Here is a 57671-nt window from a genome sequence, read left to right on the forward strand (position 1 = left end):
GCGTCGAAGAGCATCAGGCCGAGGTCGTGCTCGACGAGGAACGCGGGCAGCGGCATGACGACCGGGGCGTCGCCGCCTCCGGTGAGCACGAAACTCTCGTCGGCGGTCATCGTCGGCGCGTCGAGCGCCCACGCCCTGCGGATTCCGGTCATTCCGCTTCCTCGCTCTCTCCGTTACAGTGCTGTTTTATATATTAAGTTTAATCTATCGAACGAAGGAGTTCGACGCATGCGCACGCGGGGAGCAGTCGTCCGGCAGGCGCCCGGGCGGCTCGAGGTGGTCGATCTCGAGGTCGGCGATCCGTACGAGGACGAGGTCCAGGTCGAGCTCGTCGCGTCCGGCCTGTGCCATTCCGACGACCACCACGTGACCGGCGACATCCCGGTCGGCGGCTATCCGTTCGCGCTCGGGCACGAGGGCGCGGGCGTGGTGACCAAGGTCCGCCCGAACAGCAAGGGCATCGAGGAGGGCGACCACGTCATTTTCTCCGCGATCCCCTCGTGCGGGCACTGCCGCTGGTGCGCCACCGGGCACGCCAGCCTGTGCGACCTGGCCGCGGGCATCCTCGCCGGTCCGCGGTTCACCGACGGCACCTACCGGCTGCACACTCCCGACGGCACGCCGGTCGGCCAGATGTGCGGCATCTCGACCTTCGTCGAAACCACGACGGTTTCGCTCGCCTCGGTGGTGAAGATCGGCAAGGATATTCCGCTGGACAAGGCGTGCCTGGTCGGCTGCGGGGTCAGCACCGGCTGGGGTTCCGCGGTGCACTCGGCGGGGATCGAGCCGGGCGACACGGTGATCGTGATGGGCATCGGCGGAATCGGCGTGAGCGCTGTGCAGGGTGCGGTGCACGCGGGTGCATCGCAGGTGATCGCGGTGGATCCGGTGCCGTTCAAGCGGGAGCAGGCCGCGGTGTTCGGCGCGACGCACGCGGTCGCGTCGATCGAGGAAGCAACGGAGCTGGCGAAGCAGTTCACCAACGGCCAAGGCGCGGCCGCGACGATCGTGACGGTCGGCGTGATGCGGCCGGAGTACCTGCGGCAGGCGCTGTCTTCGGTGCGCAAGGCGGGCACCGTCGTGACGACCGCGGTCGGCAAGCACGAAGTGAGCGAGGTGCCGCTCGACCTGTTCGAGCTGACGCTTTCCCAGAAGCGCGTGCAGGGCACCTGTTTCGGGGCCACGAACGGGAACTGGGACGTGCTGAACCTGCTCCAGCTCTACCGCGACGGCCGGCTCAAACTCGACGAGATGGTCACTCGCGCCTATTCGCTCGAGGACATCGCGCAAGGCTACGACGACCTGTACGAGGGCAAGAACATCCGCGGCATCGTGCGGTACCGGTGAGCCGCGCGGAACCCGGCCGACCCGGCATCCGGAGGATTTCATGACGAACCCGCACGCCGCCCTGCACGTCGGCGGGAAATGGCTGACCGGCGAGGGGCCGGAGATCCGCTCGGTGAGCCCGTCGACCGGCCGCGAACTGGCGGTCACGCCGTCCGCGGGCCCGGACCAGGTCGCGGCCGCCGTCGCCGCGGCACGCCACGCGTTCGACGACGGCGAGTGGAGCAGGCTGGGGCCTCGCGAACGCAGCGCCCTGCTGTACCGGCTCGCGGACCTGCTGGAACGCGACCGGGACCGGCTGCTCGACCTGGCCGCGCACGAGATCGGCTCGCCGGTCGGCAATGCCGAACTGCACGTCGACGGGCCGATCGCGTACTTCCGCTGGTTCGCCGAGGCCGCCCGGCGCGGCCCGCGCGACGGCTGGGAAGAACCTCTTCCGCTGCACCACGATCCGCTGACCTCCGCGAGCACCCTGCTGCGCGAGCCCGTCGGGGTCGTCGCGGCGATCACCGCGTACAACGGGCCGCTCATGCTGTGCGCGTGGAAGCTCGGCCCGGCTCTCGCGGCGGGCTGCACCACGGTGCTGGTGCCCTCGCCGAAGGCGATCCTGTGCAACACGGCGCTGGTGGAACTGGCCGAGGAGGCCGGATTCCCGCCCGGCGCGGTCAATCTCGTGTTCGGCCCGCCCGCGGTGACCGAACAGGTCGCGCAGGCCGGCGAGGTCGACCTGGTGAGCTTCACCGGATCGCCCGCGGTCGGCGGCAAAGTCATGGCCCTGGCCGCGCCAGGGCTCAAGAAGGTGGTGCTCGAACTCGGCGGGAAATCGCCCAACCTCGTGCTTCCGGGCGCCGACATCGCCTCCGTCGTCGCACCTTCGGCCCTGCGGTTCTGCCGGAACGCGGGACAGGCGTGCGGGGCGACGACGCGGACTTTGGTGCCGGAGAAGGATTTCGACGAATTCGTCGAGCGCTCCGCCGAATTCCTCGGCAGCCTCGCGGTCGGCGATCCCTTCTCGCCGAAGACCGCGGTGGGCCCGCTGATCACCGGCGAGCACCACCGGAACGTGTCCGGCTACGTCGCGCGAGCGGTGGACGAGGGCGCGACGGTCGTCACCGGCGGCGGGCGTCCGGCCGGTCTCGACGAGGGGTTCTTCTTCGCGCCGACGCTGATCACCGGTGCGCCGAACACGGCCGAGATCGCGCAGGAGGAACTGTTCGCGCCGGTGGGGATCGTGCTGCCGTACCGCGAAGTCGACGAGGCGATCCGGATCGCGAACGACAGCAGGTACGCGCTCAACGCCAACGTCTGGGGCCCGGTCCCGGACGCGCTGGCCGTGGCGCGGCGGATCCGGTCCGGCACGGTCACGATCAACGGCGGAGGCGGCCGCCGGACCGACGCGCCGTGGGGCGGCCCGGGGCACAGCGGGATCGGCCGGGAAGGCGGGGAAGAAGGATTCCGGGAGTTCTTCGAGGTGAAGCACGTGCAGTGGCCGCTGTGACCAAGGTCCGTGAGGGGAACTCCGATTCCGTCGGGGTTCCCCTCGCGGACAGCTGATCAAGCCCCGATCCGGCGTTCGAATCCTTCGGGAACGATCAGGTCGTCGCGGCTCAGGTCGTGCACGCTGCGGTGGCCCAACGCGAGCAGCGTCGAGTCGATGCCGTTGCGCAGGACGTCCAGCACGTTCTCCACCCCGGCCTGCCCGCCCGCGGCGAGGCCCCACAGGTACGCACGCCCGATCAGAACCGCTCGGGCGCCGAGCGCGAGCGCCTTCACGACATCGCTGCCGCGCCGGATTCCGCCGTCCAGCAACACTTCCACCTCGCTGCCGACTGCCTCCGCGACCGCGGGCAGCGCGCGGATCGTGGCGGGAGTGCCGTCGAGGTTGTTGCCGCCGTGGTTGGACACCGAGATCGCGCTGACCCCGGCGTCGACGGCGCGGCGGGCCTCGTCTACGCGGTACACGCCCTTGAGCAGGAACGGCCCGTCCCACTGCTTACGCAGCCAGCTGACGTCTTCCCAGGTCGGCGGCGCGGTCTGCATCCACTGGCCGTACGCGCCGAAGAACGTGGGAATCGGCGTGCCGGGCTCGGCCATGTTCGGGACGCTGAGGTCGGGCAGCTTCTTGGTGCGGGCGTAAGTCAGCAGCCAGCGCGGATGCATCATGCCCTCGGGCGCGAAGCGGATCAGCTCGCGCAGCGTCATCTTTTCCGGGATGTGCGGGCTGCCCCAGTCGCGGCTGTGCGAGAACGACCAGTCGAGCGTGAGGATGATCCCGACCGCGCCCGCCGACCTGGCCCGGTCGAGCCGACGCAGGATGTCGTCGCGGCTGCCGGTCCAGTAGACCTGGAAATACGTGTTCGGGTTGGCGGCCACCACTTCCTCGACGGGCTTGCTCGCGAACGACGACAGCCCCATCGACGTGCCGCGCGCCGCGGCCGCGCGAGCCACCGCGACCTCGCCGTCGGGATGCACGGCCTGGACGCCGGTCGGCGAGATCAGCACCGGCAGCGCGACGTCGCGGCCGAGGACGTTCGTGCTCAGATCGCGTTCGCCGGGCAGCCCGGCGGTGCGCGGGGCGAAGCGCAGTTCGTCGTACGCGGCGAGATTGTCCTGCAGCGTCAGGCCTTTTTCCGAACCGGCGATCAGTGCCGAGTAGACGGACGCGGGCAGGCGTTTCTTCGCCCGCCGCTGTGCTTCGGCGACGGATTCGAACCAGGTGGTGCTCATCGTTTTCCCTTCGGGTCGACGCGCAGAGGGCGCCAAGTGACGCGCGGCCGCAGCGGGACCGCGGTCCGGTGGTTGAGACAGCCCGCCCACACCCCGGCGCCGTACGCGAGGTCGTCGGCGATCGCGCCGGTGGTGTAGCGGAAAGGGTCGAGGGCGGGGCGGTGCCGCAGCCAGGCGGTCAGCGGCGGCCCGGCGAGCAGGGACGCGATCGCGGCCCGTCGTCCCCGGCGTTTCCGCCCGCCGGGCAGCAGGAGCGCGGCGAGCAGCGGAGCGGCGAATTGGGTGCTGTAGCGGCCGAATCCGAGCCAGGTTTGGCCGACGGCGGTGGCCATCGTCTGCGCGACGCCGTGGGTCGGCACGTCGCTTTGGCGCAGTACGCGGGTCATGGTCAGCACTGCGCCCGCGAACGCGGCGGCGGCCGGAAGCGGACGGCGGGCCAGGAGAGCGGCGACGGTCAGCGTCGGCCAGGGGTGCAGGACGAGCGGAGCCATCGCCGCCGGGCGGCGGAGTGCCAGCGGTGCGGCGGAAGTGCCGTAGCTGGCGCGGCGGCTGAGCAACGCTCGCCAGGTGGTCGGTTCGTGGTGGTCGACGTGCGCGGACGGGTCGTAGCGGATCCGGAAACCGGCGTCGTGGAGCCGCCAGCCGAGGTCGACGTCCTCGCCGACGCGCATTGCCGGGTCGAAGACGGCACCGTCGCGCGCGACGGATTCCAGTGCGGTCCGGCGGACCAGGAGCGCGGCAGTGGGCACATAGGACAGTCGCGTGCCGGGCGCGACGCGCGCGGGGGCGGTGCCGAGGTCGAGGCTGCTGGCGGCGCAGGTGTAGCGGCCCGCCCAGGTGCCGGGGGCGAGGGGGCGTACGCGCGGTGCGACGGCGGCGACGAGCGGGTCGGCGAAATGCCCGGCCAGCCGGTCGATCCAGTCCGGGGACGGGACGCAATCGCTGTCCAGGAAGGCGATCAGGCCGGTGGAAACGTGCTCCAGCGCGGTGTTCCGGGCTGCGCCTGGGCCGCCGTTGACGTCGCGGCGGACGAGTTTCGCGCCGTGCGCGGACGCCACGGCGGCGATGGCGGCGGGGTCGGCGGATCCGTCGTCGACGACCAGCGCGGGGTATCGGCCGTCGAGTCCGGCGAGGCAGCGGCCGAGGAGTTCGGCGCGGTCGCGGACTGGGATGACGACGGTCGCGTCGGCGGATTCGGCTGGTGGCAACGGGTGTGCGAATCCGGCGTCGGTGAGCAGCCGGGCGAGGACCCCTTCTGCTGAGGTCTCGACCGGGTTGTCCGCCAGGCGTTCCCACGCCGTTCGCCCGGCTCTCGTGAGGCGCAGTACGCGGGCGGGGGAGCCGCCGAAGAGGAGTCCGCCGGAGAGTTGTTTGACGCTGGGGTCCATGGCGAGGCGGAATCCGGCGGGCAGCGGGGCGGTCACAGCGCCAGCCCTCCGTCCACCGGGATGACCGCACCGGTTGTCGCACTGCTTTCCGGACTGGCGAGGAACGCCAGGACGGCGGCGACCTCGGCGGGATCGAGCAGCCGCTGCACAGGTTGTTGTGTGGCAAAGCTTTGTGCTGAAGGAAGGTCGTACAGGCGGGCGCTCTCGGCGAGGATCGGCGTGTCGGTCGAGCCGGGGCTGACCGCGTTCGCGGTGACGCCGGAGTCGCCCAATTCCGTGCCCAGCGCGCGAATCAACCCGGCCACTCCGGCTTTCGCGGCGCAGTACGCGGCGAGCATCGGCAACCCGCGCGTGGCGGCGGCGGACGCGACGGCCAGGAACCGTCCGCAGCGGGGTTTCGGACGGCGCAGCAGCGCGGGAATCGCGACGTGGGCGAGGTTGAGGACGCCGCGGAGATTGACGTCGAGGACAGCGTCTTCCTGCTCTGGCGGCATTTCCCACAGCGGTGCACCGCCCGCGATGACCCCCGCTGCCGCGATGGCCGCGTCGAGGCCGCCCCAGTGTTGTTCCGCTGTCGTTATCGCGGCGGCCAGCCGGGTACGGTCGCGGACGTCTGCGCGGAATTCCTCAGCAGTGCCGCCGGCTTCCCGGATCGTTGCGACCACTGTGGACAGTTCCTCGCCGGTTCCCATGGGGTAGGGGAGTGCGGGGTCGTTTTCGGCGAGGTCCACCGCGAGCACGGCCCAGCCTTGTTCGGCCAATTTGACAGCGGTGGCTGCGCCGATGCCGCGCGCCGCGCCGGTCACGAGGGCGGCTCTCATGGCGCCACCACGGAAGTCCAGTCGCGCACGTGCTTTCGCAACTGTGTCGTGAGGTCGTCGAGGAGATCCCGGCCTTCGGCTGCTGTCGCGCCGGTGGGATCGCCGAGGATCCCGGTGTCGGTCACCGCGCGCACGCCGCCCTTGCGCAGAACCGGAAGCAACTCGCTCAGCGGACGGTCATCGCCCGGCACCGCCTTCTCCGCCTGCACCGCGTCCGGTCGAAGAGCCAGCTGGAGAGCGGTTTCCGGCCGTCCGGCGTGGGGATCTCCTTGCCAGCGCGGCTCGAACACCGAGACGTCTCGTGATTCGGCCCGCAAAGTCGCGACCGCGCGGGTCACCGAGGCGGCGTTTCCTCCGTGCGCGGACACGAACAGCAGCCGCCGGAACGTTTCGCAGGCCGACCGGCCCAGTTCCACGAGGAGGAGTTCCGTGGCCGCCTGGCCGATCGACAGCGTCCCGGCGAAGCCCGCGTGTTCGCCGCTCGATCCGTACGGCATCGCTGGCGCGACCAGCACGTCCGGCCGCTGCGCGGCGAGCCTTTCGCACAACGCCGTCGCGATGTCGGTGTCCGTGCTCAACGGCAGATGCGGGCCGTGCTGCTCGGTGGCTCCGAGCGGCACGGCGAGGATCGCGCCGGACGCCGCGTATTCGGCGACGTCCGGCGACGACAGATCGGCCAGGCGCATTTCAGCGGCCCGGGGTGAAGCCCGCGAGCGGGTTTTCGTCGCAGGCCCGGTCCGGCGGGCGGCGCATGCCGATGGTCACCGGCACCGGTTCGCGCTTGCGGGTGCGGTGCGAGTGGTCCAGCGACGGTTTCGGCACGCTGCCCGCGGCGACCCCGGCCAGCGCGCGTTCGCCGTGGCCGCGCACGCATTCCGGGTCCGGGCCGTCGAGCGGCAGCCCGGTGAAGAACTTCGCCGCCATGCATCCGCCGCGGCAGGCGTCGAAGGCCGAACACGACGTGCAGGCCCCGCCGCTCTGCGGGCTGCGCAATTCGGCGAACAGCTCGGATTCGCGCCACACGCGGGTGAATCCGCCTTCGCCGCGGGTGTTTCCGGCGAGGAAGGTGTCGTGGATGGCGAACGGGCACGCGTAGACGTCGCCGACCGGGTCGATCAGGCACACCACCCGGCCCGCGCCGCACAGGTTGAGCCCGGGCAGGCCGCCGTCGCCGTAGCCCGCGAGGTGGAAGAACGAATCGCCGGTGAGCACGTTTTCGCCGTGCTTGACCAGCCACTCGTACAGCTCCCGCTGCTGGGCGGCGGTGGGGTGCAACTCGTCCCAGACGTCCGCGCCGCGGCCGGACGGGCGGAGCCGGGTGAGCCGCAGCTGGGCGCCGTAGCGGTCGGCGATGGCTTTGAAGTCGTCGAGCTGCCCCGCGTTCTGCCGGGTCACCACGACAGAAATCTTGAAGTTCCCGAACCCGGCGGCGGCGAGGTTCTCCATCGCCCGGATCGCGGTGCGGTAGGAGCCGGGGCCGCGGACGTGGTCGTTGACCTCCTCGGTGGCGCCGTCGAGGGAGATCTGGACGTCGACGTAATCGCTGCCGGCGAGCCGGTGCGCGACGTCCTCGGTGATCTTGATGCCGTTGGTCGAGAACTTGACGCCGACGTGGTGCTCGGTCGCGTAGTCGACCAGCTCCCAGAAATCGGGCCGGACGGTCGGTTCGCCGCCGCCGATGTTCACGTAGAACACCTGCATGCGCTCGAACTCGTCGATCAGCGCCTTGCACTCGGCGGTGCTCAGCTCGCGCGGATCGCGGCGGCCGGACGAGGAAAGGCAGTGCACGCAGGAGAGGTTGCAGGCGTAGGTGAGTTCCCAGGTGAGGCAGATCGGCGCGTCGAGCCCGAACTGGAATTCGTCGACAAGCGGCATCACACGCTCCTCGGATGGATCATGTCCGACGCCGCGAGGGCGGCCAGGGCGGCGCGGTAGCGGGGCAGTTCCGCCTGCGCGACCCCGGCCTGCGCGCACGCGGCGCGGGCGGAGGGGTGGTCGGTCAGCGCCTGCACCGCGGCGAGCATGGTGCGGCTCTTGAGAAAGGACAGCCGGCGGGTGCCGAAGTGGTACAGCAGCGCGCCGAACCGCTCCGGTCGGATGGAGACCCGGCTGTCCAGTTCCCAAGCACCGTCCAGATCGAACGCCGCGGCGCTGCGATCAGTAGACACCGCACATTCCGTCGATGGAGACCTCCTCGACGAGCAATTCGTCGGCTACGACCTCTTCGGCCTTCGTCTCGGCGGCGGTTGTCGTCTCGCTCATCGTGACTCCCTTGTCTCGTGGCGGCGATATTTGACACTTGGTGTCGAATGTGAGGGCGACAATACTGTCACCCCGTGCCAGAAGCAATGCTTCGCCGGCGCGAGGCACCCGAACGGGCGTTTGCCGCCGCTGGGAACCGACTGCCCCGCCGGTCCGACTCCTCAGGAGGCGGACCACGCGAAGGGAGCAGGATGGCCATCGGCATCGACGACGCGCCGCGCACGGCGGAGGGGTGGGCGGCAGTCCGGCCGTTAGTGCTGCGGCTGCACTTCTACGCCGGGGTATTCGTCGGCCCGTTCCTGCTGGTCGCCGCTTTGACCGGGATCGCGTACGCGTGGACGCCGCAGCTGGAAGAGGCTGTCTACGCGCACGAGTTGCACGTCCCGGCCGCTGCTGGCGCGGTGCCGCTCGACCAGCAGGTGCTCGTCGCTCGCGATCAGGTGCCGGACGGGAAGATCATCGGCGTCCGCCCGGCGCCGTCCGCGACCGACACCACCCAGGTGATCTTCGACCGTCCGGGCCTGGCGCCGAGTTACCGGTACACAGTGTTCGTCAACCCGCACGACGGCGAGGTCCGCGGCGCACTGGAGACCTACGGTTCGGGGCAAGCGCTGCCCGCCCGAGGCTGGATCGACACCCTCCACCGCAACCTCCATCTCGGCGACTTCGGCCGGCTGTACAGCGAACTCGCGGCGAGCTGGCTGTGGGTGATCACCCTTCTCGGAGCGGCTTTGTGGCTGGGTCGCCGCCGCCGCTTGCGTGCCGTGCTCCTGCCGTCCGCGGGCAAACCCGGACGGCGACGGCTGCGTTCCTGGCACGGTGCGACGGGCCTGTGGATCGCTGCGGGTCTGCTGTTTCTCTCCGCCACCGGACTGACGTGGTCGCTGCACGCTGGTGCGAACATCACCGACCTCCGGTCCTCTTGGGACTGGACGACGCCGTCGGTCTCTTCGGCTTCCCGGTCTCCCGGCGACGTCGGCTGGCAGGCCGTGCGCGACGCGACCGCCCGCGCCGGTCTGTCCGACCCGGTGGAAATCCGGCCGCCTTCCGACGGCGGTTACGTGGTGCAGCAGGTCGGGCGGGGCTGGCCGTCCAAACAGGACTCGATGTCGGTCGATCCCGGCACGGGGAAGATCACCGGGACGCTGAAGTTCGCCGATTACCCGCTCGCCGCGAAGCTGAGCCGGTGGGGGATCGACGCGCATATGGGGCTGTTGTTCGGGGTCGCGAACCAGGTGGCGCTGACGGTGCTCGGGGCGGCGCTGGTTTGCGTTGTGCTGTGGGGGTATCGGATGTGGTGGCTGCGGGGCCGTTCCGGGCGGTCGCGGGGCGGGAGTCGCTTCGGCCGGATGCCAGTGCGCGGCACATGGCGGCGGATCCCCGGGCGAGTGCTGGCCCCAGCGCTGGTCGGATTGGCGGTGGCGGGCTGGTTCCTGCCGGTGTTCGGGGTGTCGTTGCTGGGATTCCTGGCGGTGGACTGCCTGCTGGGCCTGCGCCGGGAGACCGCTCGATGATCGCCGAACTGGGTCTTCGATGGATCCTGACGCTGCTGTTCGCGGCCGCCGGGTCGTTCTGTCTGTACCGATGCGCGCGGCGTCCCGGCTTCAGCGGTCGAGCAGCCGACGCGCTCCACGCGGCGATGTGCGTCGGAATGGTCACGATGGCCTGGCCCGCGACGATGACCTTCGCGCGAATGCCGCAGGTCGTGCTGTTCGCGGCGGCAGCCGGATGGTTCGCGGTGACCACGGCGCTGGGATTCGGGCACGGGCGCCTGCCCGGAGCGCACCACGCGCTGATGATGGCCGGGATGGCGTGGATGGCGTTCGTGATGCCGTCGGCGATGGCGGGAATGACGAGGTCCGCGACCGCGATGGGCGGCGAGCACGCCGGGATGGACATGGGCGACGCGGGCATGACGATGACCGGACACGCGCCCGCGCATGTCGTGGTGGTCGCGGCGGTGCTGGCGGTGGTCTTCCTGGCGGCCGGAATCGCGTGGCTGGCCAGGGCGATCGATCACGCCCGGACGGTCGCCCGCCCCGGACGGCGAGAGATCGGGCTGGCGACGGAAGGCGTGATGAGCTTGGGAATGGCGGTGATGGCGGTCGCGATGATCTGAGCCCGGACGGGCTGTCCGGTGCGCGGTCCGGGCGCGGTTTTCTGGGCCTCGCCTCGTGGAGGCTCTTGCCGGAGACGACTTTCGGTCAGTTCAAGGCCGGCCTTCGCTCTCCAGCAGAGCGCGACCGCCTCCCGGGTTGCGGTTCGCGTCGCTCGCTGGCCCGCGATGGTGTCGCGGATTCCGTGCTCGCCGGTTCCCGGCCGGGTGAGCTTTCCAGGCCGGGCTCCCGAGCGAGGGTGCGTCAGGCCGCGCGATGCCGTCCGGTCGGGCGCTGGGAATCGCGGCCGCGCTTGGGATGCGGGCGGACCAGGGCGAGCGCACCGTGGGGCGCCGCGGTGGTGTGGCCCGGGTCGTCGGCGGTGTCGGCGAGGTCGGGACCGGGCTGATGCCGGAGGCGGTGCTGCCGGTGGACGGCGTAGAGCAGTGCCAGTCCGACGACGAGGAAGACGTGCGACAGCACCCGCGCGACGGTCACCCGGTCGCCGATCAGGTCGCTGGTGGTGAGCACTGCGAGGACGATCACGAACCCGGTGATCATCGGCAGCTGCCCGGCGGCCGCGCGGGTGCGCAGTGCGGCCCACAGCAGTCCGACGCCGACCGCGAGGTTCCAGGCCGCGCTTTCGTTGATGAGGTGACCTTCCATGAAAGCGCCGCCGCCGTGGGCGTTGTCCATGCCGAGCAGTTGCGCGAACGCCAGCCCGCACTGGACCAGCCCGACCAGTCCCAGCGCGACTCGCAGCCCCCATTTCTCCCGCGGCGGAGCCGGGGTTTCGGCGAGGATCCGGCCGGTGAGGTCGGGCACCTCGGGCGCGCTGCGGACCAGCAGGGCACGGCGCAGCGCCGCGCTCCGCTCGTACCAGGTCCGGCACCCCGCGCAGGTCTCGAGATGCTGGTCGACCTGCGGTCCGGGCAGCGGGCCCGCTTCGCCGTCGAGCCGCGCGGACAGCGCTTCGCGGAAGATTTCACAGCTCACGTCTGTCATAGTCGCTCGGACGCGCGTCCCGGTTCCCGGCGGGTTCGGCGATTTTTCTCCGGACTGGTCAGGCACCTGTCCCGGACGGGCATGGACTACCGTGATGTCCGTGTCCACCGGCCGCGACAACGACGACGAGCGGATCACCGCGCTGGCCCTCGCCGCCGGCCGCGGCGACCGGGCCGCATTGGAAGCCTGGGTCCGCGCGACGCAGGCCGACGCGTGGCGGTTCCTGGCCCACCGCGCCAGCCCGGCCGAAGCGGACGACCTCACCCAGGAAACGTACCTGCGCGCGTTCGGCTCGCTGCCGAGGTTCGCGGGCCGGTCGTCGTCGAGGACGTGGCTGCTGTCCATCGCCCGCCGGGTCGTCGTCGACCGCATCCGCGCGCGCTCCGTCCGCCCCCGCGAATCCACGACGGCCGACTGGCAGCGCGCGGCCGAAGAGCAGTCCGCCCGTACGCGCACGGCAGGCTTCGAGGACCTGATCGAACTGGGCCTGCTGCTGGACACCCTCGACGAGGACCGCCGCGAAGCCCTGGTGCTGACCCAGTTCCTGGGCCTGTCGTACGCGGAGGCGGCCGAGGTGTGCGGCTGCCCGGTCGGCACGGTGCGTTCCCGGGTGTCCCGCGCCCGCGACGATCTGCTGCGCGCCCAGGAGGAGAACGACACCGCGATGTGACGCGGCCGGAGCCAGCAGAGCCAGAGCGGCCAATCGGGCCGTTCGTGCCGCGCGAACTGGATGATGACCGCGACCCACGTCGCGGGAACTCGCCGCCCTCTCCGCCCGACCACTCTGCTGTGCGCACTATTCCGGCCCCGCACTGGCGGGGTTTGCTTGCCGCGGCAGGGGTTGCCGCGGTGGCCGTCGTGGCGGTGGTCGCCGCGGCGGGCGATGTCTATGCCGCTCTCGGCAACCCGGCTCCTGGTCCGGTGACGTCCTTGGGCGCCTCCTTGCTCCGGTTGGTCGCCGACGCGGCCGGGGTGGTTTGCGTCGGCGGGCTGGTGTTCGCGGCGTTTCTGGGCCCGCCGGGCAAAGCGGGTCGGCTCTCCCCGGACGGTTACGCGGCGACCCGCACCGCGGCGGGCGCCGCGGGCGTTTGGGCGCTCGCAGCCGCGGTGCTGGTGCCGTTCGACGCCGCTGACGCATCAGGGCGGCCGGTTTCCGAGGCATTGCATCTGGCGAAACTCGCCGTCCTCGTCGACGCCATGGAGGAGCCCAAGGCGTGGCTCTGCGTCCTCGCGGTAGCCGCTGTGGTGGCGATCGGCGCCTGGCGCACGTTGACCTGGCGCACCACGGTGCTGTGGCTCGGCCTCGCCCTCGTCGGGTTGCTGCCGAGGGCGATCGCCGGGCACGTCTCCATCGGCGCGTGGCACGACCTGGCCACGAACGCGTTGGTGTGGCACGTGATCGCGGCAGCGTTGTGGACCGGTGCGCTGGTTGCGCTGCTGGTTCACCGCGGTTCAGGCGCGGCCCGGGAGGTCGCGCTCCGCCGGTATCGACGGTTGGCGACGTGGTGTCTCGTCGTGCTCGCCGCATCCGGGATCGTCGACGGTCTGGCGCTTGCCCGTCCGGCTGGATTGTCAACTGGCTATGGCTTGCTCCTCGGGGTGAAGGTCGTGGTCACGGTGGTGCTGGCGGTGCTGATCATCTTCATGCGCCGTCGTTGGAGCGGCGGCACAGCGGCTCTCGTGGCGGAGGCCGTGGTGCTGGCCGGGGCGATGGGCGTCTCGGCCGGGTTGGCGCATCTGGTGCCGCCGGCGTTCGTGGACGATCCGGCGACCGTCGGCGAGACCGTTCTCGGGTACGACCTGCCTGATCCTCCTGCCTTCGCTCGGCTCTTTCCCGATTGGCGTCCGGACTTGCTCCTCGGTGTCGTCGCGGTGCTCGCGGTGGCGGGCTATGCGGTCGGGGCACGTCGCCTCCGCACTCGCGGCGACGACTGGCCTCGCGGCCGGTTCTGGGCGTGGACGTGCGGCTGGGCGACGGTGCTGATCGCGACGTCGTCCGGCCTGGGCAAGTACTCGTCCGGAACCTTCAGCCTGCACATGGTCATCCACATGACGCTGGCCATGCTCGCCCCGGTGCTGCTCGTGCTCGGCGGACCGGTGACCCTCGCGTTGCGTGCCTTGCCGGTGGCGGGCAAGGGACCGGACGGTCCGCGCGAGTGGCTCGCAGCGCTCCTGCACTCGCGGTTCACGCGTCTGGTCGCGCACCCGCTGGTGGCGTCGGTGGTGTTCGTCGGCTCGTACTACGCGCTGTACTTTTCGGGTCTCTTCGGCGAGGCGATGCGCTACCACTGGGCACACCAGCTGATGAACCTCCATTTCCTCGTGTCCGGCTACGTTTTCTTCTGGCTGGTGATCGGCGTCGACCGTCCGCCGCGTTCGATGCCGCATCTCGCGCGGCTCGGCATGATGTTCGCGGTGATGCCGTTCCACGCGTTCTTCGGCGTGATCCTGATGAACAAGCAGACGGTGATCGCCGAGACGTTCTACCGCTACCTCTCCCTGCCGTGGATGCCCGATCTCCTTTCCGATCAACGCCTCGGCGGCGGCATCGCCTGGGCCACCGGGGAAATCCCGATGATCGTGGTCGTCGTGGCGCTGCTGGTGCAATGGGGACGCCACGACGACCGCGAAGCAGCCCGGCTGGACCGTCGCTTCGACCAAGGCGAGGACGACGATTTCGCCGCCTACAACGCGATGCTCGCCAACCTGGCGGCCAGAAGGCAGTAACCGCGGTCCGCTGCCTGCCGTCGCGGATCAGGTTCGGTCACCCTGAATCCCGCACGACCGGCATCGAGCCGTCGGCCGCTGAATCCGGCTTCCCGCGAACCGAGTTCCCGCTTCGCCACTCGCGGCGGAGATCCCGTTGCGCCGAGCCGATTCCGTGGCTAGCCCACGGCAGTCACCACCTTGTCCAAGGCTCCGTCTTTGACGTCGTCGACGAGAACTTTCAGCTGTGCCAAGCTCATCTGCACTCGCTGCCCGAAGTCGTCGGTCAGCACGACGCGACGCTCCGGCGGTGCGGCGTCGTCGAGGAACAGCTCCGGGCAGCCGCAGTCGCAGTTGCCGCAGAACGTGGTCACGTGCTGAAGATTTCCCGCTGAGGCAAGGGTTTCGGACATCTTCTCTCCTGTCTGATCGGGTTGGGCCGGGCACTGCCACCATCCGGATAGTCGTCGGGGAGAGCCGAAAGGTTCCCAAGTCACCCGAAGGAGTGGCGCCGGAAAAACAGGCGTACGATGGAAATCGGTCCGCCTTCCCGGCGCCGGCACTGCCACCGACTTTGTGCCCGTCCTGGAATCCGGAGAACCATGTCTGCGCAGACCGCCGCCCCCGCGGCGACCCCGACCCGTCACCTCGATCTCGCCGTCGGCGGGATGACCTGTGCCGCCTGTGCGGCGCGCGTCGAACGTTCCCTCGGCAAGCTCGACGGCGTTCGCGCCACGGTGAACTACGCGACCGAACGCGCGACTGTCCACTATCCGCCTGACCTTGACCCCGCCTCGCTGGTCGCGACGATCGAGCGGGCGGGCTACACCGCGAGTGTCCGCGGCGAATCGAGCCCGGAGAACCGCGACGCGCGGATTCGCGACTTGCGCCGCCGGTTGATCGTGGCCGCGGTGCTGGCCGTCCCGCTCGGCAACCTGTCGATCACGCTCGCGCTCGTGCCGTCGCTGCGGTTCCCGTTGTGGGAGCTGGTGTGCCTGCTGCTCGCGACCCCGGTCGTGTTCTGGTCGGCGGCACCGTTCCACCGGGCCGCGCTGCGCAATCTGCGGCACCGATCGTCCAGTATGGACACGCTCGTTTCCTTGGGCGTGCTGGCGTCCTACCTGTGGTCGGCGGCTTCGGTGCTGATCGGATCGGGCAGCGAGGCGGGTTACTGGATCGGGTTCGGCGCGACCGCGCCGGGTGCGGATTCGGTGTACCTCGACGTCGCGGCCGGAGTGACGACCTTCTTGCTCGCCGGCCGGTATTTCGAGGCGCGATCCCGGCGCGGCGCGGCGGATCTGCTCGGCGCGCTGGACGCGCTGGCGGCGAAGGACGTGCGGATTCTGCGTGCGGACGGCGAAGTGCTGGCCGGAATCGGAGAACTGGCGGCAGGCGACCGGTTCGTGGTGCGGCCGGGCGAGAAGATCGCCGCGGACGGAACCGTCGACAGCGGTCTGTCCACAGTGGATGTCAGCGCGATCACGGGCGAACCCGTTCCGGCGGAGGTCGGGCCGGGGAACCGGGTGATCGGCGGGAGCGTCAACCTGAACGGCCGGCTGGTGGTGCGGGCGGAGGCCGTCGGAGCGCGATCGCAGCTGGCGCAGATGAGTGCGCTGGCCGAGCGCGCGCAGGAGCGGAAAGCGGCCGTGCAGCGGCTGGCCGACCGGGTGTGCGCGGTGTTCGTTCCGGTGGTTTCGGCGTTGGCGCTGCTCACCCTGGCGGGGTGGCTGCTCGCCGGGAATCCGGTTCGGGACGCGTTCGGCGCGGCGGTGTCCGTGCTGATCATCGCGTGCCCGTGCGCGTTGGGGCTGGCGACGCCGACCGCGCTGATGGTCGGCGTCGGGCGGGGCGCGCAGCTCGGGATCCTCGTGAAGGGGCCGGATGCGCTCGAGGCGAGTCGTACGGTCGACACCGTGGTGCTGGACAAGACCGGCACCGTGACGCAGGGGCGGATGACTCTCGCCGAGACCCGGGCGTTCGGGTCTTTCTCGCCGGCGGAGGTGCTTCGCCTCGCCGCTGCGGTGGAAGCGTCGTCAGAACACCCGATTGCCGCAGCGATTGTCGCCGGTGCGCCGGTGGCACTTCCGGCTGCCGAGTTCGAGGCACTGCCCGGGCTGGGTGCCCGCGGCGTGGTCGAGGGAACGACGGTGGCCGTCGGACGGCCGAGGTTGCTGGCGGACGAAGGGATTTCGGTTGGCCCGGAGGTCGAGGACGTTGTGGCGTCGGCGGAGGCTGGCGGGGCGACGGCAGTGCTCGTATCGGCGGCTGGCGAGGTCGCGGGCATGCTCGCGGTGCGGGACGAGGTGAAGCCTTCGGCGCGGGCAGCGGTCGCGCAGTTGCATCGGCTGGGGCTGAAAACTGTGCTGCTGACCGGCGACAACGAGGTGACGGCGCAGGCGGTCGCCGCGGAGGTCGGGATTCCCGAAGTGCTCGCCGGGGTTCTGCCGAGCGAGAAGGCGGCTGCGGTGTCTGCGTTGCAGGGCAAGGGGCATCGGGTGGCGATGGTCGGCGACGGAGTGAACGACGCTCCGGCGCTGGCGACCGCTGATCTCGGGTTGGCCGTCGCCGAGGGGACCGATCTCGCCTTGCGGTCCGCCGACATCATTTTGGTCCGCGATGACCTGTCGGTGCTGCCGGACGCGATCCGTCTCGCGCAACGGACGTTGCGCACCATTCGAGGGAATCTCGTCTGGGCGTTCGGGTACAACGTGGCCGCGCTGCCGCTTGCTGCGTGCGGACTGCTGAACCCGCTGATCGCGGGGGCGGCGATGTCGCTGTCGTCGGTGCTGGTGGTGGCGAACAGCCTGCGATTGCGGAATTTCGCGCCGGGCCGCTGAGCCCGGGGTGGGCGGGATCACCCTGGCCGCCGCTCACTCGATTAGGTTAGGTTTGCCTAATCAATCGGCGACGGAGGGTGAGGTGCGCGGTGACGCGGGACGCGGGAGCCGGGATCGAGGGGCGGATCGCGCTGGTGACCGGCGGTGCGCGCGGGATCGGGGCGGCCGTCGTGGAGGCGCTCGCCCGAGCCGGTGCCGTGGTGGCCGCGGTGGATATCGACGAGGAGGGGTTGCGGGAGGTCGCTTCCCGGGACTACGGCGCGGAGCCGGCTCGGGCGGATGTCCGAGGTGGTTCGGACGTCGGCGCTGGCGGGGATGCCGCGAGCGGTTTTGTCGCGGCGGAAGCGGCCAGGGCTCGTGATGGTGAGCGGCTGTCTGGGAGTGCTCCGGCGGGGGCTTTCGCCGGTGGCGATGTCGAGCGGGGTTCTGTTGCGGTGGAGGTGGCCGGGGCTCGGGATGGTGAGCCACTGCCTGGGAATGCCTCGCCGGGGACGATCGTCGGTGGCGTTGTCGAGCGGGGTTCTGTTGCGGCGGAAGCGGCCGGGGCTCGGGATGGCGAGCGGCTGTCTCGGAGTATCCAGGCGGGGACTGTCGCAGGCGGTGATGCCGCCGGGAGTGCTGTGGTGGAAGGTGCTGATGACGCGCTGTCCTCCGCAGTTGCGACTGAAGGGGCTTTGGCGAGCGGCGATGCAGTCCGGACTCCTGCTGATGCGCCGGCGGAGGTGGTCGCAGCTGCTGTGCCGGTAGTCAACGGTGCTGATGCGGCGCGGGCTGGCGGCGCCGGGCCGTCGGTCGATGGCCCGCCGTCGGCCGGGGGGATCGGGCGGGTGGTGCCGTTCGTGGCGGATGTCGGGGAGCCGGGGGCGGTCGCGCGAGTCGTGGCGGACGTCGAGCGGGAGTTGGGGCCGATCGGGATCGGGGTGTCGGTCGCGGGGGTGCTGCGGCCCGGGTCGGTGGGGGAGACCAGCGACGAGGACTGGGCGGCGACCTTCGCGGTCAACTCGACCGGGGTTTTCACTGTGCTGCGCGAGATCTCCCGGCGGATGCAGCCGCGGGGGAGCGGCGCGCTGGTCACCGTCGGGTCGAACGCGGCCGGTGTCCCGCGGACCGGGATGGCTGCCTACGCGGCTTCGAAGGCGGCGGCGACCATGCTCACCCGCTGTCTCGGACTGGAACTCGCCGGGTCGGGGATTCGGTGCAACATCGTCTCGCCAGGGTCGACCGACACCGACATGCAACGTCTGCTGTGGACGGACGACTCCGGCGAAGCCCGGGTTGTCGCAGGGAATCCGGAGCAATTCCGCGTCGGGATTCCGCTCGGGCGGATCGCCGATCCCGCCGACATCGCCGACGCGGTGCTGTTCCTCGCCTCCGACCGGGCCCGGCACATCACCATGCAGAACCTCTATGTCGACGGCGGGGCCACGCTGCGCGCGTGACCCGGTCGACCCGCCGGGCGGCTTTTCCTTTTCGTCCGGGTACGTTAGTGTCCATTAGGTTAGGCTAACCGAACAGTCAAGGTCCGGACCTTGCCCGCAAGGAACGGACGGGGCGGCTCGGCCGCCTGCGCGTGTGCGAAAGGGAATTCACCTCGTGTCCTCACCTGCTCCGGCCCGTCCGCGGCCGGTCCACCGGGCGGCGGATCTCCTGGCCGCGTACCTGCCGGGGTCGTTCTACTACTCGTCGGCCCGCGGGGTGCTGCTCGCCGACGGGGTGCACTCGCACGTCCGCGGCACGGCAGGCAACCGGGCCGCGGCGGCTGCCGAGGCGTTGGAAGCCGCGGTGCTGGCGGGGGTCGCCAATCCGGTCGTGGTGGGAGCGATCGGGTTCCGGCCGGACTCCGGGAGCAGCTTGATCGTGCCCGCGGTGGTGCGGCGGGCCGAAATGCCGGGCGGCGGGGACGCGCAGCGGATGGCCGCGGGTTCCCTGCGGCTGGGCGGAAGTTCACCGGCGGCGGAGTCCGGCGGGAACGCGGGCACGGGTTCGCGTGCGGCGGGCAATGCGGCGGAGTCCGGCGGGAAGCCGGACGGGGGTTCGCAGGTGGCGGGCAGTGCGGGGCAGCGCAGCGAAAACCAAGGTGCGGCCATCGCCGGATCTCGGAGCGGTTCAGGGTTCGCAGACGTCGAAGCGTCGTTGCGAGACGGCCAATCATCCTGGACCGTAGTCCCGCAGCCGGCGCCCGAGGTTTACGCCGAAAGCGTCCGCCAGGCGGTCGACCTCATCGGTGACGGGGAACTCCGCAAGGTTGTCCTCGCCCGGGCGCTGGATCTCGTTGGCGAGCAAGGCGTTTCCGTGCGAAAGCTCCTCCGCGATCTCGTCGTGGCGGATCCGGCGGCGCATGCCTTCGCGGTCGACGTCAGTGCGCCCGGGGATCCGGCGCCGCGGACGCTCGTCGGGGCCAGCCCGGAGTTGCTGGTGTCTCGCAAGGGAAACCTCGTGACCGCGAATCCGCTTGCTGGATCGCGGCGGCGGACGGGGGATCCGGCGCGGGACGCGCAAGCGATCGCCGAGCTTCGGGTGTCCGAAAAGGACCTCGACGAACATGCCCTCGTCGCCGCGCAGGTCGCGGAGGTGCTGGGGCGCTACTGCACCGAGCTGGACGTTCCGGAAGAGCCGGAAGTCATGGGCACGCCTGCGATGTGGCACCTCTCGACCCGGATCGCCGGGCGGGTGGGGCCGGGTGGGCCGTCGGCGTTGGAGCTGGCCGAGGCGTTGCATCCGACGCCTGCGGTGTGCGGGGTGCCGGTCGATCTGGCGCGCGACACCATCGCGCGGCTTGAGCCTGAGGATCGCGGGTATTACGCGGGGCTGGTCGGGTGGACCGATCTCGCGGGGGACGGCGAATGGGTCGTCACGATCCGGTGTGCCGAGGTCGCCGGCAAGACCGCGCGGCTGTTCGCGGGGGCTGGGGTCGTGGCCGGTTCTGATCCGGCGGCGGAATTGGCGGAGACCAGCGCGAAATTCGGGACGCTGCTGCGCGCGCTGGGTGCGGAGGGGGCCGCGTGAGCGTGGTTGTGGCCGCAGGAAACCGCGGCGCGGTATCGGGCGAGCGAGCGTTGGCGCGGGACGCCGCGTGCGAAGGGGGAAGCGTGAGTCTGTGGCCGAGGGAAACCGCCGCCCAGTATCGGGCCCGCGGCTACTGGCGAGGCCAGACGTTCGGAGCGCTGCTGAGCTCGCTCAAGGAGGCGTACGCGGACCGCACGGCGGTGGTCGGCGAGGGGGAGCGCTGGACGTTCGCCGAGGCGGACGAGCGGGCGCATCGGCTGGCCGCGGGGTTCGTCGCGAACGGAATCAAACCAGGCGACCGGGTCGTCGTGCAGTTGCCGAACATTCCGGAGTTCGTCTCGGTCGTCTTCGGGTTGTGGCGGGCAGCTGCGGTGCCCGTGTTCGCGTTGCCTGCGCATCGGGACAGCGAGTTGCGGCACTTCGCGGAGCAGAGTGACGCGAAAGCGATCCTCACCGTCGGGGACCACGCTGGGCATGATCACGCGACGATGGCGCGTGAGGTCGCGCAGCACCGGAAAGTCTTCGTCGTGGGGGAGCCGGAGTTCGCGGAGTTGGCGGCGACCGCGCCGCGGGAGCTGCCGGATCCGGATTCGGAGGGGATGGCGTTTCTGCAGCTGTCCGGCGGCAGCACGGGGTTGCCGAAGCTGATTCCGCGGACGCATGACGATTATCTGTACAGCGTGCGCGAGAGTGCGCGGATTTGCGGGCTCAAGAAGGAAAGCGTGTATCTCGCGGCTTTGCCGGTCGCGCATAACTTTCCGCTCAGCTCGCCGGGACTGCTCGGCGCGTTGCACGCGGGGGCGGCCACGGTGATGGCGCCGCGGCCGGACGCCGATACCGCGTTCCGGTTGATCGAGGCTGAGGGGGTCACGATCAGCGGGGTCGTTCCGCCGTTGGCGGCGGCTTGGGTGCAGGCGGCGGCGCGGACCGGGCGGGATCTGTCCTCTTTGGACGTTCTGCTGGTCGGCGGGGCCAAGTGCGGACGGGAGCTCGCGGAGCGCGTCGGGCCGGCGCTGGGGTGCCGGTTGCAGCAGGTGTTCGGCATGGCGGAGGGGCTCGTCTGCTACACCCGGCTGGACGATCCGGCGGACCTCGTTCTCGGCACCCAGGGGCGGCCGATTTCGGCGGACGACGAGGTGCGGGTCGTGAATCCGGACGATCCGCTGGCGGCGTCGGACGAACTGGTCGAGCCGGGTGAAATCGGTGCGCTGCTGACGCGCGGGCCGTACACGATTCGCGGGTATTACAACGCGGCCGAGCACAACAAGACCGCGTTCACCGAGGACGGGTTCTATCGCACGGGCGATTTGGTGCGGCAAAGGGAATCCGGGCATCTCGAGGTTGTCGGGCGGGCGAAGGAACAGATCAACCGCGGCGGCGAGAAGGTCGCGGCGGAAGAGGTCGAGAACCACCTGATGGCGCATCCGGGCGTGCTCGACGCCGCGGTCGTCGCGGTGCCGGACGAGTACCTCGGCGAGCGGACCGGCGCGTACGTCGTTCCGGCGGACGGGCAGCAGCCGAGTGCGGCGGAGCTGCGCCGGTTCGTGCGCGGGCGCGGGGTGGCCGCGTTCAAGGTGCCGGATCTGGTGGAGGTGGTCGCGGAGTTCCCGGTCACCGGCGTGGGCAAGACCAGCAAACGCGAACTGCGGGCGGCGCTGGCCGCCCTGGCGAAGGAGAGGTGAGGCGTGTCCCTGCCGAAGATCCGGGCGTATCCGCTGCCGACGGCGGCGGACCTGCCCCCGGGGCGGGTCGACTGGCGGCCCGACCCGGCGCGGGCGGCTTTGCTCGTGCACGACGTCCAGCGGTATTTCCTCGCCCCGTACGAGGGTTCGCCGATTCCGGAGATGGTGGCGAACATCGCGGAACTCGCGGAGAAGGCGAGAAGCTGGGGCATGCCGGTGTTCTACACCGCGCAGCCGGGCAGGCAGCCCGCCGCCGATCGCGGGCTGCTCACCGAGTTCTGGGGCGACGGCATCGGCGCGGTGATCGAGGACGATCCGCGCGCGGCGGACATCGTCGACGAGCTGACGCCGCGGCCGGGCGACACGGTGCTGGACAAATGGCGCTACAGCGCGTTCCAGCGCAGCACTTTCCGCGAGCAGCTCGGCGACCGCGACCAGCTGCTGATCACCGGCGTCTACGCGCACATCGGCTGCCAGACCACGGCGGTCGAGGCGTTCATGCGCGACGTCCGGCCGTTCCTGATCAGCGACGCGGTCGCGGACTTCGACCGCTCCCGGCACGACCAGGCGTGCGAGTACGTCGCGCAGCGCTGCGGCGTCGTTACCACCACCGTCGGCGCGCTCGCCGCGCTGTCGGCGCCGATTCCCGCAGGAGCACCTCGATGAGCACCCCCGGACTGACTGCCGAACAGGTCAACGCCGACGTCGCCGAACTGCTCGGCTGCGGCCTCGACGAGCTGACCCCGGACACCGATCTCGCCGACCTCGGCCTCGATTCGATGCGGATCATGAGCCTGGTCGAGAAGTGGCGCGGCGCGGGCGCGAGCCGGCTGGAGTTCGCCGACCTCGCCGAGGACCCGCGGCTCGGGCACTGGACGAAGCTGCTCGCCGGCGGCGCGCAGTGAGCCGGGACGCGCACCGGCATCGCCACACCGCGCGGATCGCGGAGGTCCGCGCCGGGCGGCAGGCCGAGAAAGTGCCGTACCCCATCCGGATCCGGCGCGCGGAGGTCGTGCGGACCAGCGCGGTCGGCGCCGGGCTGCTGCGCGTCACCCTCGGCGGGCCGGGCACGACCGGGTTCGAGGCGCATTCGCCGGACGAGCACGTGAAGCTCCTCTTCCCGGACGCGGACGGCCAGTTGCGGCTGCCCGAGGCGAACGGCGACATGCTCCGCTGGCCGAAGCCGTCGCCGATCTCGCGCGAGTACACCGTCCGCCGCTACGACCCGGCGTCCGGCGAGCTGGACCTCGATGTCGCGCTGCACGACGGCGGGCTCGGCTCGGACTGGGCGCGTGCGGTTCAGCCGGGCGAGACCGTGCACGTCGCCGGTCCGCCGGGCGGGTTGATCGTGCCGCACAGCTACGACCGCTACCTGCTCGCCGGGGACATCACGGCGCTGCCCGCCCTCGCGCGCTGGCTGGAGGAACTGCCGCGGACCGCGGCGGGCTGGGCGTTCGCCGAGGTCGCCGACGCGAGCGAGGAGATCGACCTCGACGCTCCGGACGGCGTCGAAGTCCATTGGCTGCACCGCGGAGCAGCCGCACCGGGCAGCGTCGAGCTTCTCGCCGACGCCGTGCGCGAAGTCAAAGTGCCTGAAGGCGAACGGCTTTACGCGTGGATCGCCGGGGAAGCGGGCGCGATCAAGCCGCTGCGCCGCTGGCTGCGCGACGACCTCGGGCTCGCCCGCGAGGACTACGACGTGACCGGCTACTGGAAACGCGGCGTCGCGGACTTCGACGACGAGCACGAGCACTAACGCATCGTGAGTGTTTGTGCCGGTTCTAACCGGCACAAACACTCACGACCCCCCACCCGCCCGCACCGATCCGCACTACCTGAGGACCCACGCATGACCGTCACCAGAAAGACCCGTCTCGCCGCCGCCCTCGCGGTCGCCCTCACTGTCGTCGCCGGCTGCGGTTCCGGCGACGCGCAGAGCGGCGGGAGCGACGCCCCGACCCGCGTGTTCGCCGCCGACAACGGCGAGATCAAGATCCCGGTCAAGCCGAAGCGCGTGATCGCGACCGGGTACGCCGTGCCGGCGCTGCTCGAGGCGAAGGCCCCCCTCGTCGGGATCTCGACGTGGAAGCGCGGCCTGCCGATGATGACGACCGAGGACCGCAAGAAGTACGACGAGTTGCCGAAGGTCGCGGGAGAGCAGGCCGCCGAGACGAACTACGAGGCGATCGCGCAGGCGGATCCGGACCTGATCGTGATCGGTGTGCCGAAGCCGGTGCTCGCGGACATCGACGTCAAGCGGTTGCAGGAGATCGCGCCGGTCGTGGCGATCGGGCCGTCGGTGCCGTCGGCGTGGCGGGAGCTTTCGCGCAAGCAGTCCGACGCCGCGGGCGCGCTGGCCGGGTTCGACGCCGCGCGCCAGGAATACGAAGCCAAGGCGCAGCAGCTCAAAGAGAAGTACAAAGCCGTGCTGCCGCAGCTGAAACTGGGCCACGTCGGCGCGTACGGCGAGGTAGCGAAGGGCAACTTCCAGCGCGAGTTCAAGGATTCCTGGGGCACCAACGTCGCGCAGGACATCGGCGCGAACTACTTCGGCCAGGTGAAGGTCCAGGGCGGCGGCTCGAAGGACGTCAGCGAGTACCCGTCGATCGAGGAACTGCCGACCGCGTTCGCGCAGGCGGACGCGATCACCTATTCGGTGAAGCCGGACGGCTCGGTGCCGCCCGCGGTGAAGTACGTGCTCGATTCGCCGCTGTGGAAGGAACTTCCCGCGGTGAAGGCGGGCAAGACGTTCGCCTTCCGCTACACCGAAGCGGCCACCTACCGGGCGGCGATGAAGACGCTGGACGCGGTGGACCAGGCGTTCGCGCCGCTGCTGAAGAAGTGACCGCGCGCAGCCGGACCGCGCTGCTGGCCGCCGCCGTCGTCCTGCTGGCGGCGGTGGCCGTGGTCAGCGTGGGCGTCGGCGCGCACGGCATCGCGCCGGCGGAGGTGCTCAAGGCCATCTTCGGGCACGGCGATCCGGCCGATCAGGCTGTGGTGCGCGACGTCCGGGCGCCGCGTGCGCTGCTGGCGGTCGGCGTCGGCGCTGCGCTGGCGGTGGCCGGGGTGCTCGTCCAGGTGCTGTCGCGCAATCCGCTCGCCGAACCTGGTGTGCTCGGCGTGACGGCCGGGGCCGGGTTCGCCATCACGATCGGTTCCGCGCTCGGCATCGCTGTTTCCGCGTCCGGGGAGTTGCTGTTCGCGGTGCTCGGCGCGGTGCTGGCGACCCTGCTGGTCTACGCGGTCGGCAGGCGGTCGCCGTTGCGGATGGTGCTGACCGGTACCGCGCTCACGTTCGTGCTCAGCGGCGTTTCGCTCGGCTTGAGGCTGTTGCTGCCGGACACTTTCGACCGGTACCGGTTCTGGGCGGTCGGTTCGCTGGCCGGACGGGAACAGGCTCCGCTGACAGTGCCGCTGATCGTGATCGCGGTGAGTGTGGTTGCCGCGTTTCTGCTGAGCCGTCAGCTGAACGCGCTCGCGCTGGGCGACACCGTCGCGCACACGCTCGGTGCGAGCGTCGCCCGGATCCGCGCGGTGACGCTGTTGCTGATCACCCTGCTGGCCGGAGCGGCGACCGCGGTGGCCGGGCCGATTCTGTTCGTCGGCCTGATCGTGCCGCATCTCGCGCGTCGCGCGGCGGGTGCGTCGGTGCCGTGGCTGACCGCGTTCGCGGTGGTGCTGGGCCCGATTCTGCTGCTGGTGTCGGACATCGGCTCGCGCGTGCTGCTGCCGACCGGCGAGGTGCCGGTCGCGATCGTGACGGCGTTCGTCGGCGGTCCGGTGCTGATCTGGGCCGTCCGCAAGTACGGGACGGCCGCGCTGTGACCGCGTTCGTGTTCCGCCGCGGGCGGATTTCGCTGCGGGTCGAGCGCCGCACGGTCGTCCTTGTCGCCGTGCTCGCGGTCGTTCTCGCCGGGCTCGCGTTGCTGGGGCTTTGCTACGGCGCGGCCTGGGCGAGCCCGGCACGGGTGTTCGCCGCGCTCGGCGGATCGGGCGGCGGACCGGGCGTGGTGATCCGCGAATGGCGGCTGCCGCGGGTGGCGGCCGGGCTCGTGTTCGGTGCCGCGCTCGGGCTGGCCGGGGCGATTTTCCAGAACGTCACGCGGAATCCGCTCGGCAGCCCGGACGTGATCGGCCTCGACTCCGGTGCCTACACCGGCGCGCTGATCGCGATGACGGTGCTGTCCGGATCGCCGACGCAGCTGACGTTCGCGTCGGTGGTCGGCGGGCTGGTCACCGCGGCCGCGGTCTATCTGCTGTCGATGGGCGGCAGCCGGTCCGGATTGCGGCTGATCGTCATCGGGATCGCGATCAACGCGATGCTGACCGCGTTGAACTCGTGGATCGTGCTGCGTGCCGACCTGGAGGTGGCGATCGCCGCGGTCGGCTGGAGCGCCGGTTCGCTCAACGGCATCGGCTGGAGCGACGTCGCGGTGCCGTTCGGGGTGCTGGCCGTGCTGTTCGCGGTGCTGCTGACCCGGGCGTCCGCGCTGCACCAGTCGGCGCTCGGCACGGAACTCGCGGTCACGACCGGCGTCCGGCACGAAGCGCTGCGGCTGCAGCTGGTCGTCATCGGCGTCGGTTGCACGGCGACGGTCACCGCGGTGGCCGGGCCGATCGCGTTCGTCGCGCTCGCCGCCCCGCAGATCGGCCGCCGCCTCGCCCGCGCGCCCGGGATTCCGCTGCTGCCCGCCGCGCTGGTCGGCGCGCTGCTGCTCGCCGGGGCCGACCTCGTCGCGCAGATGCTGCTCGCCCCGGTGTCGCTGCCGGTCGGCGTGGTCAGCACGGCGATCGGCGGCTGCTACCTGATCTGGCTGCTCACCAAGGAGGTGCGGCGGAAGTGACCGCCCGCTTGACCGCGCGGGACCTCACCCTGCGCTACGGCGACCGCGTCGTGTCGACGCAGTTACGGCTCGACGTTCCCGACCGCGCGTTCACCGCGGTGGTCGGCCCGAACGCGTGCGGCAAATCGACATTGCTGCGCGCGTTCGTCCGGCTGCTCCGCCCGTCCGGCGGCGGCGTGACCTTCGACGGCCGCGAGGTCGGGGCGTATCCGGCCAAGGCGCTGGCGCGGGAACTCGGCTTCCTGCCGCAGGATCCGTCGGCGCCCGAGGACGTCCGTGTGCGGCAGCTGGTCGCTCGCGGCCGGTTCCCGCACCAGTCGCTGCTGTCTTCGTGGTCGGAGGAGGACGAGGCCGCGGTGGTCGGTGCGATGACCGCGGCCGGCGTCGCCGGGCTGGCCGACCGTCCGGTGCAGGAGCTGTCCGGCGGGCAGCGGCAGCGGGTGTGGATCGCGGTCGTGCTCGCGCAGCGCACGCCGTACCTGCTGCTCGACGAGCCGACGTCGTTCCTCGACATCGCGCACCAGTACCAGGTGCTGGAATTGCTGAAGCGGCTGCGCGACGAGGGCCGCACGGTGATCGCGGTGCTGCACGACATCAACCAGGCCTGCCGCTACGCCGACCACGTCGTCGCCATGCGCGACGGCCGGGTCGTGGCCGAGGGCGAGCCCGGCGACGTGGTGGACGCCGCGCTGATCAAGGAAGTCTTCGACCTGCCGAGCGTCGTGGTGCCCGATCCGGTCACCGGCACGCCGATGGTCGTGCCGTCGCTCTGACCCCGGGAGTCACCAGTTGAGCACCGCACTTGCCACTCTCGAGCTGACCAGCGCACAGCTGGGCATCTGGAACGCGCAGCGGCTCGAACCGGATTCGCCGTACTACCTGGTGGGCGATGTCATCGAGATCTCCGGCGGGGAACCGGTCGACCTCGCGGCGCTGGCGGAGGCGATCCGGGCGACCGCCGAGGAGGCGGAAAGCCTGCGGCTGCGGGTGCTCGACACTCCGGACGGCCCGCGGCAAACCGTGTCCGCCGAGCCGGTTCCCCTGCCGGAAGTCGTTGACCTGCAAGGGGAGCCGGATCCGCTGGCCGCCGCGCACGCGCGGGTCGCGGCGGAGCGGCGGCGGGTGGCCGAGGCGTGCCGCGGGATGCTGGACCGGGCATTGTTCTCGCACCTGATCCTCCGGCTTTCCGACACCGAAGTGTGGTTTACGCAGCTCGGTCACCACCTCGTGTTCGACGGCTACACCGCGGCGATGCTCGCCCGCCGCACCGCTGCCCGGTACACCGCGGCGGTCCGGGGCGAAGAGGCGCCGCCGTCGGCGTTCGGCCGGTTCGCGGATCTCGTCGAAGCCGATCGCGCGTACCGGATGAGCGAACGGTTCACGAAGGACCGCGCGTACTGGTGCGACCGGTTCACGCCGATGCCGGAGCTGGCCGAGGACGCGAGCGCGGCCGGGCTGCCGGAAGCGACGTTCACCGCGCGCGCCGAACTCACCGCGGACGAGGTCGCCAGGCTTGGCGAACTGGGGAAGCGCGCGGGGACGACCTGGGGTGACGCGCTGATCGCGTGTTACGCGGCGTTCCTGCACCGCGTGCTCGGGACGGCGGACGTCGTGTTCGCGGTCCCGTTGATGTGCCGGGTCGGAGCGGCGTTGCGTACTCCGGCGATGGCGGTCAACGTGCTGCCGTTGCGGGTTCGCGTGGAGCCGGGCGACCGTCCGGAGGAGCTGACCGGGCGGGTCGCGCAGGCGTTGCGGGAAATGCGGGCGCACCAGCGGTATCGGGGCGAGAATCTGCCGCGGGATCTGGCGGTGCCTGGCGCGGGCGCTTTGCTGCACGGACGCGGGATCAACCTCAAGGCGTTCGATCTGGAGCTGGCGTTCGGCGAGGCGCGCGGGACGATGCGGAACGTCGCGGGCGGCCCGCCGGAGGACATGGGGCTCAGCGTGCTGCCGACGGACGGCGGCGGGCTGCTGCTGGGATTCGAGGTCGACGCGCGTTCGCAGGACCAGGCTGGCGTCGATGCGCAGCTCGCGGCGTTGCAGGCGTTGATCTCCGCGTTCACCGGGGCGGCCGCGCCGGTGGTCGGCGGGGTGGACCTGGTGCCGGACGTCGATGCCTTGCTGGCCGAATGGTCGACTCCCGCGGTTTCTTCGACCGGGGAAGGACTGCTGGACGGACTCGGTGCGCAGACGGCGCTGATGTGCGGCGACGAGCGGCTCACCGGCGACGAGGTGCGGGACCGGGCGCACCGGCTGGCGCGGGCGTTGCGGGCGCGGGGTGTCGGCGCGGACGACGTGGTGGCGCTGGCATTGCCGAGGTCGGTTGATCTGGTGGTGGCGCTGCTGGCGGTTCTCGACGCTGGGGCCGCGTTCCTGCCGTTGGACTTGGCGCATCCGACGGAGCGGTTGCGCTCGCTGGTCGCCGAGGTGACCCCGAAGCTCGCCGTCACGAATTCAGACCTGCTTCCGGGAGCGTCGCAGCTTCGGCTGGACGATCCGGCGGTACGAACCGAGATCGCCGGGTGCTCGGCGGCGGAGTTGTCCGATGTGGACCGTCATCCGGAACACCTCGCGTACGTCATCTTCACCTCGGGCTCCACCGGACAGCCCAAGGGAGTGCTGGTCCGGTCGGGCGGGCTGGAGACGTTGCTGCGGAACCACCGTGCGACCACGGTCGCCGAGACCGCGCAGGGACGGCGGCTTCGCGTGGCGCACACGTACTCGTTCGCCTTCGACTCGGCGATCGAGCAGCTGCTGTGGATGCTGTGCGGGCACGAATTGCACGTCTACGACACGGAAACCGCGCGCGACGTCGATGCGCTGCACACCGCGTTCGTGCGAGACCGGATCGACGTCATCGACACAACGCCGTCGATGGCGGCTCCGTTGCTGGACGCGGGATCGCTCGATCCGGCGTTGCTGGTGCTCGGCGGCGAAGCGACGCCGAGAGCGCTGTGGCAGCGGGTCGCTTCGTCGGGTATCCGGGCGCGCAACATCTACGGTCCGACTGAGGCCACTGTGGACGGTGCCAGCGCATTGATCACCGGGGACGAGCCGGTGATCGGGTTCGCGGTGCCCGGGACACGGGCGTATGTGCTCGACGCCGCGCTGCGGCCGGTGCTGCCGGGCAGCCGGGGGGAGTTGTATCTCGCCGGGCCGCATCTGGCGCGTGGTTATCTCGGCCGTCCGGGCGGGACGGCGGAACGGTTCGTCGCCGATCCGTTCGGGCCGCCGGGAGAACGGATGTACCGCACCGGCGACGTCGTGCGCTGGGTGCCGGGTCGTGGGCTGGAGTATCTGGGGCGGCGTGACGGTCAGGTCAAGATTCGTGGTCACCGGGTGGAATTGGGCGAGGTCGAGAGTGCGCTCGGTGCGGTGCCCGGCGTGCGGGCCGCCGCGGCGGCGGTGCGCGGCCCGCGGCTGATCGGGTATGTCGTCGGTGCCGGGCTGGCGGCGGAGGACGTTCGCGCGACGCTCGCGCAGCGGTTGCCGGAGGCGATGGTGCCGGCCGCGGTCGTGGTGCTGGACGAAATTCCGGTGACCAGCAACGGGAAACTCGACCGTGCCGCATTGCCCGCGCCCGCGGCCGCCGAGGGCGGGCGGGAGCCGCGGACCGAGCGGGAACGGCTGTTGTGCGCGGCGATCGCCGAGGTGATCGGCGTGGAGCGGGTCGCGGTCGACGACGATTTCTTCGCCCTCGGCGGCGACAGCATCACCGCGATCGGCGTGAGCAGCCGGTTGCGGGCGCACGGGCTGGATCTGCGGCCGCGGGATCTGCTGGCGCGGCGCAGTTTCGCGGCGCTGGCGGCGGCGAGCCGGGATCTGTCCGAACCGGACAGCGAACCGGACGAGCCGATCGGCGAGGTTCCGGCGCCGCCGATCGTGCGGACGTTGTTCGAGCTGAACCCGGATCTGGCCGCGATCGCCGGCTATGCACAGTGGACAGTGCTTCGAACGGACGGTCCGGTGCCGGGGCTCCGCGAGGGCGTGCAGGCGATTCTCGATCACCACGACGTGTTGCGGCTTCGCGTTGAATCCGATGGCTCGTTGGTGATCCGCCCGCGGGGCGCGGTCGTGGCTTCGGTCAGTGCGGCGACGGGTGATCCGGCTGTAGTGGCTGAACGGCTGGCGTCCGAATTGGACCCGCGCGCCGGGGAGATGCTGCGCGTCGCGCTGGTGGGGGGCCAGCTCGTGATCGTCGTGCACCACTTGGCGATCGACGGCGTTTCCTGGCGGATTCTGCTGCCTGATCTGCAGACAGCGTGCGAGGGCGGGGTTCTCGAACCCGTGCGCAACTCCTGGCGACGGCATGCCCTGGCGCTCGCCGAACAGGGGGCGAGCGGTGCGCGGCGTGGCGAACTCGGCTACTGGCGGTCGACGCGGAAGAGCAAGCTCGACCCAGAGCGTGACACCGTAGCCACCGCACATCGTTCGGTCACCGTCGCCACTGAAAAGGAAAGCACGGCGATCCTCACGACATTGCCCGCCGCGTACCGCGCGGGGGTCGACGAGGTGCTGCTCGCCGCGCTGGTCCTCACCCTGCGCGGCGACGAAGACGCGCTCACCGTCACGATGGAGGGCCACGGCCGCGAAGGGCTGGATCTCGCCCGCACTGTCGGCTGGTTCACCGCCGAATACCCGGTCCGCATTGAACTGTCCGGTGTGGACACGATCGACCGGTTGCTGCGCGCGGTCAAGGAAGCACGACGAGCGGTGCCGGACGGCGGGATCGGCTTCGGCGTCCTCCGATACTTGGACCCGGGCGCGGAGTTCGCGCCGGAAATGCCGGACGTCCTGCTCAACTACCTCGGCCGGTTCACTCCGCTGTCCGGCGGCTGGCAGTTGCCGGACGAGGATCCCTTCGCCGTCATCGAGCCGCCCGCGAAGGCCTTGGAGCAGGTTCTGGCGCTGAACTGCTTCGTTCGCGAGGAAGACGCCCCGCGGATCGCTGTCGAATGGACCGCCGCGAGCCGGGTTCTGCCGCCGAGCGAGGTCGAACGGCTGCAGCAAGCGTGGGGCGCGGCACTGGCCGCGCTCGCCGAGCACGCGCGGGAGACCACCGGCGGGCTCACCCCGTCGGACCTTCCGCTGGTCACGCTCACCCAGGACGACATCGACGCCCTCGAACAGCAGGGCCCGGTCGCCGACGTCCTGCCCGCGACGCCGTTGCAGGCCGGGCTGTCGTTCCACACCCTGACCCGGGGCGGGCCGGACGTCTACACCGTGCAAGCGGTGACCCGGCTCGAAGGGCGGCTTGTCCCGGAACGGATGCGTGCGGCCGCCGAGGAACTGCTGCGGAGGCATCCGGCGCTGCGCGTCCACCTGCACACGACGGCGGCGGGCGACGTCGTCCAGGTCGTGCCGGCCGACGTGCACCTGGACTGGCGACACGTCGAGCATCCGGAGAACGCCGACGGCGAATGCGCGGCCGAGCTGGCCCGGCCGTTCGATCCGGCGGTGCCGCCGCTGATCCGGTTCCTGCTGCTCACTCTCGGCCCGGCCGAACACCGGCTGGTGCTGACGATCCATCACGCGCTGCTCGACGGCTGGTCGATGCCGCTCGTCGGCCGCTCCCTGCTGGCCGCCTACGCCGAACTCGACGGCGGGCCGGCCGCTCCGGTCGCGCCGCCGTTGGCCGAGTACCACCGGGTGCTGGCCGCCCGCGACCACGACTCGGCGGTCGAGGCATGGCGGACCGCGTTGGCTGGATTGGAAGAAGGCACCCGGCTCGCCCCGGCGACCGCCGAGTCCGCTTCGGACCGTCCACAACGGATCTGGGTGGGGCTCGGTGCGGAGTTCAGCGAACAGCTGCGCGTCTTCGCACGGGAACGCGGCGTGACGTCGACGGCGGTGTTCCAGACCGCGTGGGGCGTCCTGCTGGCGCGGCTCACCGGACGCCAGGACGTGGTGTTCGGCTGCCCGGTGTCCGGCCGTCCGTCCGACGTCCCGGGTGTGGAAGCGATGATCGGCCAGCTCGGCTCGGCCATCCCGGTGCGCGTGGCGTTCGCCCCGTCCGATCCGGCGTCGGCGGTGCTGGCGCGGGTGCAGGACGAGAACGCGCGGCTCACCGACCACCATCACCTCGGCCTGCCGGACATCCAGCGCGCGGCGGGCGTCGGCGATCTGTTCGACACGATGCTGGTCATGGAGAACTTCCCGCTCTCCAGCCGGGAACGCGAACCGCTCGCGCCCGGGCTCGACCTCGCCGGCGTCGACATCACCGACGCGACGCACTATCCGCTGACCGTGATCGTGCTGCCCGGCGACGAGATCACGATCGGCCTCGGCTACCAGCCGCAGGCCTTCGACGAGCCGACCGTGCAGGCTTACGGCCGCTGGCTGACGACGTTGTTGCACGAGCTGGTGGCCGACCCGCAGCAGCCGGTCGCGCGGCTGCGTTCCCTTGGCACGGAAGAGGAAGCGGCTCTGCTTCGGCAAGGAACCGGACCCGAGCCACGACGGGAGGCCGGTACCTGCCTGGAGGAATTCGCCCGCTGGGTGCGGGAAACGCCGGACGCCGAAGCCGTCGTGTGCCGGAACCGCCGCCTGACTTACGCGGAACTGGACCGGAAGGCGAACCAGCTCGCGCACGCGTTGCGCGCTGCCGGGGTACGGGAACAAGACCCGGTCGCGGTGCTGCTGGAACGCGACATCGACTTGGTCGTCGCGCTGTTCGGCGTGCTCAAGGCCGGTGCCGTGCACGTGCCGATGGACCCGGCGTACCCGGCGGAACGCTTGGCGCATCTGGTAAAAGACAGCGCGCCCGCCGCAGTGGTGTCCAGTTCGGACCCTGGCTTCGGCATTCCGGTCATCGACCCGATGGTCCTCAACGGACCGTCTGCTTGGGACGATGCGGTCCCGGCGCCGGACTCGCTGGCGTACGTGATCTACACGTCCGGCACCACCGGAAAGCCCAAGGGCGTCGCGATCGCCCATCGCGGGATTCCGAGCCTGGTCGCGTTGCAGGAGGACATCGTCGGCATCCGGCACGGCGAACGGTATCTGCATTTCGCGTCCACGAGTTTCGACGTGTCGTACTGGCAGTTCTTCCTGCCGCTGCTGTCCGGCGGCACCTCGGTGATCGCGCCGGAGGAGGTGCGCGGGTCCGGCGACGACCTGCTCGGCTACGCCGCCGAACACCGGGTCACCGGGCTGAACCTGCTGCCGTCGTTCCTGTCCGCGATGCCGGACGACGCGACGGTCGACCCGGAGGTGTTCTTCGTCGTAGGCGCCGAACGGCTCGACCCGGAGCTGGCGCACCGCTGGGGCGACCGGCGGGCGCTGTTCAACGCCTACGGCCCGACCGAGGTCACGATCAACTCCGTCACGTGGGTGTATTCGGCCGACGACCCCGGTCCGCTGCCGATCGGACGGCCGGACCCGCAGGTGCGGGCGTACGTGCTGGACGCGGGGCTGCGGCCGGTCGGGACCGGCGTCACCGGCGAGCTGTACCTGGCCGGGCCGAAGCTCGCGCGCGGGTACGTGAACCGGCCGGGGCAGACCGCGGAGCGGTTCGTGGCCGACCCGTTCGGCGCGCCCGGAGACCGGATGTACCGCACCGGCGACCTGGTGCGCTGGCGGCCGGACGGGCAGCTGGTGTTCCTCGGCCGGGCCGACCACCAGGTCAAACTGCGCGGATTCCGGATCGAGCCGGGCGAGATCGAATCGGCGCTGGCGCGGCATCCGGACGTGCGGGCCGCGGTCGTGCTCGTGCGCGAGGACCGGCCGGGGGACCGGCGGCTGGCCGGCTACGTCGTGCCGGTCGACGGCGCGGATCCGGATCCGGCCGCGCTGCGCGAGTACCTGGCCGCTGAGCTGCCCGCGCACATGGTGCCGTCGGCGGTGCTCTCGCTGGAGCGGCTGCCGCTCGGGCCCAGCGGCAAGCTCGACCGGACTGCGTTGCCCGCGCCCGGTCCGCGCAACGTCGCGGCGGCCCGGCAACCGGCGACGGAAGCGGAAACCGTGCTACTGCAAGTGGTTCGCGAACTGCTCGGCCCGGACGTCACGATCGACGACGGGTTCCTCGACGCTGGCGGCGACAGCATCGCGTCGCTCCGGCTGGTCGCGCGCGCCCGGCGCGAGGGCTTGCACCTGACCGCGCGGGACGTCTTCGAGGGCGGCACGATCGCCGGGATCGCGGCTCGGTGCAGCGAGAAGACGGTGGTGGTGTCGCCGGATCTCACGCCCGCGGTCGGGGACGCGCCGCTGACGCCCGTCATGCGGCAACTGCTGGAACGCGCTGGCTCGGACGCCGACGGCTTCTGCCAGTGGGTCGAGGTGTGCGTGCCGTCCGGCGGCGACGTGCCGAAGTGGCGGGCGGCGCTCGACGCGGTCCTCGAACGGCATGACGTGCTGCGTTCGCACTTGGCCGGCGACGTCCTGCGCGTTCCGGAACCGGGCGCGGTGACCGGGGCGGACGTGCTGCTGGTCGTCCCGGCGGGGGAAGACGCGGATCTGCGGGCGCTGCTGGACGAGCAGATCACGGCGGTCCGGTCCGCGATGGACCCGCGAACCGGGCCGATGCTGCGGGCGCTGTGGATCGACGCCGGGCCCGCGCGGCCGGGGCGGCTCGCGCTGGTCGCCCACCATCTCGTGGTGGACGCGGTGTCGTGGCGGATCCTCCTCGACGATCTTGAGCAGGCTTACCTCGGCCGTCAGCTGCCGGATCGCGGGCCGTCGTTCCTCGGCTGGGCCCGCGCGTTGGTCGCGGCCAAACCGGCGCGGCAAGCGGAAAGCCCGCACTGGCAACGGATCGCGGCAACGGCCCGTCCGGTCGGCGGAGCCGCCCAGCACCACGAGATCGAGGTGTCGGAAGAGGTCGCGCAGGCGGTGCTGACGACGTTGCCGGGTGCGTACCGGACCGGGCCGGACGCGGTGCTGCTCACCGCGTTCGCGCGGGCTTACCGCGCCTGGCGCGGCTCGGAGCTGCTGGTCGCGTTGGAGAACCACGGCCGTCCGGACCACACGCCGGACTTCGCCGGAGCCGTCGATCTGTCCCGGACGGTCGGCTGGTTCACCGCGATGTACCCGGCACGGATCGCGCCGCCCGCTGGCGAGACGGCTATCGCCGCGGTCCGCGACCAGCTCCGTGCCGCGGGCGACGGGCTCGGGTTCGGCATCCTCGGCGGAACGTCGACCGGAGCGGACGTCAGCTGGAACTACCTCGGCCGGTTCGAGGCGGCGCCGCGGGAGGAGACGCCGTGGCGGCGCCCGCCGGACGCCGATCCGCTCGGCTCGGCCGGAGCACCGCTCGCGCACGCCCTGATGGTCAACGCGATGGTGCGCGACGACCGGCTGGCCGCTCGGTTCACCTGGCCGTCCTCGGAGTTCGGCACCGCCGAGATCGCGGCGCTGGGAGCGGCGTTCCAGGAGGAACTCGCTGCGCTGGCCGCCGAGGTGCCGGCCGGCGAGTTGTTGCCGTTGACACCGCTGCAGGAGCTGATCCTGCGCGAATCGCGGGCCGCGGACGAGGATCCGTATCCGGTGCAGGCGGCGTTTTCCCTGGCTGGACGGCTGGATCTGACCGCGTTGGAAGCGGCGGCGAACGCGCTGGTGCGGCGGCATCCGAACCTGGGCGCGGTCTTCCCGGCCGGGCACGAGGTACAGGTGCTGCCGACGGAACCGCAGGTCGGCTTCCGAGTGCGCTCGGGCGAGACCGAGCGGCTGCTCGCGGAAGACCTCGCCGAGCCGTTCGACCTCGAGGCGGGGCCGTTGCTGCGAGTCACCGTGCTCCGGCACGGTCCGGACCGGCACGAACTCGTCCTCACCAGCCATCACCTGCTGTCGGACGGCTGGTCGGCACCGCGGATCCTGGCCGAGTTGTTCGCCGGGTACACCGGGGAGTCGCTGCCGGAGGCGGTGCCGGTGTCGCGCTACACGCGGTGGCTCGCGACGCGCGACCACGCGGTCAGCGGGCATGCGTGGCGGACTGAACTGGCTGGTCTGCCGCCGCGGAAACTCCTGACCGGGCGGCCCGCGGCGGCCGAGCCGGAACTGTTCACTGTGGACGCCCCGCTCGTCGCTTCGCTGACGCGAGCCGGTGCCCGGCACGGTGTCACGGCGGGAACGTTGCTGCAAGGAGCGTGGGCCGCGGTGCTGGCTGCTCGGGCCGGGGCCGACGATGTCGCTTTCGGGACGATGGTTTCCGGTCGCACGTCCGAAGTGGACGGTGTCGAGGAGATCCTCGGGCTGCTCGCCAATACGGTTCCGGTACGGGTGCGGTTCACCGGAACCGTGGGGGAGACGCTGCTGCGAACCCAGTCCCGGCACCAGGAACTGCTCGCGCACCAGCACGTCGGCCTGGCGGAACTGGCTGCCTTGACGGGGCAGGACCGGTTGTTCGACAGCCTCGTCGTGTTCGAGAACTACCCGGTGGATCCGGCGAAACTGCGTGAACCGGCCCCGGGGCTGGCGATCACCGGCACCCGGTTCCGCGAGCGCACGCACTATCCGATGACGGTCACCGTGGTCCCCGAACTCGCGGGCGGCTGGTCCGGCATTTTCGGTTACCAGGCCGGGATTCTCTCCGCCGCGGAGGCCCGGTCGCTGGTCGCGGACCTGCTGCGGTTCCTGGCCGAGCTTCCCTCGCGACTGGACGAGGACGCGGGCGAGTGGCTGCGGTGAACCTGTGGCGGACCGCGTTCGTGCTCGTGCTGGGCACGTTCATGGCGACGCTCGACAGCACGATCGTCTCGGTCGGCGTCGAGACCCTGGCGGAGCGTTTCGCCGCGTCCGTCGCCGAGGTCCAGTGGGTCACCACGGCGTATCTGCTCGCGGTGGTGACCGCGGTGCCCGCGTCCGGCTGGCTGGCCGCGCGGTTCGGCGGGCGGCGGACGTGGCTGACCGCGGTGGTCGTGTTCGGGGCGGCGTCGCTGTTGTGCGGGCTGGCGAGTTCGCTGCCGATGCTGGTCGCGTTCCGCGTGCTGCAAGGATTGGCGGGAGGTCTGCTCCCGCCGACGGGGCAGGCGTTGCTGGCGCGCGCGGCCGGGCCGGAGCGGATCGGGCGGCTGATCAGCGTGGTCGGCGTAGTGCCGTTGCTGTCGCCGGTGCTGGGGCCGCTGGCGAGCGGGGCGATTCTGAGCGTCGCGGACTGGCCGTGGCTGTTCTACGTCAACCTGCCGGTCGGCGTGGTCGCAGTCCTGCTCGGGTTGCGGTACGTCGCGGCGGACCAGCCGACAGATCCGCGCGCACCGTTCGATTTCCGTGGCGCGGCTTTGCTTTCCCCGGGTTTGGCCGCAGTGGTGTTCGGGCTGACCGGATTCTCCGACGGATATCCGAAGCTGCTTTCCTCGGCTGCTGTCGTGGCGGGCCTCCTGATGCTGGCTGCGTTTGTCCGCCACGGATTGCGCGTGCGGGCGCCGTTGCTGGATCCGCGCTTGTTCACCCGGCCGCCATTTGGCGCCGCGGCGTTGGCGCTGGTCGTGTTGGGTGCTTCGGTGTTCGGCACGATGTTCTTGCTGCCGTTGTATCTGCGCCGCGGTGCCGGATTAGGCGCGTGGGACACCGGATTGCTTATGGTGCCGCAGGGAATCGGCGCGGCAGCGGGCTCGATGCTGGTGCATCGCCTGGTGGACCGGGCGGCTCCGCGAACGCTCGTGGTGTCCGGAATCGGTTTGGTGACGCTCGGAACCGCGGCTTTCACACAGCTGAGCCCGGAACTTCCCGATGTCGTGCTGGTCATTTCGTTGCTGCTGCGGGGATTCGGGGCGGCGATGATCAGTGCGCCGGTGCTGGCGCTGGTGTACCGCAGCCTGGAGAAGGCCCAGCTGCCGAAAGCCGCCGGCGCGTTGAATTTGCTGAACACTCTTGGCGGTTCGGTCGGGACCGCTGTGCTCGCGCTGGTGTTGCAGAACCGGCTGGCCGCACGGGGCGCGGACGTCGCGGCGGCCTTCGCGGACACGTTCTGGTGGGTGCTCGGACTGGTCGTGGCGGCGGCTGCCGGGGCGGCGAAGCTGCCTAAGGAAAGGAGCCGGTAGATGCAGGACACGTTGCCCAGCCCGGCGGAGGTGACCGCGGGGGCCGCACCGGACGTCGCACGGCACCGCGAAACGGTCTCGGCGGTGCTGGACCGGCGCGATCCGCGGTTGCTGGTGATCGTGGGTCCGTGCTCGGTGCACGACCCGTCGGCGGCGCTGGACTATGCGGAGTCGCTGGCCGGCGCGGCGGCTCGGTACGCCGACGATCTCGTGGTGGTTTTGCGGGCATACCTGGAGAAACCGCGGTCGGTGACCGGGTGGACCGGCTTCCTGCCGGATCCGACGCTGGACGGCAAAGGCGATCTCGCCACCGGGGTCCGGCTGGGCAGGCAGTTCTTGCTCGACGCGGCCGCGACCGGGTTGCCGCTGGCGTACGAGTTCGTGGATCCGGTGCTGGCGCCGTACGTCGCGGACACGGTGAGCTGGGGCGCGATCGGGGCCCGGACGGTGGCCAGCCAGCCGCACCGGCAGCTGGCGTCGTGGCTGCCGATGCCGATCGGGATGAAGAACTGCGTGTCCGGACGGCTGGGGCCCGCGGTGGACGCGATCCGCGCGGCCGGGGCGGCGCACGCGTTCCCCGGGCTTGGCGTGGACGGGCGGATGAAAACCGTGCGCAGCAGCGGAAATCCGGACGCGCACCTGGTCCTGCGCGGCGGTCCGGTGCCGAATTACGACGCGCCGTCGGTCGCGGAGGCGATGAAGGTGCTGGGGGAGGCGGGCCTGCCGCGAAGAGCGGTGGTCGACGCCTCGCACGGGAACAGCGGAAAGAACCACGACCGGCAGCCCGGGGTGGTCGCCGACGTCGCGGAGCAGGTGCGCGCCGGGGCGGCGGTGTCCGGGGTGATGATCGAGTCGTATCTGCGGGACGGGGCGCAGGATCCGGAACGGGTGCCCGCCGATCCGGCGGTGAGCCGGACGGATCCCTGTCTCGGGTGGGAGCGGACGGTTCCGCTGCTGGAGTCGTTGGCTCTGGCTGCCCGGGCGCGGGCGGTGCGGGTTTGATCGCGGGGACGGATCTTTCGCGCGGTCGGGCGGGCTAAGGCAGCAGATTGGCTCGGCGGGCGGCGTTGACGGCTTGGAGGCGGGTCTTCGCGTCCAGCTTCCGCATCGCGTTGCGCAGGTAGCTTTTCACCGTCTCCGGGCCCAGGCCGAGCGCTTCCGCGATGTCCGCGTTGGTCTGCCCGGCCGCGGCCCCTTCGAGGACGTCCAATTCGCGCGCCGACAAAGACGGTCCGCGGGCAGGGGCGCCGGTCAGGGACTGGCACACCGCGTCGATGCGGGCGCGCAGTTCCGGGTCGTCGACCGCGGCGGCGATCCGGCGAAGCTCGGCATGGCTTTCCCGGAGCGCTTCCAGTTCGGCCGGTTTCCCGGACGGCGCGCGTTCCGGTTCCGGGGCGAGCAGGTCGAGCCGCCGGCGCACTTCGGCGCGCACCGCGAGCTCTTGTTCCAGGTCACGGGCCACTTCGACCATCGCGGTGACCGACCGGTCGCCGAAGCGGACGTGTTCGCGGACCGCGCCGTAGAGCACCGCCCGGACGGTCCGCTGCACGATCACCGGCACCGCCATCACCGAGCGCACGCCCTCGGCCTTGACCGCCCGGTCGAAGTGGTGGCTGATCGCGTCGCTGGTGTAGTAGTCCGGCAGCACCACCGGTTTCCGCACGCCGATCGCGCGTCCGCCGAGGCCCTTGCCTTCCGCGACGACGAGGCCGAGCAGCGACGTGGTGGTGTTGCCGAGCAGCTCGGTCATCCGCAGCCGCTTGCCGTCGACGACCTCGCCGCCGAACGACAGCGGCACGCCCGCCGCGCTGCGGAGCCGGGCCAGGGCGCGGCGCACCTCGGCGGTGGTCTCGGTGGCACTCGTCACGGCAGGCACCCCACTTCGGCGGCACGGGAGGCTCCGGCAGGAGGTGTGATTCTACCCAGCCGCGCCGCCGTTGTCGCCGCGTACGGGTCGAAACGCCTGGTCAGAGTGCCGCCGGCGAAGGCGCCTGGGGATGGCGCGGCCACCCCTGTTCGGGGGTGGCCGGCTGGCTGACCTGCGGTGACGATGTGCCGACACCGGCCGACGATGACCGTGGAGCAGCCCCGTGAGCCCTGAACGCACCATGTTCGACCTGTTGCAGACCTACGCCGCGCCGGACGCGGACGCGACCCAGTTGCTGTGCGGACGGCATCCGGCCGACGCCGTCGCGTTCACGCTCGTCGAGGCCGACCTCAGCAGCCGCGACCTCACGTACGGCCGGCTCGAGGCCGCTTCCGCCCGGTTCGCCGCCGCGCTGGCCGCGCACGGCGTGCGGCCCGGCGACCGGGTCGCGACGCTCATGGGCAAGTCCGCCGAACTGGTCACCGCACTGCTCGCGATCTGGCGGCTCGGCGCGGTCCACGTGCCGCTGTTCACCGCGTTCGCGCCGCCCGCGATCGCTCAGCGGATCGTCGGCAACGGGACCCGCGTGGTCGTCGTCGACGCGGGTCAGCGGGCGAAACTCGACCCGGGCGACGACCTGCCCGCCGACCCGGCGCGGATCATCGTGACCACCGGCGAGGCGTCCGGCGGCGATCTGTCGTTCGAGGCGCTGCTGGACGAACCGCACCCGCTGCCGAGCCCGGTCGCGGTCGGCGGCGACGGCACACTGGTCGAGATCTTCACCTCCGGCACCACCGGCACCCCGAAGGCCGTGCCGGTGCCGCTGCGCGGACTCGCCGGAATCCATTCCTACCAGGAGTTCGGCCTCGACCAGACCGACGAGGACGTCTTCTGGAACGCCGCCGACCCGGGCTGGGCCTACGGGCTGTACTTCGCGTTGCTCGGTCCGCTCGCGACCGGACGGCGCAGCATCCTGCTGCACGCCGGGTTCAGCCCCGAACTGACCTGGCAGGTGCTCGAACGCTTCGGCGTCACCAACTTCACCGCCGGCCCGACGGTGTACCGCGCGCTGCGCGGCTCGGGCCTGCCGGTGCCGGCCGGTCTGCGGCTGCGGCACTGCTCGTCGGCGGGGGAGCCGTTGACGCCGGACGTCGTGACCTGGGCCGAGGAGGTTCTCGGCTGTCCCGTGCGCGACCACTACGGCCAGACCGAAACCGGCATGGTCGTCGGCAACGCCTGGCATCCGAGCCTGATCGCGCCGGTCAAGACCGGATCGATGGGACGGCCGCTGCCCGGGTTCGCCGTCGAGGTCCTGAAGGCGGGCAGCGACGAGATCGCGGAGGTCGGCGAGACCGGCCGCGTCGCGATCGACGTGTCCGCCAGCCCGCTGATGCCGTTCTCCGGCTACCGCGACGCCCCCGATCGGACCGCGGAACGCTTCAGCGCCGACGGCCGCTGGTACTACACCGGCGACATCGCCGCCCGCGACCGCGACGGCTACCTGACCTTCGGCTCCCGCGACGACGACGTGATTCTCATGGCGGGCTACCGGATCGGCCCGTTCGAGGTGGAAAGCGCGCTGACGCACCACGAGGCCGTCGCGGAAGCCGCGGTGATCGGCGCGCCGGACGAACTGCGCGGGGAACTGGTGGTGGCCTACGTCGTGCTGAACCCCGGCGCGGAGGGGTCGGACGCGCTGGTCGACGAGCTGAAGCAGACGGTCAAGACCCGGCTGGCCGCGCACGTCTATCCGCGGCGCATCCATTTTGTGGCGGAACTGCCGAAGACGCCGAGCGGCAAAATCCAGCGTTTCGCGTTGCGAGGCCGGGAGCTGAGCACCGCTTCGAGCTGAGTTTTCCCGCGGCCGGTGCCACACTGGTCCGATGCCGCCTGACCTGCACGGCCGGGTCGCCCTCGTCGCGGGGGCGACCCGCGGTGCGGGCCGGGGAATCGCCGCCGCGCTCGGCGAGGCCGGCGCGACCGTGATCTGCACCGGACGCAGCAGCCGCACTGTGCTTCGGCGTTCGGACTACGCCCGGCCGGAGACGGTCGAGGAAACCGCTTCGCTCGTATCTCAACTGGGCGGTGCCGGCGTCCCGTTCGTCGCCGATCATCTGGACCACGACGATGTCCGCCGGCTCGCTGCGTTCGTCCGCGCTGAATACGGACGGCTTCATGTGCTGGTCAACGACATCTGGGGCGCGGAGCGGCTCAAGGGCGGTCCGGCGGATTGGAACACGCCGGTGTGGGAACACGATCTCGACGCGGGGTTGCGCATTCTGCGGCTCGGGGTGGAGACGCATCTCGTCACGTCGCATTTCCTGCTGCCGCTGGTGATCCGGGAGCCTGGCGGGTTGGTGGTCGAGGTGACCGACGGGACTTCGGCGCACAATGCTTCGCGCTATCGGATTTCGGTGTTCTACGACTTGGCCAAGGCTTCGGTGAATCGGCTGGCGTTCTCGCAGGGGCACGAGCTCGCTGCTTACGGCGGCACGGCTGTCGCGGTCACGCCGGGGTGGCTGCGGTCGGAGATGATGCTCGACGCTTACGGGGTTGCTGAGGAGAACTGGCGGTCGGCTTTGGCGGCTGGGGCGCCGCCCGGGTTCGCGGAGTCGGAATCGCCGCGGTATGTGGGGCGCGGGGTGGCGGCGATGGCGGCTGATCCGTTGCGGGACAGGTGGAATCAGCGGTCGGTGAGTTCGGTGGAGCTGGCGCGGGAGTACGGGGTGACGGATGTGGACGGGCGGCAGCCGGACAGCTGGTGAGGTCAGGTGTATTGCTGCCAGCTGAGTGCGCCGTTTTCCAAGTCGGTGCACACTCCCCGAAGCCAGGCCAGTTCTGCGGTGACGACTGCTGTGCGGTGCTCGTGCTCCAGCAGGTGCAGCCGAGGGACGTAGGCGTCGCGCGATGCGCGGAGCACCGCCTCGGTGCCGTCGAGACGTTCCTGCAGTGCCTCGATCCGATGCCGCAATTGGACTAGCGCGTCTTCCGGGGTGAGCAAGTGCAGGAATGACACCGCCGCGGGAAAGAGCGGGAACTCGGCGGCCGGGGTCGCTACGCCGGACCGGACCGCGGCCAGCAACGTCTCCCGCCCGGCCGAAGTGATCTCGTAGACCGTGCGCTCGGGCCGCCGTTCTGTGCGTTCGACAGCATGGACGCGGACCAGCCCATCGCGTACGAGCCGTTCCAGTGCGGTGTGCAAACCCGAGCGCGTGCGGACATTCACGACCAGGTCGACGCCGCGTTCCTTGATCAGCTGCTGCATCCCGTAGGCGTGCCGAGGTTCCTCGGCGAGCAGTGCGAGAACAGCGAGAACGACTGGAGACAGGTTCCCTCGAGAGGCCATAGTCTGTATCGTACTAGTCTGTTACAGACTATAAGGGAGGAGGGTCTGATGGAGGGACGGAGTCTCGGTACGGCGCTGCTCGAAGTCGTGGTCTCCATCGGGGGCTATTACGTACTCCGCGCGTGCGAGGCGGGCGTCTTCTGGTCGCTGACAGGACCGGCTCTGGTGGTCGCGATGCTCGCCGTCGCCGCGACAATCCGCCGTCGCCGGTTGGACCTTGTCGGGTTGCTGGTCCTGATCGAGCTGGCCACGACGCTCACTCTGACGCTGGTGACGCAGAACCCGCGGGCAGCAGCGTTGCGCGAGGCAGCTTACGTAGTGGTCGCCGGGATTTTCTGTCTGGTCACGTTGTTCCGGCAGGCTCCGCTGACGCACGTTTTCGCGGCGTCAGCCGCGAGCTTCGGCGACCCGGCACGGGAGCGGGCTTTCGCCTGCGCGTGGAGTTCGGTGCCGCGGTACCGGCGGTGGCAGCGCGCGCTGACCGCGTTGCTGGGCACGATTCTGCTGGCCGCGGCAGCGGTGCGAGCGGTGATCCTGCTGAGTGCTTCGGACGCGGGGCTCGCGCACGCGACGGACATGTCGAACACGGTGACGTTGTACATGCTCGGTGCGCTTGGCGTGGCGAGCGGGGCGCTGATCCAGGTGCCGCGGCGGATCGTCGAGCGCCTTGCTTCGTCGGCGGAAACCGGTGCCTGACTTCCCTCTCCCGCGCAGGTGGAGGGAACGCGGAAGATCGGTTGCTCGTAGCCGAGATCCATGCGGAGGATGTTGTCCTCGCTGGTCTGGGTGAGGACTTCCAAGATGACCGCGACCGCTCCGCCCGGGTGCTCGTTCGACGCGAACGTGCTGCGGTCCCAGAAGACGACTGGCCAGTGGGTGGGGTCTTCGGGGCTGGCCCGGCGCGGTGCCGATGTCCTGTTCGGCGGTGCTCCAGCCTCGGCCCGGCAGGATACTCCCGGCCCAGCGGGTGATCTCGACGATCTCCTCGATCGGTTGGCTCACCTGCGCAGCTTGCCGGAAATCGATCACCGGCAGGATTGCGCTGAACGGAGCAATCAAAACTGAGGCAACCGCCGCACCGCGGCCGCACACTCGTCCGTAATCCGCGAGACGATCTCCGCCGCCGGAAGGATTTCCGCGATCAGCCCCGCTGACTGACCAGCCTCCACCTTCCCGGAAACCACATCACCGTGCAGAGCGGCGTCCTTGAGCGAAGAATCCTGAAAAACCTTGCGCCGCACTGATTCCTCGGCACCGGAAGCTTCCAGCTCGGCCATCCGAGTGGTGAAATCATTCGACAACGCACGGATCACCCCCAAACCGTGGCCCACCGTGCGCGTGTCGTCGACACCGGCGGCAATCACCGCCTCCTGATAGGACGGATGCACAGTAGCCTCGGAACTCGCCAGGAATCGGGTCCCGAACTGGGCCGCGCCTGCGCCCAAAGCCAGCATCGCGGCCAATCCGGCTCCATCGGCAACTCCGCCGGAGGCGATCACGGGGACCGAAGGCACGGCGGAAACCACGGCACGGACCAGGACCTGCGTGGTCACCATCCCCGGCGGCGGATGTCCGCCAGCTTCAGCACCGACTACCACCAAACCGTCGACACCGGCAGCAGCAGCCTTCAACGCATGCGAAACCCCGGCAACAACGTGCAGGCACCGCGTCCCGGCTGCGTGGAACCGCTCCAGGTACCGGCGCGGGCCGCCTTGGGAGGCGATCAGCACTGGAGGACGGCGGGCGAGCAGGAGGTCGATGACCTCGTCGGCGCCGGCTCGGTAGAGCGGCAGGTTCACCGCCCACGGACGGTCGGTCCCGGCGGCCATTTCGTCCAGTACCCGCGCCAGATCGGGCAGGCGCATCGGGCCGGCGGCGACTACGCCCAGGCCGCCGGAGTTGCTGACGGCCAAGGGGAGTGGCGAGGACGACGAGGCCCACGACATCCCGGCTTGGATGATGGGCAGGTCCAAGCCCAGCAAGTCGGTGACAGAGGTGCGCAGCCGCGTCATGAGTTCTCCAGCAAAGCCCGGGCATAGCGAGCCAGTTGGTTCTTCTGCACCTTGGCGCTGGCGGTCATGCCGATGGCCTCGAACCCGTCCACGATGCGCAGGTGCCGCGGGACTTTGAAACCTGCCAACCGTTCTTTGGCCCACAAGAGCAGGTCTTCTTCCGAAATTCCTGGCGACGTAAGGACGACAAAGGCGAAGGGGACTTCGATCAATCGCTCGTCCGGGACTCCGACGACGGCGGCTTGCCGCACGGCGGGATGCCGGTGCAGCACATCCTCGACATCCGCGGGAGCGACGTTTTCCCCGCCGACCCGGATGATTTCCTTGGTGCGTCCGGTGAAATGGAACCTTCCGGAATCGTCGAGCAGGCCGACGTCTCCGGTGGACAGCCAGCCGTCGGCGTCGATGGTTTCGGCGGTGCGCACGGGGTCGTCCAGATAGCCTTGCATGACGTTCCACCCTCGCACCAGCACCGAGCCCGGTTCGCCGGGGCCGCAGTCGCGGGTGTCGTCCAGGGACCGGATGCGGATTTCCACGCCGGGTTCGGGGGCCATGGCTCCTGAAGCGCGGATGTCCTCCGGTTCCCACCAGGCGGATTGGGCGACGTTCGGCGAGGCTTCGGAAAGTCCGTATCCGGCAACGCATTCGCGGGCGCCAAGCTCCTCGATGACGCGCCGGACGACAGTGGGCGAGGCGGCGACCCAGGCGCCGCGCAGAGACAGGCGGCGGTGCGGGCGGTCGGGGTGGTTGAGCAGGAGCAGGGCGATGGTGTCGTTGCCGGAGAAGTGCGTGCAGCGCTCAGCTTCCAACAGCCGCAACGCTTCCGCGGGTTCGAATTTCGGCATCGTCACCAAAGTGGCGGCGTGCTGCAAAGAGGACAGCACCGACAGGGTGCTTCCGGCGACGTGGAAGAACGGGCGCGCGGAATGGAACCGGTCGCCGGGGCGCAAACCCATGCGGGCGCCGGAAAAGAAGGCGTCGGCGCACATGCTCCGGTGGGTCAAAAGGACGCCCTTGGGACGCGACGTCGTGCCGGAGGTGTATTGCACGAGAAGGAGATCGTCCGGCGTCGCAACGGGTTCGGCAGGGGAGCCGGCGGCCAGGAAATCGGTCCAGCTGTCCTGGCCCAGGATGATGATGCGTTCCAGCGACGGAAGGGAAGCACAGCCGGGTTCGATGCCTGCCTCGGCGAACAGTTCGGGGAAGTTGACGTTCAGGACGCGGTCGGCGGCGAACAGCGTGCTGACCCCGGCGTGCGCGAGCGTGTAGTGCACCTCGTCGGCGGTGAAGCGAGTGTTGACCGGGACGGCGAGCGCGCCCAGTGACCCCAGGGCCAGGAAAAGCGCGACCCATTCCGGAGTATTGCCCAGGCAGAGCCCGACGCGGGAGCCTCGGCCGATCCCGGCGGCAGCCAGCGCGCCGCGTACCCGGGCGACCTCGGCGGCCAGTTCCCGGTAGGTGATCCGCGCGTCGGCGGTGACGACGGCCTCGACGTCGGGAGCCAGCAGCGCGGCCCGGGCGAGGGCGTCCTGGACGGTGAGCGGGCAGGCAGTGCGCAGGTCGGTCATCGGGTCTCTCCAGTGAACCGGGCGACGCCGTCGCGCCAGCTGCCGTCGGCGAGGTTCTGTTCGATGGCGGACATTTCGATCCGGATGCCGCGGTCCAGGTCGGTTTCCGAACCCAGGTCCACGGCGCGTTTGGTCAGGGCGATCGCGCCGGGCGGGGCGGCGGCGATAGCGGCGGCGACCTCGGTTCCGGCGGCTGCCAGGTCCGGGACGACGCGGTTGACGAGGCCGAGTGAGGCGGCTTCGGAAGCGGACAACGGCGTGTTGGTGAACAACAGTTCCTTGGCCCGCCGTTTGCCGATGGCGCGCTGAAGCCGTTGGGTCGCGCCGACGGTGCCCCAATGCGGTTCAGGGAAGCGGAAAACGGTGCCCGAGGCGGCGAGAGCGAAGTCGGCGGCGAGGGTGATTTCGCCGCCGGAGCCGACGACGGCGCCGTGCACCAACGCCACCACCGGACAGCGGCAGGCCTCGATCGCCGCGTAAGCCGCGAAGGAAGCGACTCGGCGGCGGCGGACCCAGGCGGCGTCCTTGCCGGTCCGTTCCTTCAGATCGGCGCCGGCGCAGAAAACCGGGCCGGCACCGCTGAGCAGCACAACGCGGGCATCTGAGATATCAACCGCGTCGAAGGCTTCCTTCAGCGCGTGGCACATCGCGAGATCCACGGCATTGCGCGCCGACGGGCGGGCCAGTTCGACACGGGCGATTCCGTCGGTGACGTCCAGCGTCACGCGTTCGTTCATCAGATCACTCCCGCGGCCCGCAGGCCCTCGATCTCGCCGTCCGACAGTCCCGCCAGGTCGCGCAGCACGACATCGGTGTCCGCGCCGAGAACCGGAGGTGTTCCCGGTGCCGGGGCGTCTCCGGAAGTCTCGCGCAACGGCGTGCGCAGCGCTGGGAACGAGCCTTCGACGGGATGCGTGAACTCCCCGACGACGCCCCGCGCGACGGCGTGCGGATCGGCCAGCGCCTCGCGCACCGAACGCACCGCGCCGGCGGGGACCTCGGCCGCTTGCAGTTCTTTGACCAGCTGATCCCGGTCGTGCCGGGCGATTGCCCCGCGCAGCGCCTTCATGACGCGCGCGCGGTGTTCGACGCGACCAGCGTTGTGCTGCAACGAAGGGTCGGCGGCCAAAGCGGACAATCCGAGCACCGTGCACAACGGTCCCCAATGCTGGTCGCTGCCGCTGATGTGCAGCCATTCGCCGTCCCCGGCCTGGAACGCCGCCGACGGCACGCGTCCCGGATGCTCGGTCCCAGTGCGGACGGGATCCTCGCCGAGCGCGAACAGCCGCGCCGCGTTGAGCGCGTGCAGGCTGAGCTGGACGTCCATCATCGCCACGTCGAGGTGCCGCCCACGGCCGTCGGACGAGCGCCCGGCAAGGCCGGCCAGCACGGCGATCACCACCCACAGCCCGGACGTCAGGTCCGCGACCGGCACCCCGGTTTTCGCGGGCGGACCAGCGGGATCGCCGGTCATCGCCATCACGCCGGACAGCGCCTGGAACACCGTGTCGTAGCCCTTGCGGTGCGCGTCCGGCCCGGTCTGGCCGAAGCCGGTCGCCGACACCAGCACGAGGCCGGGGTTCGCCGCGGACAGGTCGGCGTAGCCGAGGCCGAGGCGGTCGAGCGTGCCGGGCAGGAAGTTCTCCACCACGACGTCGGCGCGTGCGGCCAGTTTCCGGACGACGTCGCGGCCGCGCGGGTCCTTCAAGTCCACAGTGACCGATTGCTTGCCGCGGTTGAAGGCGAAGAAGTACGCGCTTTCGCCGTGCGGCAGCCGAGGTTCGAAGCCGCGGGTTTCGTCGCCGGCGCCAGGGCGTTCGACCTTGATCACGGTCGCGCCGAGTTCGGCGAGGATCTGGGTGGCCAGCGGCGCGGCGAGGACCCGGGAAAGGTCCAGCACGGTGACCCCGGCGAGCGGCCCGGTCATGAGCGGAACCCGCGCATCAGGGCGTTGACGTCCTGGCCCGCCCGCATCGCGGCGTCCGTCGGCAGGTCCGCGACGCGGTAGAAGAGGTCCTTGGCGGCGGCGAGCGCGCGCGGTTCGACCGAGGCCCAGCGCTGCGCGATGGAGAGCGCCGCGGGCACGATCTCGGCAGGTTCGACCACCTGGTTCACCAGCCCATAGGACAGGGCTTCCGCGGCGGTGAGCAGCCGACCCGTGCTGACCAGCTCGAACGCCAGCTTGCGGCCCAGATGCCGGACCAGCCCGGTCATCACCAGCGCGGGCACGATCGAATGCTTCAGCTCGGGGTAGCCGAACTTCAGGTCCGACCCGGCGACCACCAGGTCCGCCCCGATGGCGAGACCGGCACCGCCGCCGACCGCCGCTCCGCGCACCGCGCTGACGACCGGGACCGGCAGCTGCTGCATGCGCGTCTGGAGCCGGGCGGTGAGCGCGGCGCGCTCGAGAACGGCTTCCGGCTGGTCCGGAGTGAGCGACGAGAACTCGTTCAAATCGGCCCCGGCGCAGAACCCGCGACCGGCTCCGGTCAGAACGACCGCACGGACGCTCGGGTCCCGTCCGGCTTCGTCCAATGCGGCATCGAGAGCGCGAGTGAGCGCGGTGTCGAGCGCGTTGAGTTTGTCCGGCCGGTTCAAGGCAAGGACGCGGACAGCGTCGTGATTTTCGGTCAGCAGCACAGGTTTCTCCCCATCGGAAAGGTCAGGCGGACGCGAAGCCGGCGCGGGCGACCATGCTGTGAAGCGGGCGGCCGAGCGCTTCTTCGCAGGCCGCGGACGCCGCGGCGAGCCGGTCCAGATCGAGGCCGGTTTCGACGCCCATCGCGGCGAACAGGCTGGCCAGGTCCTCGGTGCACACGTTGCCGGTGAGCCCGGCCCCGTAGCCGATCTTCGCCGGATGCCCGCCGACGCCGCCCATCGCGGAATCGAAATGCCGGCACCCGGCATCCAAAGCGGCGACGGCGTTCGCGATCCCGGTTCCGCGCGTGTTGTGCAGGTGCGCGACCAACGCCAGGTCCGGGTGCTCGCGGGACAGCCGGGTGTACAGCGCGCGCACCGAGCCCGGGGTCGCGACGCCGGTGGTGTCGCCCAACGTCACCAGGCTCGCGCCGAGGTCGGCGAAACGCGCGACGTCCTCGGCCACCCGGCCCGGGTCGACCTTGCCTTCGAACGGGCAGCCGAACGCCACCGAAACCACTCCGACCAGGCGGAACCGTCCGTCGGCGAGCTTGACCATCTCGGTCACGCGCTCCCACTGCCCGGCGCGCGTGGTGCGCAGGTTCCGCTCGGTGTGCGCTTCGGTGGCGGACACCAGCAGGCTCAGTTCCTCGGCGCCGTGCCCGGCTTCGAGGTCCGCGAGGGCGCGTTCGACAGCGCGCGGGTTCGGGCAGGTCGCCTTGAACGCGACGCCCGGGCGCCGGTCGATCCCGGCGAGCACTTCGGACGCGTCGGAGAACCCAGGCACCCGCGCCGGATGGCTGTAGCTGGTGGCCTCGATCCGGCGGAAACCGGTGCGCGCGAAGGAGTTCAGCAGCGCGATCTTCGTCGCGGTCGGCACGGGCTCCGGCTCGTGCTGCAGCCCGTCGCGGGCGAAGCACTCGCAGATCGTGACGGCGTCGGACATCCTGGGCCCACCTCCTCGTCGGTGGATCCAGAAGTACGCGAGGGTGTTGATAAAGTCAACACTACTCGACGGCCGAGTGAGCCCGCTCACTCTCCTCGACGGCCAGCGCGTGCTCGGCCAGCTTGTCCAGTGCGCGGTCCAGCACCCGCGCCTCCTCGCCGGTGAGCGTGGCGAGGAAGTCCGCGTCGCGCTCGTTGGCGGCGGTGATCAGGCCGCGGTACACCCGGGTGCCCTCGGCGGTCAGCGCCAGCTGCGACGTGCGCCCCGACCCGGCCGTGCGGTTCACCAGGCCGCGGTCGGTCAGCCGGCTGACCACGCGGCTCATCTGCGCTTTGTCGAGTCCGGCGCGGCGCGCGAGCCGGTTGAGCGTGAGCGTCGGGTCGGCTGCGATGAGCGCGATCGCGCGCCATTCGCCGAGGCTTACGCCGAAGTCCCGCCGGTAGCGCACCGCGGCGCTGCGCGACATCGCCGACGACGTGCGCGAGAGCCGGTAGGACAGCAGTCCGGAGATGGGGACCAGGTCGTGTCCGTCTGCGCGTTCGGCCATGGCCGGACATCGTAGCCGTTACCCGCTGGGTGTTGACAAACTCAACACTTGATGCCGAGACTGCCACTCGCCCGATCCGGACGAAGGAGTCTCAGCCGTGGCCGAACCATCCGCTGTCACCGGCGCTCCGGCACCCGCCGGCCTCGACCGCAAAGCGACCTATCGCACGATCGCCCGGCGCGTCATGCCGCTGCTGGTGCTGTGTTACGTCGTGAGCTACATCGACCGCACCAACATCGGGATCGCGCAGCAGGGCCTGAAACGGGACCTCGGCTTCGGCCCCGCGGTGTACGGGCTCGGCGTCACGCTGTTCTTCGTCGGCTTCATCCTCTTCGAAGTCCCGAGCAACGCGCTGCTCGCCCGCATCGGCGCGCGCAAGACCCTCGCCCGCATCATGGCCACCTGGGGCGTGATGACCGTGGTGACCCTGTTCGTGCAGAACGAGATCATGTTCTACGCCGCGCGCTTCCTGCTCGGCGTCGCGGAAGCCGGGTTCTTCCCGGGCGCGCTCTACCTGCTGTCGCTGTGGTTCCCGTCTTCCCGGCGGACCCGGATGACGGCCGTGTTCTTCATCGGCATCCCGGTGTCCGGCGCGCTCGGGTCGGTGATGTCGGGCTGGATCATGCACTCGCTCGGCGGCGTCGGCGGGCTCGCGGACTGGCAGTGGCTGTTCCTGATCGAGGGGATCCCGCCGATCCTGCTGGCCGGGCTCGTGCTGCTCTTCGTCACCGACGGTCCGGAGCAGGCTAAGTGGCTCACCGCCGAGCAGAAGGCCGCCGTGCGCGCCGACCTCGACGCGGACCTGCGGGACAAGGCCCCGGCGAAGCAGAAACACAGCGGCCTGCTGCTCGCCCTGCGCGACCCGAAGGTCTGGATCCTCGGGCTGTGCGCGTGCGGCGCGTACACGCTGGCGAACGCCGTCTCGTACTGGACGCCGCGGATCATCGCCAACGCCGGCGTCGGCAACGTCCTGAACCTCGGCTTGTTCTCGGCGATCCCGCCGCTGCTCGGCATCGTGGTGATGCTGCTGGTCGGCCGGCATTCGGACCGCACCCTGGAGCGGCGCTGGCACGCGGCGACGAGCTGGATCGTGGCGGTGTTCGCGATGCTGGCGATCTCGGTGTCCGGCGGCAATGTCGTGGTGATCATCCTGCTGCTCGCGGTGATGGCGGCCGCGCACTACTCGGGACTGACGGTGTTCTACTCGATCCCGTCGATCTACCTGACCGACCGCGCCGCGGCCACCGGGATCGCGGTCGTGACGTCGATGGGCTCGTTCGCCGCGGCCGCTTCGCCGTCGCTGCTCGGGTTCATCGAGTCCTCGACCGGGAGCCTGTCGCTGGGGCTGCAGATCAGCGCGGGCATCATCCTGCTCGCCGTCGTGGTGCTGCTGGTCGGCGTCCGGCCCGGCGATCTCCGCGAACGTCGGCGCTGACCCTCCAAAGTGTGACGCTCGGCGGCGGGCGCCCGTCCGACCTCGGCGGGCTGCCCGGCGGGCCGTCTCTCTCATCGCTCTCACAGGTTCCCCGGAGTAGACCGGGTGCGCCGGAGGGAGGAGCGGTGAGCGATGGAGCGCGCGAACGGGCACTGGGCCGAGCGGATCGGCGTGGTCGCGCTGGTCTCGGTCCTGCTGGGCGGGGCCGCCTACGGGTGGGCCGAACTGCGCGCGCTGCTGTCCGGGGTGACGGCGTCGACCGCGCTCGACGGGCAGGCCCGGCCGGGCGGGGACACGAACATCCTCGTCATGGGGCTCGATTCGCGGCTCGACGAGCGGGGCGAACCGCTGCCCGCCGAGCTGTACGAGCAGTTGCACGCGGGAGACCAGCACGTCGGCGGCTACAACACCGACGTGCTGATGCTGCTGCACGTTCCGGCCGACGGCGGGCATCCGACGGTCATCTCCATCCCGCGCGACGATTACACCGAACTAGCCGGCTGTCCGGACGGCGTGTGCCAGGGCAAGATCAAGGAGGCTTACGGGTACGCGTTCGCCGCGGAGGCCAAACGTCTTGCCGCGCAAGGCGTCACCGAGAAGGCGGCTCGCGAACAGAGGTCCCGGGACGCCGGCCGCGCGGCAGAAGTCGCTACGGTGCGCCAGTTCCTCGGCGGAGTCGCGGTGGACCATTTCGTCGAAGTCACCCTGGTCGCGTTCTATCAGCTGGCTCAGGTCGTGCAGCCGATCACGGTGTGTTTGTCCGAACCCGCGCACGACAGTTACTCGGGGGCGGATTTCCCGAGCGGGCAGCAGCGGATTTCCGCGGAGCAGGCGCTGGCGTTCGTGCGGCAGCGCCGGGATTCCCGGCACGAGTTCACCGACCTGGACCGGGAACGGCGCCAGCAGGCGTTTCTCGTTTCGCTGGCGCATCAGCTGAAAGAAGGCCGGGTGTTCGGCGACCCGGGGAAACTCGGCCAGCTGGTTTCGGCAGCGCGGGAGAATGTCGCGATCGATTCCGGGCTCGACCTCAACGCGCTGGCGCGGCAGGCGGAATCGTTCGCGGGCGGGGATCTGACGTTGGCGTCGCTTCCGGTCGAACGGTTCGAAAAAGACGCCAAGGGCGAAGACGTCAACATTGTCGATCCGGTGAAAATCCGGGCCGCCGCGGCCCGGCTGCTCGGCCGGACGGTTCCGCCGCCGCCCGCCGCGACGGCCGGGCCCGCGGTGGACGTGGTGAACGCGAGCGGCCGTGAGGGCGCGGCCGCCCGGGTGCTGAAGACGCTCCCGTCGCGGGGATACCGTGCCGGGCGCACGTCCAACGCGCGGCACACGCACCGCACTGTCGTCCGCTACGGACGCGGGGATTCCGCGTCGGCGGCGAAACTCGTGGCCGCGCTCGGCGGCGGGTACGGCGTGGGCTACGACGGCGCGCTGGCCGCGGGGGAGCTGAAACTGGTGCTCGGCGCCGATTTCCGGGAAAAGGCCGACCAGGTCGATCCGGTGCCGGTCGCCCCGGTTTCGCCCGCCGACGAATTGTCCGGAGGCGGGGTGCCCTGCGTGCGGTGAACGGGAGAAGCACAACGATCCTGTGAACCCGTTGAGAACGAATTCCGAAATTAACTCTGCCGAGTGACTTCGGCGGCGCTGCGTCCGCTAATGTCCGGACTCGCGTGACGAGCCGCACAGCAGTGGCTGGGGGATTGCCCGATATCTGTTCTTGTTCCGATTTCAGCGTCCGGGAACGGCGCTGCTGCTTCAGCCCGGCCTCACGCCGCTCGTTGTTGAGTGGCGTCCGGCCGGTTTCGTGACTCCTGTTCTCCTGGAAAGAGGTTTTCCTGTGACGCTGGACGCGGATCGGGTGCGCACAGTCGCGCCCGAGAGGCTCGCCGAAAAGGCGACGGCGGTTTACCGGGCGGGCCCGGCGCCCGCCGTGCGCACGCTTTACGACATTTTCGCCGAAACAGTGCGCAAACACCCGGACGCGCTCGCGCTGGACGACGGAACCGAGCGCGCGACGTACCGCGATTTCGCCGCGCAGGTCGAAGAACTCGCCGGACGGCTCCGCGGCGCCGGGGTCATGCCGGGTGACCGCGTGGGCATCCGGATGACCTCCGGCACCGCATCGCTGTACCGCAGCATTCTCGCCGTTCTCTCCACCGGTGCGGCCTATGTTCCAGTCGACGCCGACGATCCGGCCGATCGCGCCGAGACAGTGTGGACGGAGGCGCAAGTAAGCCTGGTCCTGAGCGATGCGGGATTGCCGCCCTCGCGCGGACCGCAGTGGCCGCGAGTCCGTCCGCAGCCGCAGGACGACGCGTGGATCATCTTCACCTCCGGCTCCACCGGCAAACCCAAGGGCGTCGCGGTCACGCATCGCGCGGCCGCGGCCTTTGTGGACGCTGAAGCCCGGCTGTTCTGCGCCGCGCGGCCGCTGGGCCCGGGCGATCGCGTGCTGGCCGGGCTGAGCGTCGCGTTTGATGCGTCGTGCGAGGAAATGTGGCTGGCGTGGCGACATGGCGCGTGCCTGGTCCCAGCACCGCGCTCGCTCGTCCGCGCGGGCGCCGACCTCGGGCCGTGGCTCGTCGAGCGCGGCGTCACGGTCGTGTCGACGGTGCCGACGCTCGCCGCACTGTGGCCAGTGGACACTCTGGCCAGCGTCCGGCTGCTCATCCTCGGCGGCGAAGCGTGCCCGCCGGAGGTCGTGACGCGGTTCGACGACGGCGAACGGGAAATCTGGAACACATACGGCCCAACGGAAACCACTGTCGTCGCGTGTGCCCAACGGCTGCGCGCGGGCGAACCGGTGCGGATCGGGCTGCCGCTCGACGGCTGGGAACTCGCGGTCGTCGACCCGGAGGACCCGGCGGGCATCCCGGTGCCTTGGGGCCGGAGCGGCGAACTGGTGATCGGCGGCGTCGGCCTCGCCCGGTACCTCGACGCCGCGAAGGACGCGCAGAAGTTCGTGCCGCTGCCGGGTCTCGGCTGGAGCCGCGCTTACCGCAGCGGCGACCTGGTGCGCGCGGTGCCGGAGGGGTTGGAGTTCGTCGGCCGCGCGGACGGTCAGGTCAAGATCGGCGGACGACGCGTCGAGCTGGGCGAGATCGACGCCGCGCTGCGTGCGGTGCCCGGGGTCGCCGCGGCCGCGACGGTCGTGCGGCGCACGGACAGCGGCGCACAGGTGCTGGTCGGCTACGTGGTGCCGGAAGGCGAGAGCCTCGATCGCACCGCGGCGCGCAGCCTTCTGCGCGACCGGTTGCCCGCGGCGCTGGTGCCTCGGCTCGCGTTGGTGCCGGATCTGCCGGTGCGCGCGTCGGGCAAGCTCGACCGCGACGCGTTGCCGTGGCCGCTGGAGGAACCGGCCGCCGCGCCGGCGGTGCCGTCCGATCCGAAGCTGGCGTGGCTGGTGCGGGTGTGGAGCGAACATCTCGGAACCGCGGCCGGGCCGGACGACGACTTCTTCGACCTCGGCGGTTCGAGCGTGACCGCCGCACGGCTCGTTTCCGTGTTGCGCGAACGGTATCCGAGCGCGGCAGTGTCCGATGTGTACTCCTGCCCGACGCCGCGGGAACTGTACAAACGCCTCGCCGGAGCGCCGGTCGAAACTGTCGCCGTGGAGGAGCCGCCGGTCGCTCCGGTGCGCGGCAGCGGATGGTGGCAGGCTGGGGTGCAGCTGGTTTTGCTGGCCCTGTCCGGAATGCGGTGGCTGCTGTGGGTGTCGCTGCTCGGCTCGCTGGTTTCGCTGGTGCTGCCGTTGCAGTGGCTGCCGCGGATGTCGTGGTGGCTCCTCGTGCCCGCGTGGCTGGTGCTGCTGAGCCCGCCGGGGCGGATGCTGCTCGCCGCGGGCGGCGTGCGGATGCTGCGCGGAAAGCTCGCGCCGGGGGACTACCGCCGCGGCGGCATGGTCCACATGCGACTGTGGACGGCGGAACGGTTCGCTGCCGTGACCGGCCCGCCCGGAGTCGCCGGAACCCCGCTTGCCGCGCCGTATGCCCGGTTGCTCGGCAATCGGGTCGGTCGCGGCGTCGACCTGCATTCACCGCCGCCAGCCAGCGGTCTCGCCGACTTCGGCGACGGATGCGCGATCGAACCTGAAGCGGACCTGGCCGGATGGTGGCTGGACGGCCCGGTGCTGCGGATCGGCCGTGTCCGGGTCGGAGCCGGCGCCCGGGTCGGCGGCCGCAGCACGCTGCTGCCCGGCACCGACCTCGGAGCCGGATCGGTGCTGCTCCCGGGCTCGACGCTCGACACCCGCGTACCGGACGGCGCGGTCTGGGGCGGCTCGCCGGCCGGGCCTTCGGGAGAGCGTCCGTCCCGGCCGGCCGCCACGGCACCGCGGGCGAAGCGGTACTCGCTGGCCTTCGCGCTGGGCGGGACGCTGCGATCGTTGTTCATGTTCGTGTCCGCGATCCCGCTGATCGTGGTCGCCCTGCTGCTGATCCCGGCGGCGGACGATCCGCGCGGCGCCGCACTGGCGATCCTGCCGTGGACGCCGTTGCTCGTCCTCGCCGGAATCGCGGTGTACGCCCTGACGATCGTCCTGCTCGTGCGACTGGCCGGCCTGGCCGTGCGACCAGGGGTCTATCCGGTGCTGAGCCGCGCGGGCTGGGCGGCCTGGTTCGT

Annotated in this window: 46 protein-coding genes (2 of these 46 only partly in view); 27 read left to right on the top strand and 19 right to left on the bottom strand. The window is 70.9% G+C overall.

The genetic code is table 11. The features are described from left to right. Positions 1-152 carry the 5' end (the start) of an N-acyl homoserine lactonase family protein gene (locus L3Q65_RS06495; protein ID WP_182891878.1) on the bottom strand. 637 nt of this gene lie to the left of the window's left edge, so only the first 152 of its 789 coding nucleotides appear in the window; the start codon lies at positions 150-152; the stop codon falls past the left edge of the window. A 76-nt stretch (positions 153-228) separates the two neighbouring features. Here L3Q65_RS06495 and L3Q65_RS06500 point away from each other — a divergent pair, with 76 nt between their 5' ends. Then, the gene (locus tag L3Q65_RS06500) at positions 229-1347 is read left to right on the top strand and encodes an NDMA-dependent alcohol dehydrogenase (protein WP_237599048.1); all 1119 of its coding nucleotides are present in this window, start codon (positions 229-231) and stop codon (positions 1345-1347) included. A gap of 40 nt (positions 1348-1387) precedes the next feature. Next, positions 1388-2842 (top strand): aldehyde dehydrogenase family protein, encoded by a 1455-nt coding sequence (locus L3Q65_RS06505; protein WP_237599049.1) that lies wholly within the window; start codon positions 1388-1390, stop codon positions 2840-2842. A 56-nt stretch (positions 2843-2898) separates the two neighbouring features. On the opposite strand, the gene mftD is transcribed toward L3Q65_RS06505, so the two are convergent. Genes mftD through mftA form a run of 7 tightly spaced genes read right to left on the bottom strand, consistent with a single transcriptional unit; the run spans position 2899 to position 8542 of the window. Continuing rightward, complete coding sequence (mftD, locus tag L3Q65_RS06510) at positions 2899-4071, bottom strand: pre-mycofactocin synthase MftD (RefSeq protein WP_182891875.1); 1173 nt, start codon at positions 4069-4071, stop codon at positions 2899-2901. Next, positions 4068-5495 (bottom strand): mycofactocin biosynthesis glycosyltransferase MftF, encoded by a 1428-nt coding sequence (gene mftF / locus L3Q65_RS06515; RefSeq protein WP_182891874.1) that lies wholly within the window; start codon positions 5493-5495, stop codon positions 4068-4070. Before mftF ends, mftD begins: the two co-directional genes overlap by 4 nt. Continuing rightward, positions 5492-6280: a mycofactocin-coupled SDR family oxidoreductase gene (locus L3Q65_RS06520; RefSeq protein ID WP_182891873.1), complete on the bottom strand. Its 789-nt coding sequence runs from the start codon at positions 6278-6280 to the stop codon at positions 5492-5494. Before L3Q65_RS06520 ends, mftF begins: the two co-directional genes overlap by 4 nt. Further along, a complete protein-coding gene (gene mftE, locus L3Q65_RS06525) occupies positions 6277-6966 on the bottom strand; it encodes a mycofactocin biosynthesis peptidyl-dipeptidase MftE (protein WP_182891872.1) in 690 nt (229 codons plus the stop codon). The genes L3Q65_RS06520 and mftE overlap by 4 nt, the downstream gene beginning before the upstream one ends. 1 nt (position 6967) lies before the next feature. Beyond that, positions 6968-8155, bottom strand: a complete 1188-nt coding sequence (gene mftC, locus L3Q65_RS06530) for a mycofactocin radical SAM maturase (protein WP_182891871.1) — start codon at positions 8153-8155, stop codon at positions 6968-6970. After that, the gene (gene mftB, locus L3Q65_RS06535; protein WP_043833371.1) at positions 8155-8448 is read right to left on the bottom strand and encodes a mycofactocin biosynthesis chaperone MftB; all 294 of its coding nucleotides are present in this window, start codon (positions 8446-8448) and stop codon (positions 8155-8157) included. Before mftB ends, mftC begins: the two co-directional genes overlap by 1 nt. Continuing rightward, entirely contained in the window at positions 8438-8542 is a 105-nt protein-coding gene (gene mftA / locus L3Q65_RS06540) for a mycofactocin precursor MftA (protein ID WP_037819541.1), read from the bottom strand. The genes mftB and mftA overlap by 11 nt, the downstream gene beginning before the upstream one ends. A gap of 191 nt (positions 8543-8733) precedes the next feature. On the opposite strand from mftA, the gene L3Q65_RS06545 reads away from it, so the two are divergent. Together L3Q65_RS06545 and L3Q65_RS06550 are read left to right on the top strand one after the other, a co-directional pair. Further along, complete coding sequence (locus tag L3Q65_RS06545) at positions 8734-10056, top strand: PepSY domain-containing protein (RefSeq protein ID WP_182891870.1); 1323 nt, start codon at positions 8734-8736, stop codon at positions 10054-10056. Next, on the top strand, positions 10053-10661 hold the full coding sequence (locus L3Q65_RS06550) for a DUF5134 domain-containing protein (RefSeq protein ID WP_237599051.1): 609 nt from the start codon (positions 10053-10055) through the stop codon (positions 10659-10661). The genes L3Q65_RS06545 and L3Q65_RS06550 overlap by 4 nt, the downstream gene beginning before the upstream one ends. A 241-nt stretch (positions 10662-10902) precedes the next feature. On the opposite strand, the gene L3Q65_RS06555 is transcribed toward L3Q65_RS06550, so the two are convergent. Beyond that, positions 10903-11643 (bottom strand): zf-HC2 domain-containing protein, encoded by a 741-nt coding sequence (locus L3Q65_RS06555; protein ID WP_182891868.1) that lies wholly within the window; start codon positions 11641-11643, stop codon positions 10903-10905. A gap of 100 nt (positions 11644-11743) precedes the next feature. On the opposite strand from L3Q65_RS06555, the gene L3Q65_RS06560 reads away from it, so the two are divergent. Together L3Q65_RS06560 and L3Q65_RS06565 are read left to right on the top strand one after the other, a co-directional pair. Beyond that, positions 11744-12313, top strand: coding sequence for a sigma-70 family RNA polymerase sigma factor (locus tag L3Q65_RS06560; protein ID WP_106961353.1), 570 nt, complete (start codon positions 11744-11746; stop codon positions 12311-12313). A gap of 119 nt (positions 12314-12432) precedes the next feature. After that, the gene (locus L3Q65_RS06565; RefSeq protein WP_370648176.1) at positions 12433-14370 is read left to right on the top strand and encodes a cytochrome c oxidase assembly protein; all 1938 of its coding nucleotides are present in this window, start codon (positions 12433-12435) and stop codon (positions 14368-14370) included. Positions 14371-14528: 158 nt separating this feature from the next. Here the strand turns inward: L3Q65_RS06565 and L3Q65_RS06570 are convergent, their stop codons facing one another. Then, a complete protein-coding gene (locus tag L3Q65_RS06570) occupies positions 14529-14762 on the bottom strand; it encodes a hypothetical protein (RefSeq protein ID WP_182891866.1) in 234 nt (77 codons plus the stop codon). Between the two features lie 189 nt (positions 14763-14951). Here L3Q65_RS06570 and L3Q65_RS06575 point away from each other — a divergent pair, with 189 nt between their 5' ends. The 14 genes from L3Q65_RS06575 to L3Q65_RS06645 all read left to right on the top strand — a co-directional run bounded on the left by L3Q65_RS06575 (position 14952) and on the right by L3Q65_RS06645 (position 39695). Further along, positions 14952-17186 carry a cation-translocating P-type ATPase gene (locus L3Q65_RS06575; RefSeq protein WP_237599053.1) on the top strand — a complete coding sequence of 745 codons (2235 nt, stop codon included), beginning with the start codon at positions 14952-14954 and terminating at the stop codon, positions 17184-17186. Between the two features lie 623 nt (positions 17187-17809). Next, positions 17810-18625: a 2,3-dihydro-2,3-dihydroxybenzoate dehydrogenase gene (locus tag L3Q65_RS06585; RefSeq protein WP_370648206.1), complete on the top strand. Its 816-nt coding sequence runs from the start codon at positions 17810-17812 to the stop codon at positions 18623-18625. Positions 18626-18881: 256 nt separating this feature from the next. Next, entirely contained in the window at positions 18882-20192 is a 1311-nt protein-coding gene (locus L3Q65_RS06590) for an isochorismate synthase (protein WP_370648207.1), read from the top strand. Between the two features lie 83 nt (positions 20193-20275). Continuing rightward, positions 20276-21874, top strand: coding sequence for a (2,3-dihydroxybenzoyl)adenylate synthase (locus L3Q65_RS06595; protein WP_237599055.1), 1599 nt, complete (start codon positions 20276-20278; stop codon positions 21872-21874). A 3-nt stretch (positions 21875-21877) separates the two neighbouring features. Then, positions 21878-22540, top strand: coding sequence for an isochorismatase family protein (locus L3Q65_RS06600; protein ID WP_237599057.1), 663 nt, complete (start codon positions 21878-21880; stop codon positions 22538-22540). Next, positions 22537-22779 (top strand): phosphopantetheine-binding protein, encoded by a 243-nt coding sequence (locus tag L3Q65_RS06605; RefSeq protein WP_182891862.1) that lies wholly within the window; start codon positions 22537-22539, stop codon positions 22777-22779. Before L3Q65_RS06600 ends, L3Q65_RS06605 begins: the two co-directional genes overlap by 4 nt. Beyond that, positions 22776-23630: a siderophore-interacting protein gene (locus L3Q65_RS06610; RefSeq protein ID WP_237599059.1), complete on the top strand. Its 855-nt coding sequence runs from the start codon at positions 22776-22778 to the stop codon at positions 23628-23630. The genes L3Q65_RS06605 and L3Q65_RS06610 overlap by 4 nt, the downstream gene beginning before the upstream one ends. Positions 23631-23723: 93 nt before the next feature. Then, positions 23724-24719: an ABC transporter substrate-binding protein gene (locus L3Q65_RS06615; RefSeq protein ID WP_182891860.1), complete on the top strand. Its 996-nt coding sequence runs from the start codon at positions 23724-23726 to the stop codon at positions 24717-24719. Next, positions 24716-25699 carry an iron ABC transporter permease gene (locus L3Q65_RS06620; RefSeq protein ID WP_182891859.1) on the top strand — a complete coding sequence of 328 codons (984 nt, stop codon included), beginning with the start codon at positions 24716-24718 and terminating at the stop codon, positions 25697-25699. Before L3Q65_RS06615 ends, L3Q65_RS06620 begins: the two co-directional genes overlap by 4 nt. Beyond that, positions 25696-26718 (top strand): iron chelate uptake ABC transporter family permease subunit, encoded by a 1023-nt coding sequence (locus tag L3Q65_RS06625; RefSeq protein ID WP_182891858.1) that lies wholly within the window; start codon positions 25696-25698, stop codon positions 26716-26718. Before L3Q65_RS06620 ends, L3Q65_RS06625 begins: the two co-directional genes overlap by 4 nt. Beyond that, positions 26715-27491 carry an ABC transporter ATP-binding protein gene (locus tag L3Q65_RS06630; protein WP_237599060.1) on the top strand — a complete coding sequence of 259 codons (777 nt, stop codon included), beginning with the start codon at positions 26715-26717 and terminating at the stop codon, positions 27489-27491. Before L3Q65_RS06625 ends, L3Q65_RS06630 begins: the two co-directional genes overlap by 4 nt. 16 nt (positions 27492-27507) lie before the next feature. Next, positions 27508-37341, top strand: a complete 9834-nt coding sequence (locus L3Q65_RS06635; protein WP_237599062.1) for a non-ribosomal peptide synthetase — start codon at positions 27508-27510, stop codon at positions 37339-37341. Between the two features lie 41 nt (positions 37342-37382). Then, positions 37383-38693: a DHA2 family efflux MFS transporter permease subunit gene (locus L3Q65_RS06640; protein WP_182892116.1), complete on the top strand. Its 1311-nt coding sequence runs from the start codon at positions 37383-37385 to the stop codon at positions 38691-38693. Continuing rightward, positions 38694-39695, top strand: a complete 1002-nt coding sequence (locus L3Q65_RS06645) for a 3-deoxy-7-phosphoheptulonate synthase (protein ID WP_182891855.1) — start codon at positions 38694-38696, stop codon at positions 39693-39695. A 34-nt stretch (positions 39696-39729) separates the two neighbouring features. Here L3Q65_RS06645 and L3Q65_RS06650 read toward each other — a convergent pair whose 3' ends face one another. Next, on the bottom strand, positions 39730-40560 hold the full coding sequence (locus L3Q65_RS06650; RefSeq protein ID WP_237599063.1) for a LuxR C-terminal-related transcriptional regulator: 831 nt from the start codon (positions 40558-40560) through the stop codon (positions 39730-39732). 223 nt (positions 40561-40783) lie between these two features. Here L3Q65_RS06650 and L3Q65_RS06655 point away from each other — a divergent pair, with 223 nt between their 5' ends. After that, positions 40784-42412 (top strand): AMP-binding protein, encoded by a 1629-nt coding sequence (locus tag L3Q65_RS06655; protein ID WP_237599065.1) that lies wholly within the window; start codon positions 40784-40786, stop codon positions 42410-42412. A 31-nt stretch (positions 42413-42443) separates the two neighbouring features. Further along, entirely contained in the window at positions 42444-43325 is an 882-nt protein-coding gene (locus L3Q65_RS06660; RefSeq protein WP_237599067.1) for an SDR family oxidoreductase, read from the top strand. A gap of 2 nt (positions 43326-43327) precedes the next feature. Here the strand turns inward: L3Q65_RS06660 and L3Q65_RS06665 are convergent, their stop codons facing one another. Continuing rightward, positions 43328-43906 (bottom strand): PadR family transcriptional regulator, encoded by a 579-nt coding sequence (locus tag L3Q65_RS06665; RefSeq protein ID WP_237599068.1) that lies wholly within the window; start codon positions 43904-43906, stop codon positions 43328-43330. 48 nt (positions 43907-43954) lie between these two features. On the opposite strand from L3Q65_RS06665, the gene L3Q65_RS06670 reads away from it, so the two are divergent. Then, positions 43955-44602: a VC0807 family protein gene (locus tag L3Q65_RS06670; RefSeq protein ID WP_237599069.1), complete on the top strand. Its 648-nt coding sequence runs from the start codon at positions 43955-43957 to the stop codon at positions 44600-44602. 105 nt (positions 44603-44707) lie between these two features. Further along, entirely contained in the window at positions 44708-44971 is a 264-nt protein-coding gene (locus L3Q65_RS06675; RefSeq protein WP_237599071.1) for a hypothetical protein, read from the top strand. On the opposite strand, the gene L3Q65_RS06680 is transcribed toward L3Q65_RS06675, so the two are convergent. From L3Q65_RS06680 to L3Q65_RS06710, 7 genes are all read right to left on the bottom strand, one after another. Further along, positions 44962-45918, bottom strand: a complete 957-nt coding sequence (locus L3Q65_RS06680) for a nitronate monooxygenase family protein (protein ID WP_237599072.1) — start codon at positions 45916-45918, stop codon at positions 44962-44964. The two genes, L3Q65_RS06675 and L3Q65_RS06680, sit on opposite strands and share 10 nt — an antisense overlap. Beyond that, positions 45915-47486: an AMP-binding protein gene (locus L3Q65_RS06685; RefSeq protein WP_237599073.1), complete on the bottom strand. Its 1572-nt coding sequence runs from the start codon at positions 47484-47486 to the stop codon at positions 45915-45917. Before L3Q65_RS06685 ends, L3Q65_RS06680 begins: the two co-directional genes overlap by 4 nt. After that, entirely contained in the window at positions 47483-48223 is a 741-nt protein-coding gene (locus tag L3Q65_RS06690; protein WP_237599075.1) for an enoyl-CoA hydratase/isomerase family protein, read from the bottom strand. The genes L3Q65_RS06685 and L3Q65_RS06690 overlap by 4 nt, the downstream gene beginning before the upstream one ends. After that, positions 48223-49413: a CaiB/BaiF CoA-transferase family protein gene (locus L3Q65_RS06695; protein WP_182891845.1), complete on the bottom strand. Its 1191-nt coding sequence runs from the start codon at positions 49411-49413 to the stop codon at positions 48223-48225. Before L3Q65_RS06695 ends, L3Q65_RS06690 begins: the two co-directional genes overlap by 1 nt. Beyond that, on the bottom strand, positions 49410-50126 hold the full coding sequence (locus L3Q65_RS06700; protein WP_182891844.1) for an enoyl-CoA hydratase/isomerase family protein: 717 nt from the start codon (positions 50124-50126) through the stop codon (positions 49410-49412). Before L3Q65_RS06700 ends, L3Q65_RS06695 begins: the two co-directional genes overlap by 4 nt. A gap of 22 nt (positions 50127-50148) precedes the next feature. Then, positions 50149-51069 carry a hydroxymethylglutaryl-CoA lyase gene (locus tag L3Q65_RS06705; protein ID WP_237599076.1) on the bottom strand — a complete coding sequence of 307 codons (921 nt, stop codon included), beginning with the start codon at positions 51067-51069 and terminating at the stop codon, positions 50149-50151. A gap of 61 nt (positions 51070-51130) precedes the next feature. Continuing rightward, positions 51131-51616 (bottom strand): MarR family winged helix-turn-helix transcriptional regulator, encoded by a 486-nt coding sequence (locus L3Q65_RS06710; protein ID WP_237599077.1) that lies wholly within the window; start codon positions 51614-51616, stop codon positions 51131-51133. 97 nt (positions 51617-51713) lie between these two features. On the opposite strand from L3Q65_RS06710, the gene L3Q65_RS06715 reads away from it, so the two are divergent. From L3Q65_RS06715 to L3Q65_RS06725, 3 genes are all read left to right on the top strand, one after another. Beyond that, positions 51714-53051: an MFS transporter gene (locus tag L3Q65_RS06715; protein WP_237599078.1), complete on the top strand. Its 1338-nt coding sequence runs from the start codon at positions 51714-51716 to the stop codon at positions 53049-53051. A gap of 132 nt (positions 53052-53183) precedes the next feature. After that, a complete protein-coding gene (locus L3Q65_RS06720; RefSeq protein ID WP_182891840.1) occupies positions 53184-54617 on the top strand; it encodes an LCP family protein in 1434 nt (477 codons plus the stop codon). Between the two features lie 271 nt (positions 54618-54888). After that, positions 54889-57671: the 5' portion of a Pls/PosA family non-ribosomal peptide synthetase gene (locus tag L3Q65_RS06725; RefSeq protein WP_237599080.1), read on the top strand. It continues 1102 nt past the right edge of the window; only the first 2783 of its 3885 coding nucleotides appear in the window; the start codon lies at positions 54889-54891; its stop codon lies off the right edge, out of view.

Source organism: Amycolatopsis sp. FU40 (genome assembly GCF_021903635.1).
Lineage (GTDB): Bacteria > Actinomycetota > Actinomycetes > Mycobacteriales > Pseudonocardiaceae > Amycolatopsis > Amycolatopsis dendrobii.

Coding starts and splice junctions, on each gene's coding strand:
- L3Q65_RS06670 (WP_237599069.1), top strand. CDS start 43,955: ATGGAGGGACGGAGTCTCGGTACGGCGCTGCTCGAAGTCGTGGTCTCC.
- mftA (WP_037819541.1), bottom strand. CDS start 8,542: ATGAGCGAGACGACAACCGCCGCCGAGACGAAGGCCGAAGAGGTCGTA.
- L3Q65_RS06645 (WP_182891855.1), top strand. CDS start 38,694: ATGCAGGACACGTTGCCCAGCCCGGCGGAGGTGACCGCGGGGGCCGCA.
- L3Q65_RS06575 (WP_237599053.1), top strand. CDS start 14,952: ATGTCTGCGCAGACCGCCGCCCCCGCGGCGACCCCGACCCGTCACCTC.
- mftD (WP_182891875.1), bottom strand. CDS start 4,071: ATGAGCACCACCTGGTTCGAATCCGTCGCCGAAGCACAGCGGCGGGCG.
- L3Q65_RS06720 (WP_182891840.1), top strand. CDS start 53,184: ATGGAGCGCGCGAACGGGCACTGGGCCGAGCGGATCGGCGTGGTCGCG.
- L3Q65_RS06640 (WP_182892116.1), top strand. CDS start 37,383: ATGGCGACGCTCGACAGCACGATCGTCTCGGTCGGCGTCGAGACCCTG.
- L3Q65_RS06675 (WP_237599071.1), top strand. CDS start 44,708: ATGACCGCGACCGCTCCGCCCGGGTGCTCGTTCGACGCGAACGTGCTG.
- L3Q65_RS06500 (WP_237599048.1), top strand. CDS start 229: ATGCGCACGCGGGGAGCAGTCGTCCGGCAGGCGCCCGGGCGGCTCGAG.
- L3Q65_RS06505 (WP_237599049.1), top strand. CDS start 1,388: ATGACGAACCCGCACGCCGCCCTGCACGTCGGCGGGAAATGGCTGACC.
- L3Q65_RS06660 (WP_237599067.1), top strand. CDS start 42,444: ATGCCGCCTGACCTGCACGGCCGGGTCGCCCTCGTCGCGGGGGCGACC.
- L3Q65_RS06555 (WP_182891868.1), bottom strand. CDS start 11,643: ATGACAGACGTGAGCTGTGAAATCTTCCGCGAAGCGCTGTCCGCGCGG.
- L3Q65_RS06685 (WP_237599073.1), bottom strand. CDS start 47,486: ATGACCGACCTGCGCACTGCCTGCCCGCTCACCGTCCAGGACGCCCTC.
- L3Q65_RS06680 (WP_237599072.1), bottom strand. CDS start 45,918: ATGACGCGGCTGCGCACCTCTGTCACCGACTTGCTGGGCTTGGACCTG.
- L3Q65_RS06705 (WP_237599076.1), bottom strand. CDS start 51,069: ATGTCCGACGCCGTCACGATCTGCGAGTGCTTCGCCCGCGACGGGCTG.
- L3Q65_RS06695 (WP_182891845.1), bottom strand. CDS start 49,413: ATGACCGGGCCGCTCGCCGGGGTCACCGTGCTGGACCTTTCCCGGGTC.
- L3Q65_RS06710 (WP_237599077.1), bottom strand. CDS start 51,616: ATGGCCGAACGCGCAGACGGACACGACCTGGTCCCCATCTCCGGACTG.
- L3Q65_RS06690 (WP_237599075.1), bottom strand. CDS start 48,223: ATGAACGAACGCGTGACGCTGGACGTCACCGACGGAATCGCCCGTGTC.
- mftC (WP_182891871.1), bottom strand. CDS start 8,155: ATGCCGCTTGTCGACGAATTCCAGTTCGGGCTCGACGCGCCGATCTGC.
- L3Q65_RS06550 (WP_237599051.1), top strand. CDS start 10,053: ATGATCGCCGAACTGGGTCTTCGATGGATCCTGACGCTGCTGTTCGCG.
- L3Q65_RS06545 (WP_182891870.1), top strand. CDS start 8,734: ATGGCCATCGGCATCGACGACGCGCCGCGCACGGCGGAGGGGTGGGCG.
- L3Q65_RS06570 (WP_182891866.1), bottom strand. CDS start 14,762: ATGTCCGAAACCCTTGCCTCAGCGGGAAATCTTCAGCACGTGACCACG.
- mftE (WP_182891872.1), bottom strand. CDS start 6,966: ATGCGCCTGGCCGATCTGTCGTCGCCGGACGTCGCCGAATACGCGGCG.
- L3Q65_RS06605 (WP_182891862.1), top strand. CDS start 22,537: ATGAGCACCCCCGGACTGACTGCCGAACAGGTCAACGCCGACGTCGCC.
- L3Q65_RS06665 (WP_237599068.1), bottom strand. CDS start 43,906: ATGGCCTCTCGAGGGAACCTGTCTCCAGTCGTTCTCGCTGTTCTCGCA.
- L3Q65_RS06615 (WP_182891860.1), top strand. CDS start 23,724: ATGACCGTCACCAGAAAGACCCGTCTCGCCGCCGCCCTCGCGGTCGCC.
- L3Q65_RS06520 (WP_182891873.1), bottom strand. CDS start 6,280: ATGAGAGCCGCCCTCGTGACCGGCGCGGCGCGCGGCATCGGCGCAGCC.